We start from the raw sequence: 51,381 nt of genomic DNA, 5'->3' as shown, positions 1-51,381 counted from the left end.
TTTTTGCAAGCAGAAGACGGCATACGAGATTAGCTCCCGGTCTCGGCATTCCTGCTGACCCGCTCTTCCGATCTAGGGGGCGCGCAGCCCCCTCCCTGCCCGCCGGAGGCGTCTTCCTCCGGTCTTCCCTAAACTCCGAGCTGCTGCCTGATGTAGGCCAGGTCCACGTTTGCGGCGACGATTTCGGCGCCCTGCTTGATCTTCACGGCGTCGCGGAACTTGTGGCGGGAGAGGAGGGTTTCCATCTTCTTGGCCACGGAGAAGGTGTCTTCGCGCACGATGATGATGGGGATCTCGAGGACTTCGGAGCGGGTGAGGATGATCTCGTTGGGATAGAGGTTGCCCGTGAGGATGAGGCAGGGGCAGTCGCCTTCCAGGGCCACGAGCTGCACGTCGGAGCGGTCGCCGCCGACGATGACGGCGGAGTTGCGGTGCTTCTTGAAGTGGGTGAGGAAGTTTTCGACCTGCATGGTGCCGATGAGGAAGTTCTCGACCACGCGATCCGCCTTGCCGTGGGCGGAGATGATCTTGCCGCCGAGGCGTTCGGCGAGGTCGGTGACCTTGATGGCGCCGAGCAGGGGGTCCCTGGGGATGACGCCCAGGACCTTGACTCCGGCCCCTTCCAGGAAGGGGATGAGCATGGAGCGCAGCTCGTCCATGTAGGTGGCGGGCACGTCGTTGAGCACCACGCCCAGGAGCTGGTCGCCGAGCTGTTCGCGCATCACGGCCAGGTAGTCGTATTTGAGCTCTTTTTCGAAGCGGTCGATGACGATGGCCTTGATGCCCAGGTTCTTGACCACGGACACGCCGTCCACGTTGCAGTAGCGGCCGGAGTACATGCTGCCGGAACCGGCGACCAGGGTGAGGTCCTTGCCTGCGGAGAGCTTCTCGTAGGAGTCGCGGACGTCGGCCATGAGGTCGTGGCACTGGCCGCTGAAGGCCTTGACCTTGAAGTCCTGGGTGACCAGGACGGGGGTGACGAGGGAGGGGTCCTGGTCCAGGCCGAGGACCTGCTGCATGAAGAAGGCGTCTTCGTCGCCGAGCTTGCCGTTCTTCTCCACGGGCATGGCGCCGACGGGCTTGAGGTACCCGACCTTGAGGTTCTGCTTCTGCAGCCAGAGCCCGATGCCCAGGGCGATCATGTTCTTGCCGGAATATCCGGCGGTGGCGCCGACGTAGAGCCCAGCCATAGTCTCCTCCGAAGTCGCGGTCCGCTACGGGGCCGGGACGGGCCCCCACCGGGGTAGTACGTTTTTTTTTGCTTCCTGTCTTCCCCCGGCCGCCGGATGGAGCCGAGCGCTCGGTGCCGCGGACGCGGGCAGGAGGCATCGGGGAGTCAGGGAAGCGGCGCGCCCTCCGGGACGTCCCGGGGCTCCTCGGCCTCGATGAAGCGCAGGCCCAGGGTCTGGCGGTTGATCCAGACGACCACGCCGAAGGAGGTGGCGATCATGGGCGCCATGTTCCGGGGATATTCCACGAGCTGCAGGGTGTCGCCGAGGGCGACCTCTCCGGCCCGGCCCTCGTGGAGGATGGTCAGCATGAGTCCCGTGGCGCTGGCGTTCCCTACCTCGCAGAGCAGGGTCCTGCCGCCGTCGAGCCTGAGGATGCAGAAATTCGCGTCGAGGGGGAAGCGCTCGGCGCTGCGACGCTCGTCCTTTTCCATCATTCGTTTCCCCGAAACCGGCCTGCCCGCAGGAGATACCGTGCGGACGTTTATTTTTTCATACACGGAAAATTCGCGCGCGGGAACCGATTTCAGGATACTTTCGGAAAAGCCGGGAAAACCCCCAACTCCGGCCGCAGGGACGTCCAGGGATCGAGGATCAGTTGACGAGCACGGCCCGATAGAGCCGCAGATAATCCGCGAACAGGGGCGGCATGGCCGCGGGGAGGGCGTCCCCGGCGGGAGCGGCGGAGTCCTTGAGCAGGCGCGCCAGGTGGCGGGCCAGGAATTCCCGCTCTTCGCAGGACAGGAGGGACAGGGAGGACAGGGAGCTGGTCATGGACACCTCGGGCATGTTTCGGCCCTGAGAGGCAAGGAGCGTGCCAGCCATTCCGGGGGCCGTTTTTGCTGACCATTTTCGCGCGCCCTCCTCACCGGGGCGGCGATGCTGCCGCTTCGGCGTCGTCTTTTTGAACGGGTCGCGTCTCTTTTCCGTTCCCCTGCCCGCGCTGGCGGCAATTTTCCGGCCCGGGTTGCCGCGGCCGTGCGGCTGGGATAGACAGGCGGCAAGGGCCGCGGGCGGTGGACATGGTGTTTCCGCCGCGTCCCGCACGAGAAGGGGGGCGCGCCATGCGTCTGGTCACCAGGGCGGACTTCGACGGGCTTGCCTGCGGCGTGCTCCTCAGGGAGATCGGGCTGACGGATAATTGGCTCTACGTCCATCCCAAGGACGTGCAGGACGGCCTGGTGGCGGGCGATCCGAACGACGTGGTGGCCAACCTGCCCTACATCCCCGGCTGCGGCTACTGGTTCGACCACCATTCGAGCGAGGCCGAGCGTCTGCCCGAGGGGCTGTCCTTTCGCGGCGCGAGCAGGGAGGCCAAGAGCTGCGCCCGGGTGGTCTGGGAGTACTTCGGCGGCGCGGCGCGCTTCGGCGACCGTTTCGACGGGATGCTGCGCAACGTGGACAAGGTGGATGCGGGCGAGCTTTCCGCCGAGGAGATCATGCGCCCGGAAGGCTGGATCATGCTCGGCTTCATCATGGATCCGCGCACCGGGCTCGGCTACCACAAGGAATTCGCCATCTCCAACTACCAGCTCATGCAGGCGCTCATCGAGCACTGCCGCACCCTGTCCATCGAGGAGATCCTGGCCCTGCCGGACGTGCGCGAGCGCGTGGAGCGCTACCGGGCCATGGAGGGGGAGTTCGAGGAGATGATCCGGCAGCGGTCCGAGGTTCTGGACAACGTCCTGCTCATCGACCTGAGGCCCCAGGAGCCCATCCATCCGGGCAACCGCTTCGCGGCCTACGCCCTCTTCCCGCAGTGCGACGTGTCCGTGCAGGTGATGTGGGGCAGGCAGCGGCGGAACACGGTCATCAGCGTGGGCCATTCCATTCTCAGGCGCACCTGCGGAACGGACGTGGGCGGGCTGATGCTGCGCTTCGGCGGCGGCGGGCACAGGCAGGTGGGCACCTGCCAGGTGGGCAACGCGCAGGCCGACGGCGTGCTCGGCGAGATCGTGGCGGCCCTGCGCCGCGCGCCGGTCGCGCCTGCTACGTAGTCTGCCGCCCGGGCGCGGCCTCCCGCGCGGCGAGCAGGGAGTGCGGCACCACGCGGTTCCGTCCGCCGCTCTTGGCCGCGTAGAGCGCCTTGTCGGCGCGGGCCAGGAGGTCGTCCATGGTCGAGGGGCCGGAGGGTATGTCCCCGCCGAGTTCGGCCACCCCGATGCTCACGGTGCAGCGGATCTGGGCGTCCCGCACGCGCACGACCCGGGCCGCGACGGCTTGGCGGATGCGCTCGGCGAGCCCGGCGGCCTGCGCCTCGTCCGCTCCCGGCGTCAGCACGAAGAACTCCTCCCCGCCGATGCGCGCCAGCACGTCCGAGGCGCGCACCGTGGACGCGACGGCCTGGGCCACGGCCGCGAGCACCGCGTCGCCCGGCTGGTGGCCGTACCGGTCGTTGATCCGCTTGAAGTGGTCGATGTCGAGCATCAGGCCGCACAGGGGCTGTGCGCCGCGCACGGCCAGGGCCATCAGGCGCTCGCCCTCGCGCATCAGGAAACGTCGGTTGTGCACCCCTGTCAGCTGGTCCGTGATCGTGGTCTCCTCGAGGGTGCGGATGGTCGAGCGCACGGTGTCGCCCAGGGAGCAGAAGGAGCCGTAGAGCCGCTGCACCTCCACGGGCGCGTTGCTGGTCGCGTCCAGCTGGCAGGTCGCGTCGTAGTCGCCCCGCTGCATGGATTCGGAGAATTCCGCCAGGCGGCTCACGGGCTGCGAAATGGAGTTGGCCAGCCGGATGAGCAGCGGCGTGATCAGGAGGATGGTCAGGAACGCGCCGCCCAGGGTCAGGGCGAGGGCGGAGAGCGCGCCGCCCACGACCTCGCCTTCCGGGATCTCGGCCACCAGCAGCCAGGGCTTGAGCGAAAGGCGGGCCCAGGCGCCGACGAGACGCTTGCCCATGGCGTCCGCGTAAGGCTCCGAGGGCTGCACGCCCTGGGCCGCAGCGATCAGCGCAGGCGTACGCAGGCTCGTCAGGAGCTGGCCGGACTCGGATTTCTCGAGTCCCCTTCGTTCGAGTCTGCTCAGAAGCCTGCCGTCCTCGGTGATCAGGAAGGTGCGGCCCTGGCTGCCCAGGCGCACGCGCTCGAGCATCCCGCTCAGCGCATCCATGCGCACGGGGGTGAAGACCACACCGCGGAAATTCCCGTGGGAGCCCACCACCGGGGCCGAGAAGATCATGACGGCCTTGCCCGAGGTGCGTCCCACGAGCACCTCGCTGATGTAGGGAAGGCCCCTGCGGGCGGCGGCGAAATAGGCCCTGTCCGAGAGGTCCACGCCGGAAGGCGCGCTGGTGTCCACCACGGTCCGGCCGTTGGGTCCGGCGTAGACCACGCCGAAGCCCTCTTTCTGGGCCGCCACATAATCGCTGAAGGTCTCCTGGATGGCGCGAAGGTCCCCGTCCCGCACCTCGGGCAGCCCGGCCAGGAAGACCACGTCCGCCTGCCGCTCGCGCATCCATTTGTCGAAGTACTCGGCCTGGACCGCGAGGTTGGCCGCCATCTCGTGCTGCTTTTCCGTGATCAGGAAGCTGCGCAGGTAGAAGAGGAAGACCAGGGAGGAGATGAGCAGCGGCAGGACGACGAGGAGGATCGAATAGGCCCGGATTCGGCTCTTGATCGTGGAGAACGGTCTGAGTCTGCTTCGTTCCATGCGCGCGGAAGGGGTTTCGCCTTTCGCGCTGCGGGCGCGGCAGGCGCCTTGGGCGCAGCGGTCGTTTCCTGCGCCGAAAGGGCGTTGCTGTCGATCGATCTGTAAACGCCCGGGGGAGAATAGGCAAGAAGTTGACTCCGACCGCCGTGCGACGGCCGGAAAGGGCACGGGGTGCGGCGGAAGCCCGCCGGTCTAGAAGACCTCGGCCTCGAACCAGTAGACGTCCGTGCCGGGCTCCTTCCAGGCGTCCGGGGGCAGGCCCGCCTTGAGGCAGGTCTGGGCGAGGAAGGTCTCGCAGTCCCAGCCGTATTCCGAGGCCACCTGCGGCAGGAGGAGCCCGGAGCGCGGGGGCCTGAGCACGAGCAGTCCGTGGCGGCCCGGGGCGATTTGCCTCAGGTCCGGGCAGGGCGTGATGGGCGAGAGGATGGAGACCTCGATCTCCAGGGAATCGAACTCGCCGGGCTGCACGGGGGGGAAGCGGGGATCGCGGAACGCGGCCTGCTGCGCCATCTCGTAGACGGTCTCGTAGACCGGCTTGTCGCCGATGATGTGGCCGATGCAGCCGCGCAGCCCGCCGTTCTCCTTGAGCGTCACGAAGGCCCCGAGCTCCGAGGTGAGCTTTTCGGTGGGCGGCTTGCCGGGCCTGCCGCCTCCGGCGAACCCGTCCTTGATGCTCTGGCGGACCAGGGCCTTGAGATAGGATTTTTCCTCGTCCGTGAGGACGAAGCGGAACGGTTCGGGGCCCAAGGGCTGGGAACTGGTCGGCTCGGCCATGGAAACCTCCCTGGAGCGGGGTTCCCGTGCGCGGTGCTCCACCGCGAAGCCCGCGGGTCGCGCTAGAATCCTGGCTCCAGGGGAGGGTTTACCATACCTGCGCCGGTAAGGGCAACGCAGGGGCCGCATCCCTCGACGACCACCTTGCGGCCGGCGTGGCGCAGGCGGCCTTCGGCCAGCCACTGCAGGGCCTGGGGGTAGATGCGGTGCTCCATGGCCAGGATGCGGGCGCCGAGGGTGTCGCCGTCGTCCTCGGGATAGGCCGGGACCACGGCCTGGATGATCACCGGCCCGTGGTCCATCTTCTCGTCCACGAAGTGCACGGTGCAGCCGGAGAAGCGCACGCCGTAGGCGGCCGCGTCGGCCTGGCCGTGCACGCCGGGGAACGACGGCAGGAGCGCGGGATGGATGTTCACCACGCGGCCCGGGAAGGCGCCCAAAAAGACCGGGGTGACCATGCGCATGAAGCCTGCCATGGCCACCGCGTCCGCGCCGTGCTCCCGGATGACGCGGACCATCTCCGCGTCGAAGGCCTCGCGGCCGTCGAACCGCTTGTGGTCCAGGCAGACGGCCGGGATGCCGTGGGTGCGGGCCCGGGTCAGGCCGTAGGCGTCCGGCTTGTTGGACAGGACCACGCGGATGTCCGCGTCCAGGGCCCCGGCCTCCACCTTGTCGATGATCGACTGCAGGTTGGAGCCGGAACCGGAGACGAGGACGGCGAGCGCGAGGGACATGGAGTCGTCCTCCGTCCCTAGGTGATCGAGGCCACCAGGGCCTCCACGAGGCCGGGGATGGTGTATTCCCCGGCCACCACGTCGGGCGTGAAGCCGAGCTTCTCGAGGGTCTTGGCCGTGACCGGGCCGATGCACACGAGCTTCACCTGCTCGCGGTACGGGGCGAAGACCTCGGGCGTGATGCGGGTGAAGAAGTTCTGCACCGTGGAGGAGCTCGTGAAGGTCACGAAGTGGATCTCGCCCTTCTCGAGCGCGGCGAGGAGGTCGGAGGGGTCCTCGTCCGCGAGCTTCGTCTCGTAGACCGGCAGGACCGTGACCTCGGCCCCGGCCTTGGCGAGCTCGTCGGGCAGGACCTCGCGCGCGACCATGGCGCGGGGGATGAGCACCTTCTTGCCGTTCATCCCCTCGCGCAGCATGGCCTCGACCACGCTCTCGGCCACGTACTGGCCGGGCACGAGGTCCGGGCGCACGCCGCGGGAGCACAGCGCCGTGGCGGTGGCCGGGCCGATGGCCGCGACCTTGGCGCGGCCGATGGCGCGGGCGTCCAGCCCCATGTCGTCGAGCACGTCCCAGAAGCCCTCCACCCCGTTGACCGAGGTGAAGACCAGCCAGTCGTACCCGGGCAGCTTGGCGATTGCCTCGCGCACCGGCGCGTCGTCCGGCAGAGGGCTGATCTCGATGGTGGGAAATTCGTGGCAGCAGGCGCCGAGCTCGCGGAGCTTCGATGTCAGCTCCGAGGCCTGCTCTCGCGAGCGGGTGACGACCACGCCGAGGCCGAGCAGCGGCTTCAGCTCGTGCCAGTCGAGCGTCTCCTTGAGCGAGCAGACCTCGCCCACGATGATCAGCGACGGCGCCTTGAAGCCGAGCGCCACGGCCTCCTCGGCCACGCTGTCCAGGGTGGAGACGAAGGAGCGCTGGCGGCAGGTGGTGCCCCAGTGCACCAGGGCGCAGGGCATGTCCGGGCGCATGCCGTGCTCCATGAGCTTGGCGGCGATGGTCGGCAGGTTCTTGACGCCCATGAAGAAGACGAGCGTGGAGCCCGAGGCGGCGAGCGCGCCCCAGTTGATGGCCGAGCCTTCCTTGGTGGGGTCCTCGTGGCCGGTGATGAAGGACACGGAGGAGGCGAAGCGGCGGTGCGTCACCGGGATGCCCGCATAGGCCGGGGCGGCAACGGCCGAGGTCACGCCGGGCACGACCTCGAAGGCGATGCCCGCCTCGACCAGCTCCTCGGCCTCCTCGGCGCCGCGGCCGAAGACGTAGGGATCGCCGCCCTTGAGGCGCACGATCATGCGGCCCTCCTCTTCCAGGGCCTTGTCCACGAGCAGGGTGTTGATGTCGTCCTGGGGCAGGGTGTGGTCCCCGCCCTTCTTGCCCACGTAGATGATTTCGCAGTCCGGCCGGGCGAAGGAGAGGAACTCCTTGTTGGCCAGGTAGTCGTAGATCAGCACGTCGGCCTGTTCGATCAGTTCCCTGCCGCGCAAAGTGAGCAGCCCGGGGTCGCCGGGCCCCGCGCCCACGAGATAGACGGTGCTCATGCTCTTTCTGTCCTCGGGTTCGTTGCGAAGTGCCTTGGCCTTACAGCGTTCAGGGGAAATGTGCAACGCGGGGAGGCGGGGAGCCCCCGCCCCGGACCTGTCCCGGCCGCGGGTTTTGTCCCATTTTGTCATTGACGGCGCGCCAGGGGTGACTAACGTGTCCGCATGCATATGCGCAGAGGCCTTTTCTCCTCCCGCCCTTCCCTGCCCCTGTTCCTGTGCGCCCTGGCGGCGCTCCTGCTCCTCCTTCCGGGAGCGGCGGACGCGGGCAGGCCCCTGCCTCCCGACGCCCCTCTCGTGGCCACGGCCGCGCCCGCGGCCCAGGTCTACGTGCCCTCCGCCTCGCGCGGCCTGGATGCCGAGCGTGCCAACTGGTTCAAGCCGGGCGAGCGCTTCGACTACAACGTCCGCTGGGGGCCCTTCGACGTGGGCAGCGCGACCATCGAGGTCCTGCCCACGGGCACGGTGAACGGCAAGCCCGCGCGCGGCTTCCGCATGACCGCGCGGACCAACGACTTCGCCGACGTCTTCTACAAGGTGCGAGACGTGAACGAGTCCTGGACGGACATGGACATGCAGGGCTCGCTCCTCTACCTCACGAAGCAGCACGAGGGCTCCTACGTCCGCGACTACGAGCTCAGGCTCTACGCGGACAAGGGCACGGCCGAGCTGTGGAGCAACGAGACCGGCAAGCACAAGAACACGGTGCACATCTTCCCCGGGACCATGGACCCGCTCTCCGTGCTCTTCGCCTTCAGGGCCTGGCCCGAGGAGTTCCACCCCGGCATGGTCATCCGCCAGGCCGTGACCGACGGCAAGAAGTTCGTCCTGGGCGAGGCCACGGTGGTCAGGCGCGAGAAGGTCAAGGTGCCCGCCGGGGAGTACGACTGCTACCTGGTGGAGCCGGACATCCGCGACCTGGGCGGCGTGTTCCGCAAGAGCCCGGAGGCGGCGCTGCAGATATGGGTCACGGCGGACAGCCGCCGCCTGCCCGTGCTCGTCCGCTCCAAGGTCGTGGTCGGCCATTTCGTGGCTGAGATGACCGAATACAAGGACTGAGCATGCGGTCGCCGAATCTGCCTCGAAAAATGATACACTTTTTCTAGAGAAAAACGAACAGTTTGAGATGACATGCGAAAAGGCCGCGCCGGAAATTTCCGGCGCGGCCTTTTCGCATATGCGCCTCCTCGGGAAACCCACCTCGAGGCGGCCGGGACGGGACCGTCCCGTCCCGGCGCGCCTCCCCTTGTCGGAGGCTATGGCGATGGCGTTTGGCGACAGGTTCTGGTGCGGCCTAGTGCTCCGCGTGCGAGCCGGTGCGGAAGCTCCAGTGGCCGGAAGGAATCTCCACGTACATCTCGGCTTCCAGCTCCGGGACCGAGAGGCGGAGGGAGAGGCAGTCCTCGGCCGGATGCCAGAGCATCTCGCCGTGCGCTCCCCGGGTCAGCTCCGAGGGATCGCAGCAGAGCGTGAAGGCCACCTCCCGGAAGGCCTCGCCCACCGAGGCCTTGGCGTCGTCCGAGAGCATCACCAGGGCGGGATGCACGGGCAGGGCGTCGATGGCCTCGTAGCGTTCCTCGAGATGCGGGTCCTCGTACAGGTGCAGGGCTGCGTTCATGGTCGTCTCCTTCGGCCGCGTCTGGCTGGCCGTTGCCTTGAGGAAAGCATGGAGCGTGCCAAGCCGCGCACGGAACGACAATGTTCCTTAATTACTTGATTTTATCTTGAACGGCTGAACAGCGGGGAGGATTTATCTACAAAAATGACGTCTTTTGCCCTGTCGGCAATTCATTTTTGTAGAACAGAGGAAAAGACCTACAAAAAAGTCAGCCTTCCAGACGACAGCGGGCCAGGACCAGGGCGCCGAGACAGAAGCGGCCGGTCTCGCGCATGGCCAGCCCGGCCGCGCGGCAGAGGTCCGGCAGGCCTCCGGCGGCCTGGTAGGCGCGGAAGTTCCGGTAGTGCTCGCGGCCCGCCGTGCGCTCGGCCATGTGGCCGCCGGGCACGGTGTACCAGGGAAGCGGCGAGGCCCAGTCCACGAGCAGCAGGGAGCCGCCCGGCCGCACCACGCGCGAGAGCTCGCCCAGCGCGGCCAGGGCCAGGGGGCGCCCCATCTCGTGCAGGGCCAGGGAGACGCTCGCGGCGTCGAAGGTGTCGGCGGCAAAGGGGATCTGCGCGGCGTCGGCGCGCACCAGGCGCGGCCCGGCCAGGTCCAGGGCCCTGGCGAGCATGGGCGGGGAACGGTCCAGCCCGAAGGCTGAGAAGCTTTTCGCCAGGAGGCGCAGCTGCCCGCCCGTGCCGCAGCAGCAGTCGAGCATGCGCAGGCGTTCGGGCGCCACACCGGCGTCCCGGGCCGCCTGCGCCGCGGCCGTGGTCACGGCGCGGCGCAGCGGCCCGAGAATGCCCCCGAGCAGGGGCTCGTAAAGCGGGGCGATGCCGGTGTAGTGGTCCAATGCCGCCCTCCATCCCCGGGACACGTCCCGGGAGATGCCCGGGCTATTCGTCGCCCAGGTCCTCGTCGTCGTCGATGTCGCCGCCGAAGGCGCGGCCGAGCCACGGCGCGGGCTTGCCCGCCGAGGCGTCCGGCCCCTTGGCCGGGGCCCTGGACCTGGAGCCGCGCGAGGCGGGGGCCGTCTTCGGGGCGGCCGTCTTCGGGGCGGCCTCCATCGGCGCATCAGCCTCGGGAGCCTCCGTCTTGGCGGCGGCCGTCCTGGCGGCCGTCTTGCGGGTCCCCGTCCTGGCCGTCGTCTTCTTGGCCGTGGACTTGGCGGCGGGCTTCTTCGCGGGCGCGGCCTTTTCGTCCTCGTCCGAAGGCGCTGCCTCGGCCGGGGTTTCGGCAGCCTCGGCCGAAGCCGCGGCCTGGGCCGCGGCCGGAGCCTTCTTGCCCCTGGAACGCGAGCGGCTGCGCTTGGGCTTGGCCGCGGCTGCCTCCTCGGCGGGCGCGGCCTCGGCAGGCGCAGGCTCGGACGCGGGCTCGGCCGCGGGCTCGAAGGAGATCGCGAAATCGAACATGTCCGAGGCCACCTCGCCGGACATCCCGCCCGACATCTGGGCGGACGTCTGGGCGGGCTCGGCGGCAGGGGCCTCTCCGGCAGCACCGGTCGGCGCCTGCGAAGCGGCGGACGCTCCGTTCTGGGCGGCCTGCGGCGCGCCGTTCATTCCGGCCTCGCCGTTCGAAGACTTCTTGCGGCGGCGGCGACGGCGGCGCTTCTTGGGCGCGGCGCCCGCCTCGGTGGCGGCGTCAGGGCCTGCGGCGCGCTCCTCCTGGCCCGTGCGGGCGGGCTGGGCGGCCTTGTCCTGCCGCTCTTCGCGGGGGCGATCGTCGCGGGGACGGTCGTCGCGCGGGCGGTCTTCCCCGCGCTCGTTCCTGCCGCCACGCTCGTTCCTGCCGCCGCGGTCGTTCCGGTCACCCCGGTCACCCCGGTCATTGCGGTCGTTCCGGTCGCGCCGGTCGCGCGAGCGGCCGCCGCGATCGTCGCGGTCGTCGCGGTCGCGGGCGGGCGCGGCCTCGGGCCGGACGCCCTGCGGCGCGGGCGCGGGCGCGTGCAGGCTCTGCTGGTAGATCTCGTCCAGGAGCATGGCGATGAGCGCCAGCTGCTCCTCGTCCCCGGCCAGGGAGGCGGCCAGCGGCATGGCGCGGCGCATGCGCTCGAGGGCCATGGGCTTCATGGCCCTAAGCCTGGCCTCGAGGATGGCCGTGGTGCGCTCGGCGACCACGGCGGCCACGTCCTCGTCCGTGGGCACGGGGCGCTTCTCGAACTCGATCTTGTAGAGCTTGGCGATGCGGTCGAGCTGCACGGCCTCCATGGTGTCCACGAACGTCACGGCCTCGCCCACGGCCCCGGCGCGGCCGGTGCGGCCCGCGCGGTGGATGTACGACTCCTGGTCCTCGGGCGGCTCGTACTGGATGACGTGCGAGAGGTCGGGGATGTCGATGCCGCGCGCGGCCACGTCCGTGGCCACCAGGAACTTGACCTCCCCGCGCCGCACCTGCTCCAGGATGCGCTCGCGCTGCGACTGGCTCAGGTCCGCGGAAAGCTCGTCCGCGTTGTAGCCGAAGTTCTGGAGCACCTGGGAGAGGTAGTGGACCTGGTGCTTGGTGTTGCAGAAGATGAAGCACGAGGCCGGGTTCAGCACCTCGATGATGCGGATGAGCGCCCGGTCCTTCTGCATGCGCGGGACCTCGTAGCTGGCGTGCGTGACCTCGGCCACGTGCACGCTGTGCGAGGACAGCGAGAGCATCTGCGGCTCGCGCATGAACTCGGCGGACAGGCGCAGGACCTGTGCCGGGAAGGTGGCCGAGAACATCAGCACGTTCACCGGCCGCTTGGGCAGGTAGCGCTGCACGGCCTTCATGTCGGGGTAGAAGCCGATGGAGAGCATCCGGTCGGCCTCGTCGAAGACCAGCATGCGCAGGGCGTCGAGGGTGAAGTTGCGCTTCAGCAGGTGGTCCAGCACGCGGCCGGGCGTGCCCACCACGATCTGCGCGCCGTCGCGCAGGGACTGGGTCTGCCCGCCGTAGCCCACGCCGCCGTACACTGCCACCACCTTGGGGCCGTTCTCTCCGGCCAGGATCTCGGCTTCGCGCGCCACCTGGCGGGCCAGCTCGCGCGTGGGCAGCAGGATCAGGGCCTGGCAGCCGGGGGCGTCGGCGTCCACCTTCTCCAGGATGGGCAGGACGAAGGCGCCGGTCTTGCCCGATCCGGTGCGGGACTGGACCATGAGGTCGCGTCCGGCCAGGAGGTAGGGCATGGACTTGGCCTGCACCGGCATGAGGCCGGTCCAGCCTATGCGGCCGCAGGCCTCGCGCAGCTTCTCGGGCATCTCCTCGAAGCTGATCTCGGGCAACGAATCCTCGGGCTCATCGACATGAGCCACCTCGTCGTGATCGGTCATGAATTTTCTCCACTTAGAGTGTTCCGTCTTTCCCATACCCGACTTCCGGTCGCCGCGCCAGTGCGTGGCCTCGTTCGGCCGCCGCTTCCGGGGCGTTTCCGGCGCTTCTCGGGTCTCCCGGCCGCTCCGTCCGCCGAAGGGCGGGAAGGCGGCCGGCACGGGAAACGGAAGTAAAATGTTTCACTGTCCTGAAGGCCTGGCCGCGAGGGCCCCGGCCTTCGGGTCCGGGAGGACCGCCCCGCCGCGCGGCGGAGGACCTTCCGGACCATGAAATATGCCGCTCGAGCGCGGGCGCGCGGACGCTCAGGCCCGCTCCCGCTGCTCCTTCTTCCACTGCTCCACGTCTTCCCGGCAGGGCTCGCTCCAGCCCGCGGGCGTGGTCCGCGAGGGCAAGACGGAGACGAGGCGCACGGCGCCCTCCCCTTCGCCCTCCGCCTCCCCGACGAGCCGCACCTGCACGTCCACCTCGCCCCCGGCGCGCACGGCCTTGGGCGAATAGGAGGCCAGGAAGGCGGCCGCGTCGCGGACCGTCTCCTCGTCCCAGGGGCGGCCGTCCACCGGCCTGGCCACGGCCAGGGGGCTCGGAAAGGCGTCCAGGTCCAGGGTGAGGTCGCCGGGCCGCACGAGCCCGGCAAGGATCTCGTTGTCCTCCTGGTGGCGGCCGATGACCAGCCAGCGCGCGCCCTTCTCCCCGTTCCCTGCCCCGCGCGACCAGAACTGCCTGCCCGTGTTGGCCAGGAGCATGTCCGCGGCAGTGGGCGCGGACATGTGGCGCAGGATGGGCGCGTAGCGGCTGCACGGCTCGCGCTCGGTCAGGCGGCAGCCGCCCCCGGGCGTGGGGATCTCGGTGATGCCGAACTCCCGCGCCAGGGCGAGCTGCTTGGCGCGTCCTCGGCCCGCGGCGTTCAGGAGCCGCGCGCGGTCCACGAGGCCCGACTCCTCCATGGGCGTGGGCTCCAGCACCAGGGCCGAGAGGGGCCTGAGCAGCAGATCCTTCACGCCCGCGTCGCGGCGGATGGCGTTCAGCGCGTCGCGGCGCTGCGACATGGGCCGCTGCCCCACGACCTCGCCGGAGATGACGAACTTCGCGCCGTGCTCGGCCAGCATGGCGCGCGCCCGGCGCAGCATGAGCACCTTGCAGTCCATGCAGGGATTGAGGTTCGAGCCCAGGCCGTGCACGGGCCCGGCCAGGAGCATGCGCAGATACTCGTCGCCCACCTCCACGGCCGTGACGTCCACGCCGTAGATCTCGCGCCAGTGCGCCAGCTTTTCCGGTTTGCCGAAGAAGGGGGTGACGAAGTGCAGCCCCAGGACCCGCAGGCCCTGGCGCTCGATCAACTTGTGGGCCAGGAGGGAATCGAGACCGCCTGAAAACAGGGAAAGCGCATCGTAGCGTCGGGTCATTGCGTGCTTGCCATACATCGCCGGGCCTCGGCTGGCAACCGCCGGGGCCGTGCCGGGCGCGCGCGGCGGCGGGAACGCGTCCGGAAAATCCACCCGCCCGCCGTCCGCGCGACTGTCCGCACGACCGCCCAGACCACCGCCCACGCTACTCGGTGATGGTCACGATGAGGCGCTGCAGCTCCTCGGCCTGCACGGCCAGGTGGTCCAGGGACTGCCTGGAGTCGTGCATCCCGGAGTTGGTGTCGTCCGCGATGCGGCGCACCTCTTCCATGCTGCGGTGGATCTGCTCGTGGGCCGCGGACTGCTCCTCGGCCGCGCGCGCGATCTCGCCCACGCGGCCCGCCGTGCTCTCGGCCAGCCCCACGATGCGGTCCAGGGTCTCGCCCGAGGATTTGACGAGGCTCGTGGCCTCCTCCACGGCCCGCGCGGCGAGGCTCGTGTTCTCCAGGTTCGTGTGGGCCGCCTTCTGGATGTCCTGCACGGACTGCGAGACCTGGCGCGTGGCGGTCATGGTCTTCTCGGCGAGCTTTCTCACCTCGTCCGCGACCACGGCAAAGCCCCGCCCCGCGTCGCCCGCGCGCGCCGCCTCGATGGCCGCGTTCAGCGCCAGCAGGTTGGTCTGGTCCGCGATGTCCGAGATGACCTCGATGATCGAGCCGATGCCCCGGGCGCGGTCGTCCAGGGAGCGCATGTCGGTCTCGAGCCGCGCGGAGATCTCGCGCACGCGGTCCATGGCCTCGCGCGAGCCGTCCATGATCGTGTAGCCGGAGAGCGCCATCTCGCGCGAATCCTCGGCGCTTCGCGCGGCCTCGGCAGCGCTCTGGGCCACGGCCGAGAGGTTGGCGTTCATCTCCTCCATGGCCACGGAGGTCTCGTGGATGCGCTCGGTCTGGCGCTTGGCGCCGTCCGTGACCAGGCCGACCCGGTCCGTTATCTGGCGCGAGTCGCGGAAGACGTATTGCGAGATGGACTCCGCCTCCTGGGCCACGCGGGCGAAGAGCGCGTTCTGCTCCCGGATGCGCGCCTCCTGGCTCTTGATGTCCGTGAGGTCGGTGACCAGGGCGAAGGCGCCCGTGGGGTTGCCGTCCAGGTCGTGCAGGGGCGCGGCGTCGGCGCGCACGTGCCGCGCCGTTCCCTTGCGGCCCTTGATGTCCGCTTCCAGGTTGCAGACGTTCTTCCCGCTGTCCAGGCAGTTCTCGATGAGGTCGCTTGAAAGCCCCGTGCCCGAGAGGATGGCGGCGGCCTCCTTGCCGAGGTACGCCTCGGGACCGCCCTCGCACTCGAGCAGGTCGAGGAGCGGGGCGTTGACGAAGACCAGGCGGTTGTCGAGGTCGGTGACGAAGCAGGGGATGGTCATGTTGCGCAGGATGCCGTCCGAGAAGCCGAGCTTGTGCTTGAGTTCCGCGACCATGGCCCGGATGTGGCGGGCCAGGTCGGCCATTTCGGCCTTGAAGTCGCCCTTGAGCACGGCGGAGAAGTTCCCGCCCGTGACCTCCTGCAGGTAGCCGCTCACGGCGGCCAGCGGCTCGGCCAGGCCGCGCTTGACCACCATCCAGGAGACGAGGATGACCACGAGCGCCGTGCCCAGGCCGAGAAGGAGGGCCGCCAGGCGCAGGCTGCCCACGGCGGCGAAGGCCTCGGCCGTCTTGACCTCGGCCAGCAGGGCGTAGGTCACGCCGTTGAAGTCCACCGGGGTGTAGGCGCAGAGCACCTTCTGGCCCAGGTGGTTGACGAAGATGGCGTCGCCGCTCTTGCCGCCGAGGGCCGCCGCGACCGCCTCGTTGTCGATGCGGCTCTCGTCCGGATGGGCAAAGGAGCCCGCGACCGAGAAGCGCGCGGGTTCGAGCGTGGAGTCCGAGCGCATGAGGTGGTCCGGGCCGATGAGCAGCGTCTCGCCCGACTCGCCCATGCCCGCGGTCTGGCGCATGAGGTCGTTCATCTTCTCGTGCGGCACGCGGAGCACGGCCACGCCCTCGACCGAGTCGTGGGTGTGGTTGTAGATGGGCGCGGCGATGAAGGCGGCGGGCGCTCCCCCAAGCGGCGCGTAGGACGCGAAGTCCACGAAGGTCACCTTGCCCTTCTCCGCGGCCTTCCAGGCCCGCTCGAGGTTGCTGTCCTTGAGCAGCGGCCCCTCGACGTTGTGGCCGAGCTCGCCCCCCTCCTTCACCGAGAGGAGCACCCAGCCGTAGTTGTCCACGAGCATGGCGTCGTCGTAGCCGAGCACCTTGACGAAGGGGATGAACTCGGCCCGGACGTTGTCCGCCGTGGACCTGTAGTCGTCGCTCGTGGTGTCGAAGGTCTTCGCGACGTCGGCGCCGTAGGCCATGTCGCGCAGAAAGCTCAGGGCGTTGTAGACGCCCTTGTTGGCCCCGAAGATGCGCGCCTCCCGCTCCCAGACCCCGGCGAGCTCCCCGAGCGCGGTGCGCCGGGCGTCGCGCGCGGCCACGAGCTGCAGCCTGGCCTGCCCCTCGAGGCTCCTCCCGGCCAGGTCCACGGAATACACGCCCATGGCGGCCAGCGGCAGCAGGCCGATGCACAGGCAGAAGGCTATCAGCTTTGTCTTGAGGCTCATGGCGAACGTCCTTGTTGTGGCGTGCGTTGACGCGAAGCGGAAGCCGACCGGCAGGGGGAGATGCCGGTGCGCCGTCGCCCTTCATGGCGACAGGCCCAGCATGTACGGACAGGAGGTTATGAAACGGCGATGGACATGTTACGAACGCGTGACGACAGCCTTCTTGGGCAGAGAAAGACTTTTGGGTCAATCACGCGAAGTCGCAGGACATCGTTGTCCGCAAAAAGCGGATACCCGGGCGGCGGGGACGGCACATGCGGGATGGGGGCGGCCGCCCCGCCGGTCGGCGGGCGGAGCGGCCGCGGCGGGGCGGGATCAGGTGAACAGGCAGATCTTGCAGTCCTTGGCGTAACGCAGGAAATCCTCCGCGTTCCAGACGATGACCCCGGGGATCAGCTTGCTCTCGTCGATCTCCATCATGTCCACGGTCATCTTGCAGGCGATGAGCTCCACGCCCTCGAGCATGGCCATCTCCTGCAGCTCGGCCAGGTTCGGGATGTTGGCCTTCTCGATCTTCTTCTTCATCATGCCCGTGGCGATGGTGGACATGCCCGGGATGGCGCCCATGACGCCCGGCGGGATGAACTTGGCCCGCTCGGCCCCGCCGTCCAGGACCATGTTGAGCCCCATGAAGCTGTAGAAGATCTTGCTCTCCATGCCGAGCCGGGCCGCGTTGATGCCGAGCACCAGCGAGGGATAGGCTCCGTCCAGGGTGTCGTGGGTGCAGATGAACGCAGCACGCTCCTTGGCCCCGGCCGCCTTTGCGGTCTCATTCTCCGCCATGATGCGCCTCCTTGGCTGACGTGCCGGACCAGTTCCGGCTTTATACCCCCCACCCGTATCACATCCTGGACAAGAATACACCCTTCGGCGCGAAAAAAAAGCCGGGCCGCGCGAGGCGCGGCCCGGCCGGGGTGTCGGACGGGATCGGACCGGGATTGCGCCGCGGTCTAGCGCCGCTTCTGCAGGCGGGCGCGCAGCCAGACGGCGAAGAGGTTCATGCCGAAGACCAGCCCGATGAGCACGAGCGCGGTGCCATACTGCAGCGGCCGGGTCTTGTCGATGTTCGTGCCCGCCGTGGCCAGGACGTAGATGTGGTACGGCAGGGCCATGACCGGGGAGAGGATGCTCTTGGGCATCTCCGGGGTGTAGAAGACCGCGGCGGTGAACATGATGGCCGCGGTCTCGCCCGCCGCGCGGCTGATGCCCAGGATGCAGCCGGTGAGCATGCCGGGCAGGGCCGCGGGCAGAACCACGCGCACGATGGTCTGGAACTTGGTGGCGCCAAGCCCCAGGGAGGCCTCGCGGTAGGTCTGCGGCACGGAGCGCAGGGCCTCCTCGGCCGTGCCGATGATCACCGGCAGGGTCAGGAAGCCGAGCGTCAGGCAGCCCGCCAGGATGGAGACGCCGAGCCCCAGGGTGATGACGAAGAAGGCCAGGCCGAAGAGGCCGAAGACCACCGAGGGCACGCCCGCGAGGTTGTTGATGCCCAGGCGGATGATGCGCACGAGCCTGGGCGCGCGGGCGTACTCGTTCAGGTAGATGGCCGTGCCCACGCCCAGGGGGAAGGCCACCAGCAGCGAGCCGAGGCTCAGGACGGCCGTGCCCACGATGCAGGGCAGGATGCCGCCCTTGGTCATGGAGTCGTACGGCGCCTGGGTGAGGAAGGTCCAGTTGATGGCGGGCAGGCCCCGCACCAGGAGGAAGGAGCAGATGATGGCCAGGGCCAGGCCGTTGATGCCCGCGGCGGTGCGGAACAGGGTGAAGAAGATCCGCTCCACGCTGCGGCGGCCTCCGCCGGAGCGCCCGAAGGGCGTGCGCGGCGGACGCAGGGGGGCTGCCTTGGGAACGGCGGTGAAATCTGCTGCTTCCTGGCTCACGGCAATCTCTCCTTAGAGGGTGGCGGACCCGATCTGCTTGTTCTTCTCGGCGATGTAGTCGGCCACCACGTTGAAGAGCAGGGTCATGACGAAGAGCACGATGCCGATGGCGAACAGGGCATGGTAATGGTCCGATCCGTAGGGCGTCTCGCCCATCTCCGCGGCGATGGAGGCGGGCATGGGGCGCACCGGGTCGAAGATGGAGGTCGGGATGGCCGCCGCGCCGCCCGCGACCATGAGCACGACCATGGTCTCGCCGATGGCGCGGGACATGCCGAGGATGGTGCCCGTGCTGATGCCGGTGATGCTGGCGGGCAGGATCACGCGGTAGATGGTCTGCCAGTGCGTGGAGCCGAGCGCCAGGGAGGCCTCCTTGAGCTCGCGCGGCACGCTGTAGATGGCGTCCTCGGAGATGGAGCAGATGGTGGGCACGGACATGAAGGCCAGCATGAGCGAGGCGTTGAAGAGGTTGTAGCCGACCCAGACGTCCAGGTAGTTCTGCAGGAAGGGCGCGACCACGACCATGCCGAAGAAGCCGATGACCACCGAGGGCAGCGCGGCCAGAAGCTCGATGACCGGCTTGAAGAAGGCGCGCACGCCCGGCCGCGCGATCTCGGCCAGGTACACGGCGGTCATCACGCCGAGCGGGATGGCGATGAGCGAGGAGAGCGCCGTGACCAGGATGGAGGCCACGATGAGCGGCAGGATGCCGAAGGACGGCGGGTCGAAGGTCGGGTACCACTCGCTGCCGAAGAGGAAGTCGGTGATCGAGGTGGCCTTGACGATGGGAGCCCCTTCCATGAACAGGAAGATGCAGATCAGGGCCAGGATGAGAATGGACACCAGGGCGACCGTGAAGAAGGTGCCGTGGATGCATTTCTCTCTCGTGCTTCTACGCATGTCTGCCGCCTGAAAAAAAAGTTCGAGGCCCCCCGTCCGAAGACAGGGGGCCGGAGACTACAGAGGGAATGTTACTTCACGGTGACGTAGCCGGCTTCCTTGACGTCCTTCTGGCCGGCGGGGCTCAGGAGGTAGTCCACGAAGCCCTTCAGCTCGCCCTTGGGCTCGCCGTTGACGTAGATCTGCAGGCTGCGGGACACCGGGTAGGAACCGTCGCGGGCAGTGGCCTCGGAGGGGGTCACGCCGTTGACCTTCAGCGCCTTGACGTCCTTGGTCACGTAGCCCAGGCCGTCGTACGCGATGGCGTACTTGTTCTTGGAGACGGACTCCATGACCGCGCCGGAGGAGGCCTGCATCAGCGCCATGGGGGAGACCTTCTCCTTCTTCAGGACGTGCTCCTGCCAGGTCTCGAAGGTGCCGGAGGAGGAGTCGCGGGAGATGACCGCGATGCGGCCGGGGTTGCCGCCCACGTCCTTCCAGTCGGTGATCTTGCCGGAGAAGATGCCCTGGAGCTGGTCCACGGTCAGGTTCTGGACCGGGTTGTTCGGATTGACGATGGCGCACACCGCGTCGCGGGCGATGATGATCATCTTGGGATCCTCGCCCTTGCTCTTGGCCAGCTCGATCTCCTTGTCCTTCATCTCGCGCGAGGCCATGGCGATGTCCGTGGTGCCGTCGATGAGGGCCTTGATGCCCTCGCCGGAGCCGCCGGCGGAGAGGTCGATCTTCATGTCGGGATGGGCCTTCATGTAGGCCTCCACGGCGCGCTGCATGATGGGCAGAACGGTGGTGGAACCCTTGATGGTCAGGCTGCCGGCCCAGGCGCTGCCGGTCAGGGCCAGGGTAAGGACGGCCGCGAGGGCAAGAAGTTTGGCTTTCATGGTCGTTCTCCTCATAAAAATTGATTGGGAATGCGGCTGTTGTCGAACGCCCCAGAGAAGTAGATTCAGGCTGTGACGGTTATGTTACGGCCGAAGTAACATTCGGTTACGTCGTCACATGCCCGCATTCCGGGCCTTCGGGGGACCTGCCGCAGCGCTCCGGAAGCCGCGCCGCGCGCGGCATGCCGGGCCTTGCACCGGGCCGTGCGGCGAATCATGCGCGGCCCCGCGCCCACAAAATCCGCCTCGCTGTCCGGACCGTCCGGAGCGGGCGACCCGCCGGTCTGAGGCCGACCGCCCCGAAGGCGGACGAGGCGGGGGACGGAGAAGGGAGAAGCGCGGGAGAGGAGGAGGGATCGCGGGCGTGGCGAAGGCACGGCGGCAGGGGCACGGCTCTCGTGCTCCGCTTCGCCGGGCGCGGTTTCGCGGTTTCGTCACATGGAGGGGGAAGCCTGTCGGATCGGCGCATGTCCGTCCCTTTCCGCCCGGTTTCCGGGCAGCCGTCCCATACTACCCCCTTGCCCGCGGCAATGGCAACCGAGAGCCGCAAAAAAAGGGCTCCCCGGCCTGGCCGGGGAGAAGCGCCGCCCGGGGAAACCGCGGGCGGCGGGGACGCGGGGCCGGGGCCTCAGCCCTGCTCCGCGGCCAGCGCCTCCTCCACGGCCGCGGCCACGGAGCCGGAGTCGACCTCCTTCTCGGTCTCGATGCGCGCCAGCTGGAAGTTGATCTCGCGCATGAGCGGCACGCGGCTGGGCTCGAAATAGGCCTTCCAGGCCGTGGCGGCCTTGTCCAGCTCGCCGCGCCGGGCGTGGCAGAGCCCCAGGTAGAGGCTGGCCAGGTTGTGGGAGCGCTTGCGCAGCACGCGGCCGAGCTCGACCACGGCCTGGGTGTGCTTGCCCTGGCGGTAGAAGCAGATGCCCAGGCGCACGCGCGCCTCCTCGTTGCCGGACTCGCGCGCGAGCACGTCGCGATAGGCGTTCACGGCCTCGCTCCAGCGGCCCGCGGCGAAATGGCCGTCCGCCTCGCTCGATTCCTGGGTCACTCCGGTAACCGCCTTCTCCCCCGGCTCGCGGCCGCGGATGCGGTCCACGAAGCCGAAAAGAAGGTCGCGGCGGCTGAAGTCCGATCCTTTCTTGGCGCTCATCGTATCTATCACTCCGGATGATAATTCCGACCCGATTCGTTGACATCACTCGATATTCTGAGAAGATGCCCTACGACGGACAGTCATGTCCTCCATTTCTACTTCTGGACGCGACGATGGGCAACGACAAGAATTTCGACGAGATTGTCAGGAACTTCATTCTCCAGGACAGGGGCCATTTCATCACGGTCTCCAAGGACAACGCCTTCAGCAAGACGTTCCGCAGCGCGGTCCAGAAGCTGCTGGCCCTGCCCCAGGACTGCCTGGAGAGCTTCACCGAGAAGGGTCCGGCGCAGCGCCAGATCGGCGCGGCCGTCAAGGAGGGCAGAAAGCCCCTCATGCTCATCGAGCGCGAGCTCGACGGCGTGCATTCGGCCGAGTTCATCGGCTACCTGCGCAACGACTATCCGGACCTGAGGATCATCGTCCTGACCACGGAGATCGAGCGCGACGGCCTCGTGCTCCTGCACGAGATGGGCGTCTCCAACTTCATCACCAAGCCCATCTCCGTGAACGGCATGATCGAGAAGATCGCCTTCACCATCAAGCCGCCCTCCAAGATCGGCGAGCTTCTGGACGCGGGCAAGCGCTTCCTGGCGCAGCGCGAGTTCGAGAAGGCCCTGGTCATCTCGGACAAGGTCCTGGAGTACAAGGCGCAGAGCCCGGCCGGGCTCATGCTGCGCGGCGACGCCCTGAAGGGCCTGGACCGCAGGTCCGAGGCCCTGGCCGCATACGAGGGCGCCATGCGCGGCGGCAACCTCTACCTCGAGCCCATCAAGAAGCTGGCCCAGTTCCACAAGGAGGACGGCAACCACTCCGCGGTCCTGAACCTCCTCGAACAGCTCGACAAGCTCTCGCCCCTGAACATCGAGCGCAAGATGGAGATCGGCGGCATCCACCTGCAGCAGGGCAAGGCCGCGCGCGCCAAGACCTACTTCGACACCGCCACCAAGCTGGCCACGCGCCAGGCCATGGCCAAGGTCTCCAACCTCTACCGCAACATCGCCTCCCTGTGCATGGAGTCCGCGCCCGAGCTGGCCGAGGTCTACCTGCGGCAGAGCCTCGAGTCGCGCCACGACGTGCTCGACGCCTCGGACCTCGAGACCTTCAACTCGCTGGGCATCGCGCTGCGCCAGCAGAACAAGTGGGAGGAGGCGATCAAGGAATACAAGAAGGCGCTGAAGATAGCGCCCGAGGACGAGAACCTGCACTACAACGTGGCCATGGCCTACGTGGACGGCAAGAGCTACGAGAAGGCCGCCTCGTGGCTGGACAAGGCGCTGCGCATCAACGGAAACCTCGGCGGGACGAGCGCGGCCGTGTGCTTCAACATGGGCTTCATCTACTACCACGCGGGCCGCAAGCAGAAGGCCCTGGACCGGCTCACGCGCGCCCTGCAGATCGAGCCGACCTATCAGCGCGCCAAGGAACTCATCGAGAAATGCCAGGAGTAGCCGCCTGCATGGTCATCAGGCGGTGAAAGAAGGTCTGCACGAATTTTCCGGTCAGCACCTCGGGCAGGGAGAAGCGCAGCGCGGGCCCCTGCTCCAGGCTCCCGGTCAGGGCCAGCCAGAGCCCGCCGGAGAGCGAGGCCATCTCGGCCGCGGCCCACTCCCTCACCTCCGCCCGAAGCCCGGGCTCCACGCCGAAGAGGCGGCACTGCAGCGGCCGCTGGTTGAAGACCATGCACTCGCCGAGCTCGGACAGGGGGCAGACCTGCTCCCTGGCCCGGTACGCCGCGGCAAGCCCCTCGTCGCCCAGCGCGCCGCCGTGCGCGCGCGTCACTTCCCGCAGCTCGCGCGCGGCGGAGAGCGCCCGCTCCGTGACCGCCTCGCGGTCGCGGCGGCCGAGCGTGCCGCTGAAGAAATGGTGCAGGTAGACCGCGCCGCCGAGCCCCATGTGCACCAGGTCGCGGCAGCAGCGGTCGTGCTCCTGGCCGCAGCGTTCCTTCTCCCCGGCGGATTCCAGCCGCGCGTCCACGGTGCGCACGATGCGCTCCCAGTCCGCCAGGAAGGGAAAGAGGTCCACGGAGTCCCTGCGCTCGAGCGAGGGCTCGCGGATGGTGAGCCTGCCCTGCAGCCTGCCGTACTTGCGCAGGAACCACCACTGGTCGAAGTTCGCGGGCTGCGAGCGCAGCCCCTTGATGGCGCGGTCGGCCTGGCGGTGGCCGAGCCCCTTGCGCAGGAGGTAGGCCTTGAGCACCGTGCCCGTGCGGCCGATGCCGTGGCGGCAGTGGATGAGGATCTTGCGGCCGAGGTAGAGCTCGCCGTCCAGCCACTCCAGGGCCTTCTCGAGTTCGGCGAGGTCAGGGGCCTCCTCGTCCGGGATGGGCAGGTAGTAGACCTCGAAGCCCTCGTCCGACTCGATCCAGTGCAGGTCGCAGAACTCGGCGCAGAGGTTTAAAATGGCCTGCACGCCCTGCGCGTGCAGGGAGGCGAGCTGCTCGTAGGACATCGGGGCGGAGCCCACGGCAAGGGAAGGTGTGACCCAGGAGAGGGCGTAGGCTTCTTTGCTCACAGGCCGGTCTCGGGCGTGACGTCCGCACAATGCGCAAGGCCGCATTCCGCGGAAGACCGCTTGGCCGGAAAACGCGGTTCCCGGCTCGCTCCCGCCGCAGCCGTTTTGCTGTCGGCGGCGAAGCCGGGCATCCGTCCGGCCTTCGTCTCGCGTATCGTTTTCGGGTTCACGTCGATGCTTTCAGCGGCCGCGACACTAGGCCGTTTCACGCCGCATGGCAACCGGGCCGCCCTCTCCCCGCCCGGGCCAGCGGCCCCGGGCGGCTCAGCGCGCGCCCTCCGCCACGGCCGCGGCCAGGCGGATCATGTTGGCGGACCAGTCCTCGGCCAGAGGGTCGATGCTCACCACCTTGGCGCCGAGCTCCTTTGCCAGCTCCTCGGCCACGCGGCGGGGAAAGGCGGGCGAGACGAGCACGAGGCGGACGTTGGCCCCGCCCGCCTCGGCGGACAGCGCGTCGAGCCCGGCGGGGTCCGGCTCCCTGCCCGCCCGCTCGATGCCGATCTCCTGCAGGCCGTAGTCGTGCGCGAAATAGGCGAAAGCGGGATGCGCCGCCAGGAAGGACGTGCCGGGCGGCACCAGGGCCAGACTTTGGCGCACCGCGGCGTCCGTGGCCGCAGTCTCGGCCAGCATGGCCTCGAGCCCGGCGCGGAAGGCCGCTGCGTGGGCCGGGTCGGCAACGGCCAGGGCCTGGGCCGTGGACAGGGCCATGGTGCGCACGGCAGCGGGCGAGAGCCAGACGTGGGGATCGTATTCCACGGGCGCGGCCGCCGCTGCGGCATTGGGGCCTGTCGCGTCGCCGTCCGTCAGCCCGTTCTCGTCGGACCTGGATTCGGGCAGGGGCAGCATGACCGTCCCTTCGGCCGTGCGCACCACGGTGAGCCCCTTGTCCAGGCCCGCCAGGCGCGCGGCCCAGCCATCCTCGAAGGGCACGCCGAGGCGCAGCAGCAGGCGCGCCCTGGCCAGGGCCGCGAGCTGGGTCCCCTTGGGCTCGTAGCCGTGCGGGTCGCTGTCCGCCGGGATCACTACCAGGACCTCGACGAGGTCGCCGGCGATCTTCTCGACGATGTGCTTCTGCGCCGGGATGCTCACGGCCACCAGCAGCCTGCCGGGGTGCCCGGACTCGGCCCCTGCCTGGGCCGAGTCCGCCGCCGCCGGACTGCAGAGGCAGCAGGCGGCGAGAACGGCGGCAAGAAGCCGCGCCATGACGAAATCACGCTTCATGCGGACCTCCCGAGGGTTGCCTGATTGGGCCGTCTATGCCCCGCGCATCCCCGCGTCAAGACCGCTCGCCCCCCTCCCGGCCTCTCTCTTCGCGGGGCCGATACCCGGGGTTTCCTTTTCCTTCTGTCTTACGTAATATAATTGTTGACCATTTACATTGTGAGCATAATCTTGGCGAGGCATGTCCTCTTACCGCGAAGGAGTCGCCATGTTCAAACGCAGCATAGGCTCGGTTCTCGTCGTCTCGGTTTCCCTGGCAGTCATCGTGGCCATCGCGGGAATGGGACTTTACGTTACACGATCGTCCAACACCATGGCGCTCGAGACCTCTCGCCAGGCCGTGACCACCCAGGCCGACCTCTCCGCCACCGCCCTCAAGCAGTATCTCGACTACAGCCGCAGCATGGTCGTGAGCCTCGCGGGCCAAGCGGCCATCATCAGCGCCTTCGAGACCGGCGACCCGTCCCGCGCCGATGAGCGCTTCGCCAGCTTCATCAAGGCCTACCCGGACTACTGGGCCATGTTCGCCTTCGACCTGCACGGCAAAGTCGTGGCAGGCTACAACGCGCTCGGCAAGAACATGGCCGGTGCCGACCGTTCCGACCGCGACTACGTCAAGGCCATCCTCGCCGGGCAGGAGTCGTACTGCAGCCGCACCATCCTCAAGGCCAAGAGCGCGGACAAGGAGATGCTCATCTTCGGCGTGAGCGCCGCGGTGCACGACGCCACGGGCAAGCTCGTGGGCGGCGTGGGCGTCTTCCCCCGCTGGGACGTGTTCACGGAGCATTTCATCGACACACTGCACTTCGGCAAGCGCGGCTACGCCTTCGCCTTCGACGAGAACGGCGTCTTCATCGCCCACGGCCAGGACAAGAGCACGATCCTCAAGAACTTCGGCGACCAGGAGTTCATCAGGCAGGCCCTGCAGATGAAGAACGGCTCCCTGTTCTATCCCTGGCGGGGCGAGCAGAAGTTCATGGCCTTCGTCCGCGTGCCCGAGACCGGCTGGACCGTGGCCATGACCACCTACGTCTCGGAGATGACCCAGCTCGCGAACGAGCAGCGCAACGTCCTCGTGGTGGTGGGCATCTGCACCATCCTGGTGCTCATGGCCATCATCTTCATCATCTCGCGCAAGCTCATCGTCCGCCCGGTGCAGAACATCGAGACCTTCACCGCGGCGGTCTCCGGAGGCGACTTCCAGGCCGCGCTCAGCGGCACCTACCGCTACGAGCTGAAGGATCTCGCCGAGAACGTGCGGTCAATGGTCCTCGAGCTCAAGAAGCGGCTGGGCTTCAGCCAGGGCCTCCTTGACGGGCTGACCATGCCCTGCGTGGTCGTGGACAACGACCAGAAGATCCTCTTCGTCAACCAGGCCATCCTGAACTTCCTCGAGTTCGACGAGCAGCCCGACGCGTACCAGGGCCGCGACTTGGCCGAGTTCTTCTACGGCGAGAAGGGGCGCGATACGCTCATCGGCCGGGCCATGCGCGAGAAGCGCCCGGTCATCGGCACCCTGACCGAGGTCAAGGGACGCAAGGGAACCTTGCGCTTTGCGCAGATCGACACGGCCCCGCTCTACGACCTGGACGGCAACACGCTCGGCGGGTTCGGCGTCTTCTCCGACCTCACCGAGCTTAGGGCGCAGCAGAAGCAGGTCGAGGCGCAGAACGAGCGCATCGCCGCTGTGGCGCGCGACGCGGCCCAGATCTCCGATCAGGTGGCCTCGGCCTCGGAGGAGCTCTCCGCCCAGGTGGAGCAGGCCAGCCGGGGCGCGGACGAACAACGCCGCATGACCGACGAGACCGCCACGGCCATGGAGGAGATGAACGCCACGGTCCTCGAGGTGGCCAAGAACGCGGGCCAGGCCGCGGAGCTGGCCGACGGCGCGCGCACCAAGGCCGACCAGGGCGCGGCCATCGTGCGCGACGTGATCGGCGCCATCGGCACGATCAAGGACAAGGCAGGCAAGCTCGGCGCGGACATGGCCGAGCTCGGCGGCCAGGCCCAGGACATCGGCCGGGTGCTCGACGTGATCTCCGACATCGCGGACCAGACCAACCTCCTGGCCCTGAACGCGGCCATCGAGGCCGCGCGCGCAGGCGACGCGGGCCGGGGCTTCGCTGTGGTCGCGGACGAGGTCAGGAAGCTCGCCGAGAAGACCATGCAGGCCACCAAGGAGGTCACCCAGGCCATCGGGGCCATCCAGCGCAGCGCGCGCGAATCCATCGCGGGCACCGAGGACATGGCCAAGGCCGTGGACCAGGGCACGGAACGGGCCAGACTCTCCGGCAGCGCGCTGGAGGAGATCCAGACCATGGTCGTGCAGACGGCGGACCAGGTGCGCGGCATCGCCACGGCCAGCGAGCAGCAGTCCGCGGCCAGCGCGGAGATCAGCCGGGGCACGGAGTCGGTCAACCGCATCGCCGCGGAGACGGCCCAGGCCATGGAGCAGTCCGCCGAGGCCGTGTCCGACCTCGCGCGCCTGGCCCAGGAGCTGAACACCCTCATGGACGCGCTCAAGGGGCAGTAGGCGCATCCTCGGCAGCACGGGAAAATGAACCAGGGCCCGGGTCGACGTCGACCCGGGCCCTTTTCGTTTCCGGCTGAAGACGTACGCTGCACGGAAGGCCGGAAGCGGTCCGGGCCGTCCGCACGAGGCCAGGGCCGTGCATCCCGGCAGCATTTCTGTCCGTCCTGCACTCGAGGACGCTTGGCGCCCCTCACCTGTCCTGCAGCTTCCGCAGGACCCGCCTCCACTTTGCAGCTCGAACCGCCGGGAGCGTTATGGCGCAAAAAAAGCGGGCCTCTCGAGGGAGGCCCGCCTGTCAGGGTCTCATTCTCCGTCCCGGGGGACGGATCACGCTACATGGTGCACGTACCGGCCGTTTCGGCGGAGGAGCGGCAGCGCATGCGGGCCAGGGAGCGCTGCAGCGCGGCCCGGGCCCGGGCGAAGTCCATCTCCTCTTTCTGGATGCGGAGCCGTTCCTCGGCCCGCTCCTTGGCGATGCGGGCGCGGGAGACGTCGATCTCCGCGGCGCGCTCGGCGACCTCGGCAAGGATGGTGACCTTGTTGTTGTTCACCTCGGCAAAGCCACCCGCCACGAAGACGTAGTAGTACTTGCCGTTTTCCTTGTAATAGAGGTTGCCGATGCCCAAAGCCGAGAGGAAGGGCACGTGGTTGGCCATGATGCCGAACTCGCCTTCGATGCCCGGCGCACCCACGTAGTCCACGGGCTGCGAGAGCACCTTACGGTCCGGGGTGACGATTTCGAGATGGATCTGGGCCATGGCGCTACCTTATTCCTTGGCTTTCTCGATGGCTTCCTCGATGCCGCCGCACATGTAGAAGGCGCCTTCGGGCAGAGCGTCGTGCTTGCCATCCAGGATCTCCTTGAACGCGCGGATCGTGTCCTCGAGCTTGACGTACTTGCCGGGCTTGCCGGTGAAGGCCTCGGCCACGTGGAAGGGCTGGGACAGGAAGCGCTGGATCTTACGGGCGCGGGCGACCGTGATCTTGTCTTCGTCCGAGAGCTCGTCCATGCCGAGAATCGCGATGATGTCCTGCAGGTCCTTGTACTTCTGGAGCATCTGCTGCACGCCGCGGGCGACGGCATAGTGCTCCTGGCCGAGAACCAGCGGGTCCAGGATGCGCGACGTGGAGTCGAGCGGGTCCACCGCGGGGTAGATGCCGAGCTCCGCGATCTGACGGGAAAGCACGAGCGTTCCGTCAAGGTGCGCGAAGGTCGTGGCCGGCGCGGGGTCCGTGAGGTCGTCCGCGGGCACGTACACGGCCTGCACCGAGGTGATGGAGCCCTTGTGCGTGGAGGTGATGCGCTCCTGCAGAGAGCCCACGTCCGTGCCCAGGGTCGGCTGGTAGCCCACCGCGGAGGGCATGCGGCCGAGAAGCGCCGACACCTCGGAGTTCGCCTGCGTGAAGCGGAAGATGTTGTCGACGAACAGGAGCACGTCCTCGCCTTCCTCGTCGCGGAAGTACTCAGCGGCGGTGAGGGCGGTCTGGGCGACGCGGGCGCGGGCTCCCGGAGGCTCGTTCATCTGGCCGTAGACAAGGATGGCTTTGTCGATAACTCCGGCCGAGATCATTTCGTGGTAGAGGTCGTTGCCCTCACGGGTGCGCTCACCCACGCCCGCGAACACGGACTTGCCGCCGTGCTGCTTGGCGATGTTGTTGATGAGCTCCATGAGGATGACCGTCTTGCCCACGCCGGCGCCGCCGAACAGGCCCATCTTGCCGCCCTTGGGGAACGGGATGAGCAGGTCGATGACCTTGATGCCGGTTTCGAGCAGGTTGACCTCGGTGGACTGCTCCGTGAAGCTCGGCGCCGCACGGTGGATCGGCAGGCTCTTCTCGGCGTTGATCGGCCCCTTCTCGTCCACCGGGCGACCGACGACGTTCAGGATGCGGCCGAGGGCGGCCTTGCCCACCGGGCAGGAGATGGCTTCGCCGCGATCGGTGCCTTCCATGCCGCGGACCAGGCCGTCGGTGGAGTCCATGGCGATGCAGCGCACCACGTTGTCGCCCAGGTGCTGAGCAACCTCGACGACGAGGGCTTCAGCATAGGGGTTGTTGGTGTTCTTGATGTCAATGGCGTTCAGGATGTTGGGCAATTGCCCTTCCTGAAACGCCAGGTCCACGACGGGACCAATGACCTGAACGACTTTTCCGACGTTCGCACTCATTTGCAATAGCCCCCTTGATTATCCTTTCAGCGCCTCGGCGCCGCCGACGATGTCCATGAGTTCCTTGGTGATGGTCGCCTGGCGGGCCTTGTTGTAGGCCAGCGTGAGCGACCCGATCATGTCGTCGCAGTTTTTGGTGGCGTTATCCATAGCCGACATGCGTGCGGCGTGCTCGCTGCACGAGGTATCGAGCAGCCCGCGGTAGATCTGGACCTTGATGAAGCGGGGCAGGAGCTCCGCCAGCAGGCCTTCCACCGAAGGTTCATAGATGTACTCCACCGAGGATCCCTTGGACTCTCCTTCCGTGGCGCCCTGCATCGGCAGGATGGCCATGGCATGGGGAACCTGCCGGGCGATGGAGAAGAACTCTCCGAAGACCAGGTGGACTTCGTCGAGCTCGCCCCTCATGTACGCGCCGATGACCTCCAGGCCGAGCTGGTTGGCCAGGCTGAAGTCGAAGCTGTTCATCTTGTCGCCGAGGGCCATAGCGATGTCGTATCCGCGCCTGCGGAAGAAATCGCGCGCCTTCTTGCCGACGCAGTACAGCTTGACCGTCTTTCCTTCCGCCTTCTTCTCGTCAGCGAGCTTGCGGGCGGTCTGACTCAGGTTGGTATTGAAGCTGCCGCAAAGCCCGCGATCCGAGGAGACGACCAGGATGCCCACGGTCTTCACCTCTTCGCGACGCTCGAGCAGCGGATGCACGCTCGGGTCCGCTCCCGCGGCCAGGTCGCCCAGCATCTCGTAGAACTTCTCAGCGTAGGGCCGGAAGCGCTCGATGCGGCTCTGGGCGTTACGAAGCTTGGCCGAGGCCACCATGTTCATGGCCTTGGTGATCTGCTTCGTCTTCTTGACCGCGTTGATCTTGTTTTTGACGTCCTTAAGCGACGGCATGATGCATACCCCGCTTAGGCCTTGAAGCCTTTCTTGAATTCCTCGAGCGCGGCCTTGAGGGCCCCTTCGGTCTCATCCGTCAGCGCGGCCTTCTCGGCGATGCCCTTGAGCACCTCGGGCTTGGCGTTGCGCAGGAACTCGAGGAGGCCTTCCTCGAACTTGCGCACGGCCTCGACCGGGACCTCGTCCATGTGGCCGCGGCCGGCGGCGTAGATCACCGCGACCTGCTCCTCGACCGGCATCGGCTGGTACTGGGGCTGCTTGAGCAGCTCGACCATGCGCGCGCCGCGGGCCAGCTTCTGCTGCGTGGCCTTGTCCAGGTCGGAGCCGAACTGCGCGAAGGCGGCCAGTTCGCGGTACTGGGCGAGGTCGAGGCGCAGCGTGCCGGCGACCTGCTTCATGGCCTTGATCTGCGCGGCGCCACCCACGCGGGACACGGAGAGGCCCACGTTGATGGCCGGGCGGATGCCGGCGTAGAAGAGGTTCGGCTCGAGGTACACCTGGCCGTCCGTGATCGAGATCACGTTCGTCGGGATGTACGCGGACACGTCGCCGGCCTGCGTCTCGATGATCGGCAGGGCGGTCAGGGAACCGGCGCCCAGCGAGTCGTTCACCTTGCAGGAACGCTCCAGCAGACGGGAGTGGAGGTAGAAGACGTCGCCGGGGAAGGCCTCGCGTCCCGGGGGGCGGCGAAGCAGCAGCGACATCTGGCGGTAGGCGGTGGCCTGCTTGGAGAGGTCGTCGTAAATGATCAGCGCGTGGTTGCCCGAGTCACGGAAGTACTCGGCCATGGTGCAGCCGGAGTAGGCCGCGATGAACTGCAGGGAGGCCGGGTCGGACGCGGTGGCCGAGATGATCGTCGTGTACTCCATGGCGCCGTACTTGCGCAGGGTCTCGGCGACCAGGGCGACCGTGGCCTTCTTCTGGCCGATGGCCACGTAGAAGCATTTGATGCCCGAGTTCTTCTGGGCGATGATGGCGTCGATGCAGACCGCGGTCTTGCCGACCTGGCGGTCGCCGATGATCAGCTCGCGCTGGCCGCGGCCGATCGGGGTCATGGCGTCGACGGCCTTCAGGCCCGTGTACATGGGCTCGTGGACCGACTTACGGGCGATGATGCCCGGGGCCACGACTTCCACGACGCGGGTTTCGGCCGACTGGATCGGGCCCATGCCGTCGATGGGCTGGCCGAGGGGGTTCACCACGCGGCCGAGGACGGCGTCGCCGACGGGCACGGAGAAGATCTTGCCGGTGCGCTTGACCGGGTCGCCTTCCTTGATGCCGGTGTCCTCGCCGAGAAGCGCGACGCCCACGTTGTCCTCTTCCAGGTTGAGGACCATGCCCATGACGCCGCCGGGGAACTCCAGCAGCTCCATGGCCATCGCGTTCTGCACGCCGTAGACGCGGGCGATACCGTCACCGACCGAGAGGACGGTGCCAGTCTCGCTCATCTCGACCTGCGACTGGTAGTTCGCGATCTGAGACTCGATGATTTGGCTGATTTCTTCCGCTTTGATCTGCATGGCCCTACTCACCCCTTATGATTTGTTCCTTGAGCATGGAAAGTTGCGCGCGCAAGCTCGCGTCCAACACCTTGTCGCCAACCTTCAGAACCACTCCGCCAAGAATTCCCGGGTCGATTTCGTACCCGAGCACGAGCTTGGCCTTGGCCTGGCTTTCCAGCTGCTGCTTGATGGCCTCTTTCCGTGCGTCCGGGACTTCCACGGCGGTCACCAGGCTGCCGCGCAGGACGCCCTGGTGCGCATCGAGGAGTTCCGCGAACACGACCTGAATCTGCGGCAGGTAGCCCAGCCTGTCCTTGTCCGCCAGGAGCAGGCAGAAGTTGCGGACCATCTGCCCCACGGCCAGCTTGTCCATCATCTTGCCGATGACGACCTTCTTGTCCTGGGCGCCGAAGATGGGATTCCTGAAGACCTTCAGAGCCTCGGGGGAGCCCTTCAGGATCTCGGCCAACGCGGCCAGGTCCTTGCCGTAGGCGGCGAGCTCATCACCGCCCTTTTCAAGGCCCAGGGAGAACAACGCCTTGGCGTATCTCCGGGCAATGATGTTGTCGGTCAATTGAGCACCACCTTGGTTATGTATTTGTCCACGAGCTTCTGATGGTCCTCTGCCGTGAGCTTCTCCTTGATCATGGCCTCGGCGGCCTCGACCACCATATCCGCAACCTCGGAACGGATCTGGTCGACCATGGCCTTGCGCTCGGCGACCGCGGCGGTCTCGGCCGCGGTCTTGATCTGCTCGGCCTTCTTCTCGGCCTCGGCCACGATGCCGGCCTTCATGGCCTCGCCCTGGGCGCGGGCGTCGGCCAGGATCTTGGCCTTCTCCGTCTCCAGGTTGGCGATGCCCTTCTCCACGTCCTTGAGCTTGGCCTCGGCGTCGCGACGCCGGGTCTCAAGGTCGCTCAGATCCTGACGGATCTTGTCCTGGCGGCCCCTGAAGAAGTCGCCGATGGCCTTGCCCGCGAACTTCCAGATGATGCCCACCACGATGACGAAGTTCAGCACCCGAAGCCCGAAGTTCTTCCACGGCAGCCCCTCTGCACCGTGTTCCGCCGCATGGCCCGCAGCCTCGTTGGCGTAAGCCACCGCGCAGGCCAGGAGCACCATCGCTGCCGCGTAGGCGGCAATCTTGAGTGTCCGTTTCACGTTATCTCCCTCCCGCGTTCCTAGCCGAGGATCTTGGCCGTGACCTGGCCCGCCATGCGGCTCACGTCCTTGCCGAGCGTGTCCATGACGGTCTTGGCCTGCGCGGCGGTTTCGCTGCGCGCGGCACCGAGTGTGGCCGAAGCGTCCTTCTGCGCGGCCGCGATCAGTTCCTGCTCGCGGTCGTGCGCCTGGGTCTTCAGCTGCTCCCGCTCGGCCGCGCCCGCCGCGCGCGCCTGGGCAAGAGCGGACTCGTAATCCGCAAGCTTCTTGGTGGCGTTGTTGCCGAAGGTCGTGATGGCGTCGAGCTCACTGGACATGTGCTCGGCGCGCTTCTTGATGATGCCCCGGATGGGCTTCAAGAGGATCTGGTTCAGCAGGAACCACATGATCAGGAAGTTCGCAAGCTGAATGAAGATAGTATAGTCGATATCTATCATGCGCGCCCCCGGGAAAGGTTGTGAATTTTGGTTCAAGGACAGACGGCCTTTACGTGATTTGAAATGGCGTGTCAAAGGCTTTTTGCCCGGAAAGCTACTGTTCACGCCCACGGAACCGAGGTCCGGCGCCTTTTGTGCGGTTTTTCACGCATTGGGCAGAAACCCCTGTGCGAGATGCGCACGGGGGGGGCTTTCGGGGGGTGGCGGCGCGACGCCCGGACAGGAGGGGCGCCGCGGCGATGAAGATGGGGGATGCCGCCCACGGACGCGGGCGACGATTATTCGGCCGGGACGGGTTCGGGCTCGCCGTGCATGGTGATGGTGCCTTCGACCACCGCGCCCTCGTCGATGACCAGCACCGGGCTGTAGAGGCTGCCCTGCAGGTTGGCGGTCTTGTGCAGCACGACCTTCTCGCGCGCGTGCACCTCGCCGGTCATGCGGCCGGAGAGCACCAGCTGGCCCACGTGGATCTGCCCCTGCACGTCGGCCTCCTGGCCGACCACCAGCGTTCCGTCCGAGGTCACTTCGCCGTGGAACACGCCGTCGATGCGCACGGAACCCTGGAAATGGAGCTTGCCCTGGTACGCGGTGCCCGCGCCCAGAAAGGCGTTTATCTCGTCTTTGGACATTTCTTTCTTTCTCCCGAGCATGGGCCCCCGCCCCCTTAGGCCTGTTTGAAGACGAAGCGTCGCATGGACACGTTCATGACTATTCCGATCAGACAGTAGTTCACGAGCAGGGCGCTGCCGCCGTAACTGACGAAGGGCAGCGGGATTCCCACGACCGGCATGAGCCCCAGTACCATACCCATATTGATGAGGATTTGCCAGAAGAAATAGAAGAACACGCCCGCGCAGAGAAAGGCCCCGAAACGGTCCTTGGCCTCGCGCGCCACGATGTAGAACTGGTAGAGGAAGGCGCAGAAGAGCGCCACCAGGGTGATCATGCCGAGGAAGCCCCACTCCTCCCCGAACACGGCCACGGCGAAGTCCGTGTGCTTCTCGGGCAGGAAGCGCAGCTGGCTCTGCGTACCGGCCAGGAAGCCCTTGCCCGTGAGCCGCCCGGAGCCGATGGCGATCTGCGACTGGATGATGTGGTAGCCCGCGCCCAGCGGGTCGTTGGCCGGGTCGAGGAAGGTCAGGATGCGCTTCTTCTGGTAGTCCTTGAGCACGAACCAGCCGAGCGGCAGGGTGCACGGCGCGATGACCGCTGCGGCCTTCAGGATGCCGCCGCGCACGCCGCGAAACAGAATGATGCCGCCGAGCAGGAGCAGCACGGAGAGGCCCGAGCCGAGGTCCGGCTGCAGGATGATCAGCACCGCGGGCAGCATGCCCACGGCCAGGATGTAGACGAGCTGCTTCAGGCTCAGGACCCCTGACTCGCGCGACAGGATGCGCGCGCCTATGAGCAGGATGCTGATCTTGGCCAGCTCCGACGGCTGGAAGTTCATGAACCCGAGGTTGATCCAGCGCTGCGCGCCGCCGGCTATCTTGCCCATGAAGAGCACGAAGACCAGGAGGAGGACCGTGACCCAGTACAGCGGCCAGGCCACGACCTTGAGGTGGCGGTAGTCGAAGAGCATGAAGGCCAGCATGCAGCAAAGGCCCAGGGCGCCCCAGACGAGCTGCTTCTGGTAGAAGGTCGAGACCGTGATGCCGCCCTCGAGCCGGATGCCCGAGGCGGAATAGAGGTTCAGCACGCCGATGGCGTAGATCACGGCCGTGAGGGCCAGAAGGCCCCAGTTGATGTGCAGGAAGAGCCTGCGGTCTATAGGGGTCACGAGTGCCCTCCTCCGAGGTCGCCCTTGGCCACCACCCTGTTCACGGGCAGGTCGTCGGCAGGATTGACCACGTGGGGCCACTGCTCGGCGTCGATGTGGTTCTGGGCGAACAGGAAATCATAAATGGATCTGACGACGGGAACGGACGAGTCCGCGCCGTGGCCGCCGTGCTCGATCATGCAGACGATGACGACCGCGCGGCCGTCCTTGATGCCCCAGCTGGCCACCCAGGCGTGGTCGCGGAAGCGGTATTCGATCTCCGAGGTCTTGGCCCCGCGCTGCTCCTCCTTGAGGCGCACCACCTGGGCCGTGCCCGTCTTGCCGCCGACGACCGCGCCGTCCGTGCGCAGTTTGCGGCAGGTGCCGTGCGGGCTGTCCACGGTCTCGCGCATGGTCGAGAGCAGGAGCTCCTGCTGCGCGGAGGTCAAGGGCAGGTCGCCCGCATACTTGGGCGTCTCCTCGTCGAGCAGCGTGGGCTGCACGATCTTGCCGCCGTTGACCAGCGAGGCGTAGAAGCGGGCCAGCTGCAGGGGCGTGACCTGGGTGTAGCCCTGCCCGATGGCCATGTTCAGGGTCTCGCCGCCCTGCCAGCGCTCGTGGAAGCGCTTCCACTTCCACTCCCGGCCCGGGATGAGCCCGGCCTTCTCGTTGGGCAGGTCGATGCCCGTGGGCTTGCCGAAGCCCGCGGCCTTGGCGAAGCTCTCGATCCTGTCCACGCCGATGCGCTGGCCGAGCTCGTAAAAATAGACGTCGCAGGACTCGATCAGGCCGCGCCTGAGGTCCACCCAGCCGTGGCCCTCCTTCTTCCAGCAGCGGAAGACGTGACTGCCCAGCGCGATGGAGCCCGAGCAGAAGATGGCCTTCTTGGGATCGACCATGTTGTCGTGCAGGGCCGCGGCAGCGGTCACGGTCTTGAAGGTCGAGCCCGGCGGATAGACGCTCTGCGTGGCGCGGTTCTGCATGGGATGGCGGGGATCGTCGCGCAGCTTGGCCCACTCGTCCGGCGTGAGCCCCACGACGAAGGAGTTGGGATCGAAGGAGGGCCTGGAAACCAGGGCCAGGACCTGGCCGCTGAAGGGCTCCATGACCACCACCGCGCCCACGTGGCCGTCCTTGTCCATGGTCTCGCTGATGCGCTTCTGCAGCTCGAGGTCGATGGACAGCTTGAGATCGGCGCCGGCGCGCGGGTCGCGCAGCACCAGGGAGCTCAGCTGGCGGCCCGAGGCGTCGACCTCGATCTGCCGAAGCCCCTTCACGCCGCGCAGGCGCTGCTCGAGCGTCAGCTCGAGGCCGCGCTTGCCCACGGAGTCGCCGAGGGCGAGCCCCTTATCCTTCTCGAGCTCCTCTTCGTTGGCCTCGGCCACGTAGCCTAGCACGTGGGCCAGGATGTCGCCCTCGGGGTAGTAGCGCTTGGGCTTGACCACGATCTCGAGGCCGGGCCAGCGCAGGCTGTTGGCCTCGATGCGCGCGAGAAGCCCCGGGGAGAGGTCCGTGGCCAGGATGAGGGGCTCGAAGCTCTTGGTGCGCCGCTTGCCCTTGACGTAGACCCGCTGCAGCTCGGCGCGCGGGATGCCGGTCCACTCCGCGACCTGGTCCAGGGCCGCGTCCACGTCGTCCACGTCCTCGCGCACGATGGCCAGGGCGTAGGCGGGCTCGTTCATGGCCAGGAGCTTGCCGTCGCGGTCGCGGATCAGCCCGCGCGGGGCGTACATGGCCTCCTGGCGCAGGCGGTTGTCCCGCGCCTTCTCGGCATAGTACTCGCCCTTGTGGATCTGCAGATACCACAGGCGGATGGCGAAGGCGCAGAACAGGCCCACGATGAGGACCTGCAGCAGCGTCAGGCCGCTGCGCGGAGCGCTCTGACCCTCAGGCTGCAGCTCGATATGCATGGCGCACGGCGTACTTCGCGTAGAGCTTGGTCAAAAGGGCCCACTCCAGAGGGAGCAGGGAAATCTGAATGGCCGCGGCGGTGAGCACGGCCTGGCGGTCCGGCACCGCGTCCTGCAGGGCGGCCATGGTCAATCCGAGCCAGGCCTGCATGACGCCGGAAAAGATGCCGAGCAGGCAGATGAACAGGAAGTTCTTGGGCTCGAAGAGCCAGCGGCCGCAGTGGTAGCCCAGGTACAGGGTGCCGTAGAGCAGCGGCACGGTGCCGAAGGCCAGGCTGCCCATGCCCTCCTGCAGCAGGATCCAGACGAGCACGAGCCAGATGGTGCGCGAGCGCTTCTGCTCCTGCAGGCTGACGACGAACCCCGCGGCCAGGAAGTCCGCGCCCGGCACCAGGAACTGCCCCCAGATGGCGGCCACGGTGAAGATCGTCCAGAAGAGCAGCCTGCGCACGCCTAGTTCCCCGTGCCCCGGGCGTGCTTGGGCGGCCGGGTGGTGATGTCGCTCGGTCCCGTCTTCACCTGGGTGGCGGGCTTGGCCTGGGGTTTCTGCTCGGTCGTGGGCCGGGGCCTGGGCTTGGCCTGCCCGGCCTTCTCGGCCTTGTCCTTCTGGGCCTTTCCGGCCTTGTCCTTCTCCGTCTTGGCCTTGGCGCCGGGCTTGGCCTGCGCGCCCGCCTTCTGCGGCGCGGCCGCGGCCGGAGCGTCGGGCTCGGCCTCCTCGACCCCGTCCACGTACTGGTCAGGGCCCACGGCCTGGTCGGAGGTCTGGGCGTCGGAATCGTCCACGGACTCGTCGGCTCCGGAGCCCGGGGCGCGCGGCGCGGGCTCGCTCGCGTTCTGCTGGTCGTCCGCGTCCACCCTGGAGAGCAGCAGCACGTTCTCCACGTGCCGCGCGTCCGTCAGGGGCTCGGCCTCGGCCCGCTGGAAGAGGGAGACCTCGGGCTTCTCGACCTTGGTCACCCGGGCCACGGGCAGCCCCTTGGGGAAGATGCCGTCCAGCCCCGAGGTCACCAGGATCTCGCCCACGGACAGGGTGGAGCTGACCGGCACGTAGAGCAGCGCCAATGGCTCGCCCGGTCCCTGGCCTGCCAGGATGGCGATGGCCCGGTGCTCGCGGCCGATGACCGCGACCCGGCTGTTGGGGTCGTCGAGCAGGAGGACGGTGGAAAAATGCGGGGAAAGACGCAGGATGCGGCCGAGCACGCCCGAAGGCGTGACCGCCGGGGCGTCCAGCGAAAGCCCCTCCTCCTCGCCGCGATCCACGAGCACGGTCTCCAGCGCTCCGGCCGGGCCGAGGCGCTGCCCGATGATCCGCGCGCCCTCGGAGCGCCAGTGGCGAAGCGGGGGGAAGCTCAGCAGGGCCTCGAGCTGGGGCACGCGCGCGGCCTGCTCGCGCAGGTGCACGTTCTCCATGATCTGGGTCTGCAGCTCGTCGCGCAGGCGCACGTTCTCCTCGCGCACCCCCACGAGGTCCACGTAGCCGCTCCACAGGTCGATGGCGTGCTGCCTGACCCAGTCGCCCGGCTTCAGGACGTAGCCCGTGAACTCGAGGCCGGTGTTGGCCGCGAGCCGGTCCAGCACGCCCTTCTTCAGGTTCCAGGTGTACAGGCTGAGGTAGAGGATGAGCACCACCACGAGGAGCAGGACGAACCGCTTGGCTCCCAATCGTCCTTTCATCGGCCTACGTCCGCCCCCGTGCAGTGGTTGAAGTCAACGGGCTTCGCCGCCTCGGCCGCGCGCGTGGCGCGCGGCCCGGTATCGCGCGTGCCGCCCCTCAATCGATGGTCACTTCCTTGTACAGATCGATGTGCTCGAGCGCCTTGCCCGAGCCGAGCACCACGGCCGAGAGCGGGTCGTCCACGACCACGATGGGCAGGTGGGTCTCCTCGCGCAGGAGCTGGTCCAGCCCCTTGAGCAGCGCGCCGCCGCCCGTGAGCACGATGCCGCGGTCCACGATGTCCGCGGCCAGCTCGGGCGGGGTCTGCTCGAGGGCGATGCGCACGCCCTGGACGATGGCCTCCACCTGCTCGGCGATGGCTTTACGCACCTCTTCGGAAGTGATCATGATGTTCTGCGGAATGCCCGAGACGAGATCGCGGCCCTTGACCTCCAGCTCCTCGCTGTCGCCCGTGGGGTAGGCCGAGCCGATCTGGATCTTGATCTGCTCCGCCGTGCTCTCGCCGATGAGCATGTTGTACTTGCGCTTCACGTACTGCATGATGGCCTCGTCCATCTTGTCGCCGCCCACGCGGACCGACTTGGAATAGACGATGCCCGAAAGGGAGATGACCGCCACCTCGGTGGTGCCGCCGCCGATGTCCACGACCATGTTCGAGGTCGGCTCGGTGATGGGCAGGTTGGCGCCGATGGCCGCGGCCATGGGCTCCTCGATCAGGTAGACCTCGCGCGCTCCGGCCGACTGCGCCGACTCCTTGACCGCGCGCTTCTCCACCTGGGTGATGCCCGTGGGCACGCAGATGATGATGCGCGGACGCACCAGGCGCCTGGAGTTGTGCACCTTGGCGATGAAGTGGCGCAGCATGGCCTCCGTGACCTCGAAGTCGGCGATGACGCCGTCCTTCATGGGACGGATGGCCACGATGTTGCCCGGCGTGCGGCCGAGCATGCGCTTGGCCTCCGCGCCGACCGCCAGGACCTTGTTGCCGCCCCGGGCGTCCTTCTTCACCGCCACCACGGAGGGCTCGCGCAGCATGATGCCCTTGCCCTTGACGTAGACCAGGGTGTTGGCGGTTCCGAGGTCGATGGCCAAATCATTGGAAAAATAGCCGAGGACGGTGTCGAGAATCTTTGCCATATATACGAAAACTCCTTGGGAATGGCGCAAGTTGGGGCCCGGAGGGCTCATGGACGCAGTTCCGTGCCCGTGGTAACAGAAGACCCCCCCGCCCGCAACAGGGAAGGGGCTTTGACCCCAGGCCTCGGGCTCCCAGGCATCCTGCCCGAAAGCCGCCCGGCGAGCCGCTGCCGCCCGAACGGCCCGGGCCTCGAGCCCCGGTCAGGAGAGGCGGACGACGGCCCGAGGACATCCCCGAGGACATCCCCGATGACGAACCCGGTGACGACCCGATGACGACAGCACGCCACCGCGCCCTCTCCGCCCACCTGCGCGCCGGCCACGGCCGACGCGTCCAGAAGATCCCCCTGGACGTCGCGGCCGCCTGCCCCAACCGGGACGGCACCCTGAGCACGGGCGGCTGCACCTTCTGCTCGCCGCGCGCGGCAGGCTCGGGCCTCGGGCACCTCTCCGTGGCGGAACAGTGGGAAATCTGGCGTGCCCGTTTCCATGCAAAATACGGTCCCTCCACCGCCTTCCTGGCCTATCTCCAGGACCACACCGCCACCCACCTGCCCTTCCCGCGTCTCGAACACCTTCTGCGCCAGGCGGCCGCCCTTCCCGACTGCATCGGGATCTGCCTCTCCACCAGGCCCGACACCCTGCGCCCGGAGCACCTCGCCCTGCTCCGCTCCCTCGGCCTGCCCGAAACCTGGCTCGACATGGGCCTGCAGTCCGCGCACGACGCCACCCTGGCGCGCATCAACCGCGGCCACGACGCCGCCTGCTTCGCCCGCGCGACGACAGCCGCAGCCGGAGTGGGCCTTCAGGTCTGCGCCCATCTCATCCTCGGCCTGCCCGGAGAAACCGAAGCCCACTGGCTCTCGAGCGTCGATTTTTTGAACGCCCTGCCCGTGGCCGGAATAAAATTCCACAACCTCTTCGTCAGCCGGGGCAGCCTGCTCTTCGCCGCATGGGAGCAGGGCTCCTTCGTCCCGCCCTCGCGCGAGGCCTACGCCCAGGGCCTGGCCCGCTGCCTCGCCCGGCTCCGGCCGGACGTCGTGGTCCACCGCCTGCACGCCGACCCGGCGCCCGGCGAACTGGCCGCGCCCGACTGGGCCTCCGACCGCCCCGCCCTGCGCCGGGCCATCGACTCGGCCCTCGCCGACCTGGACGTCACCCAGGGCCGCGACTACACTATCCCGCCATCTCCCATCCCCCACAGGAGGACGCCATGAACCCGACCGCCTCCACCCGCTACGAGTACATCTGCGCCGAGCCCCTGGCCCTGACCCTGCGCTGGGACGGCAACGAGCTCGCCGCCATCGCCCTGACCTGGGCGCGCAAGGACTTCGCGGCCAACCCCACGAGCCCGGACGGCCGCGCCCTGCAGCAGGCCCTGGAGACATACGTGCAGGGCAAGCTCGACACCTGGCCGAACCTCGCCCTGCCCATGCACCGCCTCACCCCCTTCCGCCGCACCGTGCTCACCGAACTCGCCCGCGTGCCCAAGGGCAAGACCCTCACCTACGGCGAGCTCGCCGCCAAGGCAGGCAGCCCCAAGGCCTCGCGCGCCGTGGGCCAGTGCATGGCCCAGAACCCCTGGCCCCTGGTCATCCCCTGCCACCGCGTCCTCGGCTCCGACGGACTGCACGGCTTCGGACCCGGCCTGGAAATGAAGGAATACCTGCTGAAGCTCGAAGGCGCCTTGTAGAGCGAAGGGAGACGGATACCTCCGGCGGCCAGAGAGGGGCTGCGCGCCCCTCTCTGGACTCTCCCGCGCCAGGCTGAGCCTGGACCCGCTTCGCTCTTGGCACTTGGCCAGGTCCGGCAGACGAAGCCCGGGCGTGAGGGGCAGCAGCACGGAAGTGCCCGAGCTTTTTTCCGCGCACCTCGCCTGCGGCAGGGCGCACGGAAAAAATCTCGGGCACGATCGCTGTCGGGGCGTGACCTCTCCATGCCCCTCCGCCTTAGAACCCAAACTCACCTGAAAAATCTCTCCCCCCTCTCCTTTGCCCTGGGTCTGCAAAGGCGCTCGCTCGATTTTCCGTGGGCAAAGGAGATGGCGCGGGCCGGATTTTTCTTCTCCCGCCGAGGACGGCGGGAGAAGAAAAATCCGGCCCGATCTTCCCTCACATCCAGCGGCGCACAACCACCGCCAGACGACAGTTTCCCACGCCCGGACGACCCGGGGTTCATCAACCGAGGTATGGCGTGCGAAGGCGGGTCGAGGGGGTGACCCCCTCGCGGGGAGGGCGAGGAGCCCTCCCTGGCCGCCGGAGGCATCTGCCTCCCTCCTCTCCCTTTCCCCCTCTCTATCTACAAAGAGAAGCTCAGCAGCAGGTCCCGAACACGATCTTCCCTCCGGCCATGGCGAGGCGCACGCGGGGCAGATCGGGGCGGGAGGTGTCGACGAGCACGAGGTCGGCGCGCAGCCCTTCGGCGATGCGGCCTCGGTCGTCGAGGCCCGCGGCTAGGGCGGGGTTGGCGGAGACGAGATCCCAGGCCTTCCCCAGGGGCAGGAGGCCTCGGCGGTCGAGGATGAAGGGAGCCTGGGGCAAGGCGGGATAAAAGTAGTCCGAGGCCAGGACGTCGCAGAGTCCGTTGGCGATGGCGTCCATGGCGGTGAGGCGCTTGTCGTGGCTTGCGCCGCGCACCACGTTGGGAGCGCCGAGGATGACGGCGTCGTGGTGGTCTCGGGCAGCGCGGGCGGTATCCATGGTCTCTGGGAAATCGGAGACGCGGCTGCCCAGGGCGCGGTAGCGGCCGCGGACCTCGGGTGAGGGGTCGTCGTGCGAGGCGATGGGCAGGTTCCGTGCGCGGGCCGCGGCGGCCAGGCGGCCGAGGGCGGCGGGCACGTCGGCGCCGTGCGCCTCGGCGCGGCGCAGGAGCGCGGCGAAGTCGTCGCGCGAAAGGCCGGTGCGGGCGAGGTAGGTGGTCATCTTGTTCCGGTCGTCGAGCCTGGCGAGCATGAAGGCGAGGTGGTCGTTGAAGGAGAGGAGGTCGACGCGGCCGGAGTCGATCCAGGCCTCGGCCTTGGGCGCGGCATCGAGGTTGTGGTTCTCGAAGCGCAGGTGGACGCGGGTGTCGCAGCCGAGGAGCGGGCGCGCGGCGTCGAGTTCGTCGAGGAAGCGGATTGCTGCGTCGAGGCTGCGCAGCCCGGGCTCGAAGGAGCAGGTCAGGCCGTGGAAAGCCGTGGTGATGCCGCTTGCGGCCATCTGGCGATCCGTCTCCACGAGGGCCAGGACATGGGGGAAGGAGACGCCGGGCCGGGGCATAAGCTGTCGTTCAAAGGCATCGCCGTGCAGATCCACGAGGCCGGGCAGCACGAGCAGCCCGGCGGCGTCGACGACCAGGCCCGTCGTGCCCGTCCGGCCGTTTCGGGGGCCGTCCAGGGAGACGATTATGCCGTCCGCGACGTGGACGTCGCGATCCTCGAAGGTTCCGTCCGGCAGGAGGACGCTGCCGTTTCTGATGATCGTCATGTGCTTCGTGGCCTCGTTTTCGTCGCTGCCGTCTCGGTTACAGGGCGCGGAGGGTGGCCCGCGGGCCGTTCCAGAGCCACGGATATGGCACGGCGGAGCGGCCGGGGCCAAAGCTTAGACCAAAGCGCGAATGGTCTAGGAAACGGTCACCGTGCGTGCGGCCTGCCGACAACCGCCCGTAACACCGTCCGGCTAGGCATACCCTGCGCGCACGATACCTATGAACGATGCCGCCCGTGTGGCGGATGCAAAGGAGAGGAGAGCAAGCCAATGCGCCTGCATCACATCGTCGTCTTTTTCCTGCTGTCGCTTTTCGTGGCCGCGCCCGCGGCGCAGGCGGCGCAGACCTACAAGCTGGCCGTGACCGACCTCGAGGGCATGGAGGAGCTGCAGCGCGAGTTCGGCGCCTTCGGCAAGGTCCTGGGCGAGAAAAGCGGCTACACCTTCGAATTGTTTCCGGTGAACAACCGCACGGCCGCAGTGGAGGCCCTGCGGGCCAGGAAGGTGGATTTCGTGATCACCGGCCCGGCCGAGTACGTGGTCTTCCGCAAGCGCACCAAGGCCGTGCCGGTGGTGGGCTTCTCGCGTCCGGACTACTTCGCCTCCGTGGTGGTCATGGCGGATTCGGGCATCAGCTCGCTTTCTGACCTGAAGGGCAAGAAGGTGGCCTTCGGCGACGTGGGCTCGACCTCCAAGCACCTGACCCCCATGCAGATCTTCGCGGACAACGGCATCGATCCCCTGAAGGACATCTCGCCCGTGTACGTGGACCCCAAGGTGGGCTTCGCGGCGCTCAAACGCGGCGACGTGGCCGCCTTCTGCACCACGAACGGCAAGTTCGTCTCCCTGCGCGACAAGGACAGCCTTCCGGCCGGCTCCTTCATGGTCCTGGCCCGCAGCCGCGACCTGCCCAACGACATCCTGATCGCGGGCTCGCACGTGGACGCGGCGGTGGTGAAGAAGCTGCAGAAGGTCTTTGCCGAGGATTCGGACGCGCTGATCAAGGCCATCCTGACCGGCGAGGACAACCAGAAGTACAAGGGCATGAAGTTCCTGACCGCGGTCAACGACCGGGACTACGACTACGTGCGTGCCATGTACGCGACCATCGGCTACCCCCAGTATTCCGAATTCGTGGGCAACTAGGGATGACGGCATGCCGCACCTCCGCAGGGCCTTTGGGCCCTGCGGAGACTCTTTCGGACCATCGGCGGGGCGCGATTTCGCAGGTCCCGGACGAAGCGGGGTGCGACGTCTCGGTGCGGGGGCTGCGCAAGAGCTTCGGCGCGGCCCGGATCCTTTCCGGGATCGAACTCGAGGTGCCGCGCGGCCAGGCCGTGGCGCTCATCGGCTCCAACGGCGCGGGCAAGTCCACGCTGCTGCGCTGCCTGCTCAGGCTGATCGAGCCGAGCGCGGGCCGGGTGCGCATCCTCGGCCGGGAGGTGGGCGCGCTTTCGCCGCGCGAGCTGCGCGCCCTGCGGGCCCGGGTGGGCTTCGTCTTCCAGAAGCACAACCTCGTCTCCAGGCTCTCGGCTTTGAGCAACGTGCTGCACGGCGCGCAGGCGAGGAGCGCGAGCCCGCGCCTGTGGCTGCAGGCCCTGGCACGGGACGGCGACCGGCTGGAGGCCCTGCGCTGCCTGGAAAAGGTGGGGCTGGCGCACCTGGCCGAGCGCCGGGCGGACAGGCTCTCCGGCGGCCAGTCGCAGCGGGTGGCCATCGCCCGGGCGCTGATGCAGCGGCCGCAGATCATCTTCGCGGACGAGCCGGTGGCCAGCCTGGATCCGCAGGCGGGCACGGAGGTCATGGAAATCTTTCTCGAACTCATCCGGCGCGAGGGCATCACCCTGCTCTTCACGTCGCACAGCCTGGCCCAGGCGTTGCACTATTCGGACCGGGTCGTGGGGCTGCGCGGCGGTCGCATCGAGCTCGACGCCCCCTCGGCGTCGTTGAACCAGGAACACCTGCGGGGCATCTATGAATCTGTCGCAGCCACGGCCTGAGCCACGGCCCGGGAAGGAACGGTTCCGGCAGGGCGGGGAGGCAGCGGTACGCGATCCGTCGCTTGTGGACCACAGGCTCCTGCCGCTTCGTTTCACGCGGATGAGCCCCCTCGGCTTCGCGGGGTCGGTCCTCTTCCTGGCCTTCTTCATCGCCGCTCTGCGGGGCACGCACTTCTCCCTGGGCGAGATCGTGCGCGGCGCGCCGTACATGGGCGAGCTGGTGGCCGAGATGTTTCCGCCGAGCCTCGCGCGCCTCGGCCCGGTCCTCTGGTCGCTCCTGGAGACCTTCCAGATGGCGCTCGTGGGCACGGTCTTCGGCGTGGTCCTGAGCCTTTTCCTGGGCGTTCTGGCCACGCGCAGCCTGACGCCGAACGTGGCCATCTACCAGGCGGCACGCACGCTGATCGCCCTGTTCCGGACGGTGCCGGACCTCATCTGGGCGCTCATCTTCGTGGTCTTGGTGGGGCTCGGCCCCTTCGCGGGCACGCTGGCGATCATGGTGGACACGGTGGGGTTCTGCGGCCGCTTCTTCGCCGAGGCCATGGAGGAGGTGGACAAGGGGCCGCAGGAGGCACTTTCCGCCATCGGCGCGTCGCGGCTCGGGACAATCTGCTGCTCGGTCTTCCCGGCCGCCCTGCCCTCGTTCATCGGCACCGCCCTCTTCTCGCTCGAGAAGGCCACGCGCTCCTCGGTGGTGCTCGGCCTCGTGGGCGCGGGCGGCATCGGCATCGAGCTCAAGGTCTCCATGGACATGTTCATGTACTCCCAGGCCTCGACCATCATCATCCTGGTCTTCGCCCTGGTCCTGCTCGTGGAGCGCTTCTCCTCGCACCTGCGGCAGCGGGTCATCTGAGGCGGGAACCGGGGACGGGCGGAGGGGACGGGCGCCTAGCCCGTATGGAAGACGAACTCCACGCGCGGCCCCGAGTAGCGGGTCACGCCGTAGTCCACGGGCACGCCCCTGGAATCCACGTTCACGCTCCTGGCGACCATGAGCGGCGTGCTTTTGGGCTGCTGCAGGAGGCGCGCCTCCTCGCAGGTGGGCAGGCGGGCGGAGAGGCGGGTGCTGACGCGCCTGAAGTCACCGGCGCCGAAGGCGCGCAGGCAGGCCGTGACCGAGCCGACCTCCCGGAAAACGTCCGCGAGCCCCGCGAAGCGCGGCAGGGGAAAGTAGTGCGAGGCCAGGCCGAGCGGCCTGCAGTCCGCCTCGCGCAGGATGTCCAGGCGCAGCACCGCGCGGCCCAGGGCGACGTGCAGCCCTTGGGAGACCTCGTCGTCCGCCGCTTCCTCCCCGGCATTAAGCAGCACCCCGCCCGGGGCGCGCTTCTGCAGGGTCATGTTCTCGCTGAATCTGGTGCAGCGCGTCACGGTGTAGGGGATGACGCGATCGTGCACGAAGGTGCCCCTGCCCTGCTCCACGCGCAGCAGCCCCTTCTCGCGCAGGGCGGCCACGGCGCGGCGCACGGTGTGCCGGTTGACGCGGAAGCGGCCGGCGAGCTCTTGCTCCGTGGGCAGGCGCTCGCCCGGCAGGCAGGCGCCGGAGAGGATGTCGTGCTCCAGGGCCCGTGCGATGCCGGTCCACACCGCGTTGCTGCGCATCGTCCGCCGCATGGCCGCCTCAGCCTCCCTGCGCACGCGCGGCCAGGCGCGGCAGGGGCAGGTCCAGGGCGAGCCGGTCGCGGCCGTGCACGGTCCAGGAGAGGCGGGCGTCCGGTCCGGGCGTGATCTCGAGGAGCCCGAAGGCCCCGGCCGGTTCGGGCGCGGTGGCGAAGCTCTCGGTCAGGGACTGCTGGGCCAGGTGCACGATGGAGTCCGCCACGCCCCAGCAGTTGGCGTGCAGATGCCCGGCCAGGCAGAGGACCACGCGGCCTCTCGCGGCCAGGATGGAGCGGATGCGCTCCTGCTGCAGGTAGCGGTCGTGGCCGGGCCGGGCGTCGAAATAGGGGTTGCCCGCCAGCACGTGCGGGGTCAGGGCGAAATGGGAGAGGACCACGGCCGGGCGGGAGCCGTTCGCCAATGTGTCCTCCAGCCAGCAGAGGTCCTCCTCCTCGGCCTCGGTGCGCTCGCGCCAGTAGCAGCGCGTGTCCGCCTGCCAGACCACGAGGTCGAAGCCGCGCATGGGCAGGACATGGGAGCTGGCCGGGGCGTCCAGGATGCGGGCGTTGTCCTCGCGCGAGAGGTGCACGAGGTCGTGGTTGCCCAGGAGGTGGACGCGCGGCCCGGGCAGGGGGCGCAGGATGTCCGCTACCTCGGCCAGGCGCGCCTCGTCCGCGGCCGGATCCTGGTTGTTGATGCGGTCGCCGAGGTCGACCAGCGCGTCCGCCTCCAAGGCCCAGGGCGAGTCGAGGAAGCCCCGGAGCAGGTCGAGGGCGCGCGAGCCCTTCTTGCCGCCGCTGTCCGGGCCGTGGTGGATGTCCGCGACCACGGCCAGGCGCAGGGGCTTTTCGGGAGCGCTAGCCATGGCGGCGCACGAAGTCCTCGGCCGTGCCCCGGAAATCGGCGAAGGCGGCCGTGATGCGCTCGTGCTCCCAGTCCCACCAGGCGATGCGCAACAGCGCCTCGGCGACCTCGGGGGCGAAGCGCTGCCGCACCACCCGGGCGGGCGAGCCCACGACGACGGCATAGTCCGGCACGTCGCGCGTGACCACGGAGCCCGCGCCCACCACCGCGCCGATGCCCACGCTGCGGCCGGGCAGGACGATGACGCCGTGGCCGAGCCAGGCGTCGTGGCCGATGGTCACGGCGTCGGAGCGACGCCAGGAGAAGAGCTCGTCGTCCTCGGGGGCCGTGATGCCGTAGCCCCCGGGCCGGTAGGTGAAGTGGTGCTGGCTCGGCCGCCACATGGGATGGTTGCTCGGGTTGACGCGCACGTGCGAGGCGATGGAGCAGAACCTGCCGACCTGCGCGTACATGAGGTCCGAGTCGTTCATCACGTAGCTGTAGTCGCCGAGCTCCACCTCGTGCAGCAGGGCGCGCGCCGCCACCTCGCAGTAGCGGCCGAGCCGCGAGTCCGTGACCCGGGCCGTGGGATCGACGCGGCAGCCCGCGGCGTCTTCCGAAGGCACAGGGGACGACGGTGTGTGTTGTACGTTGTGCATCTGCGTCACGACAGCCTCGCGCTTGTTGCGGATGATGCAGTTCATGGCCTCGCATGGTCGTTGCCATAGATGACGAACCGTTGTCGCGCGTCCCACCATCGTGCGTCATGCGACGCTACAACATCCACCCTTGTCAGCCGCAGCGCACAAGTGACCCCCTTGTCTATTCCCGGTTCAAGAAGCGTTCACCGCCTTGTCGCATGTTCGCCACACGAGCCCACTACCCCCTAGCATGTCGCAGACGGGATTCCACCGTAGGGATTCCGCGAACGGAATTCCGCAACGAGCACGACGCGCCGCGCGGCGCGAGGGAGCAGGGACCATGAGCGAGAAGCTGCACGCGGTCGGGAGCGCCCCGGCCATCAAGGCCGAGAAGCTGAACAAGGTCTACCCCAACGGCACGGCCGCCCTCACGGACGTGAACCTGTCCATAGGACGGGACGAGTTCGTGGTGGTCATCGGCTCTTCCGGGGCGGGCAAGTCCACCTTCCTGCGCTGCCTGAACAGGCTCGTGCGGCCCACCTCGGGCAGCCTCGAGCTCTTCGGCGAGGACATCTCCTGCGTCTGCGGGGGGAGGCTGCGCCGCGTGCGGCGCAAGGTGGGCATGATCTTCCAGCAGTTCCACCTGGTGCGGCGGCTGACCGTGATCGAGAACGTGCTCGTGGGCAGGCTCCGCTTCAACGCCTCGCCCGCGCGCCACGTGCCCTCGCTCTTCGGCGTCTTCCCGCGCCAGGAGCGCGAGTTCGCCTTCGAGTGCCTGCGCCAGGTGGGCATCGCGGACCTCGCCTTCCACCGCGCGGACCAGCTCTCGGGCGGGCAGCAGCAGCGCGTGGCCATCGCCCGGGCCCTGGCCCAGGAGCCCGAGGTCTTTCTGGCCGACGAGCCCATCGCGAGCCTGGACCCGCACAGCGCCGAGATGGTCATGCAGAACCTCATGCGCATCCACGAGGAGCGGCGCATACCGGTGCTCGTCAACCTGCACCACATCGACTTCGCGCAGCGCTTCGGCAAGCGCGCCATAGGCATCTCCAAGGGCCGGGTGGTCTTCGACGACCGCATCGAGGCCCTTTCCGACGAGGCCATCAGCCACGTCTACGGAGACAGGATCAGGGAAGCATACGGCGAGACGGCGGATTCGGAGCTTTCCGCCTGCGCCTGAGCGGCGATCCGGCCGGAAGACCGGCCGGTCGAGAACAACCGGACCATCCACCAGAGACCTTTCAAGGAGACCAGCCGATGATCAAGCGTATCATGTTCCTCCTGACCCTCGTCAGCGTCCTCGCGGCGGCCGCCCTGCCCGCCCTGGCCGCCTCCCCGTGCAAGGACTGGCCGACCACCGTGCGCATGGGCGTCATCCCCACCGAGGGCGCCGCGGACACCGCCAAGCGCTTCAAGCCGCTGACCGACCACCTGCAGAAGGTCCTCGGCGTGCCGGTCGAGGTCTACACGGCCAGCGACTACGCGGGCATCATCACGGCCATGGCCAACAAGCACATCGAGCTGGCCTACTTCGGACCCAAGAGCTACGTCGAGGCCTCCGAGAAGGCGGGCGCCCAGGCCGTGGCCATGGAGGTCAGCACGGACGGCACGCCCGGCTACTACGGGATCATCATTTCCAAGAAGGGCTCGGGCATCAAGACCATGGCCGACGCCAAGGGCAAGACCTTCGCCTTCACCGATCCCAACTCCACCTCCGGCTTCCTCGTGCCCAACGTGCTCTTCGCCCGCGACATGAAGGTCAAGCCCCAGGACTACTTCTCCGAGGTCCGCTTCTCCGGCTCCCACGGCGCCTCCATGCTGGCCGTGAAGAACGGCGGCATCCAGGTGGCCGCGACCAACACCGAGGACCTTGCGCGCATGGAGGAGAAGGGCGCCCTCTCCCCGGACGACTTCAACATCATCTGGAAGTCCGACCTCATCCCGGGTTCGCCCTACGCCGTGCGCCGCGACCTGCCCGAGAGCTTCAAGGCCGCCTTCTGCGGCGCCCTGATGTTCTACAACAGCGACAAGGCCGGGCTCGAGAAGCTGCAGATCGGCGGCTTCGTGCCCGCGGACGACACCAGCTACGACATCGTCCGCTACCTGAACAAGCTGAAGAAAGAGCTTCAGAAGAACAACTAACCTGAAGCCTCACGGGACGTCATGCACGCTGAACTGACACTCCAGTCCGTGACCCCCAGGACGCCCCTCCGCCGGAGGGTCGTCCTGGGGCTGCTCGCGGCCATCGCGGCGGCCATCCTGGTCACCTCCTACGTCTCGACCGGGATCAACCCCTTCCAGCTCTACAACAAGCGCGAAAACGCCTTCCACT

The 51,381-nt window shown here is 68.1% G+C and carries 48 protein-coding genes (1 of these 48 cut by a window edge); 12 read left to right on the top strand and 36 right to left on the bottom strand.

Features of this window, described 5'->3' with window-relative positions:
* Window positions 1-128: 128 nt before the first annotated feature.
* The 3 genes from DSX2_RS04450 to DSX2_RS04440 all read right to left on the bottom strand — a co-directional run bounded on the left by DSX2_RS04450 (window position 129) and on the right by DSX2_RS04440 (window position 2,003).
* Complete coding sequence (locus tag DSX2_RS04450) at window positions 129-1,190, bottom strand: phosphotransacetylase family protein (protein WP_020878956.1); 1,062 nt, start codon at window positions 1,188-1,190, stop codon at window positions 129-131.
* A 146-nt stretch (window positions 1,191-1,336) separates the two neighbouring features.
* Window positions 1,337-1,663 (bottom strand): PilZ domain-containing protein, encoded by a 327-nt coding sequence (locus DSX2_RS04445; protein ID WP_172640006.1) that lies wholly within the window; start codon window positions 1,661-1,663, stop codon window positions 1,337-1,339.
* Between the two features lie 160 nt (window positions 1,664-1,823).
* A complete protein-coding gene (locus DSX2_RS04440; RefSeq protein ID WP_020878954.1) occupies window positions 1,824-2,003 on the bottom strand; it encodes a hypothetical protein in 180 nt (59 codons plus the stop codon).
* A 290-nt stretch (window positions 2,004-2,293) separates the two neighbouring features.
* Here DSX2_RS04440 and DSX2_RS04435 point away from each other — a divergent pair, with 290 nt between their 5' ends.
* The gene (locus tag DSX2_RS04435; RefSeq protein WP_020878953.1) at window positions 2,294-3,226 is read left to right on the top strand and encodes a hypothetical protein; all 933 of its coding nucleotides are present in this window, start codon (window positions 2,294-2,296) and stop codon (window positions 3,224-3,226) included.
* Here the strand turns inward: DSX2_RS04435 and DSX2_RS04430 are convergent.
* From DSX2_RS04430 to cobA, 4 genes are all read right to left on the bottom strand, one after another.
* Window positions 3,219-4,874: a sensor domain-containing diguanylate cyclase gene (locus DSX2_RS04430; protein WP_020878952.1), complete on the bottom strand. Its 1,656-nt coding sequence runs from the start codon at window positions 4,872-4,874 to the stop codon at window positions 3,219-3,221. The genes DSX2_RS04435 and DSX2_RS04430 overlap by 8 nt on opposite strands.
* Window positions 4,875-5,066: 192 nt before the next feature.
* On the bottom strand, window positions 5,067-5,648 hold the full coding sequence (gene amrA, locus DSX2_RS04425) for an AmmeMemoRadiSam system protein A (protein ID WP_020878951.1): 582 nt from the start codon (window positions 5,646-5,648) through the stop codon (window positions 5,067-5,069).
* A gap of 62 nt (window positions 5,649-5,710) precedes the next feature.
* Window positions 5,711-6,382 (bottom strand): phosphoribosylglycinamide formyltransferase, encoded by a 672-nt coding sequence (purN, locus tag DSX2_RS04420; RefSeq protein ID WP_020878950.1) that lies wholly within the window; start codon window positions 6,380-6,382, stop codon window positions 5,711-5,713.
* 17 nt (window positions 6,383-6,399) lie between these two features.
* Window positions 6,400-7,917 (bottom strand): uroporphyrinogen-III C-methyltransferase, encoded by a 1,518-nt coding sequence (gene cobA / locus DSX2_RS04415; RefSeq protein WP_020878949.1) that lies wholly within the window; start codon window positions 7,915-7,917, stop codon window positions 6,400-6,402.
* A 165-nt stretch (window positions 7,918-8,082) separates the two neighbouring features.
* Here cobA and DSX2_RS04410 point away from each other — a divergent pair, with 165 nt between their 5' ends.
* Window positions 8,083-8,976 (top strand): DUF3108 domain-containing protein, encoded by an 894-nt coding sequence (locus DSX2_RS04410; protein WP_236615078.1) that lies wholly within the window; start codon window positions 8,083-8,085, stop codon window positions 8,974-8,976.
* Window positions 8,977-9,211: 235 nt separating this feature from the next.
* On the opposite strand, the gene DSX2_RS04405 is transcribed toward DSX2_RS04410, so the two are convergent.
* From DSX2_RS04405 to DSX2_RS04360, 10 genes are all read right to left on the bottom strand, one after another.
* Complete coding sequence (locus DSX2_RS04405; protein WP_020878947.1) at window positions 9,212-9,535, bottom strand: hypothetical protein; 324 nt, start codon at window positions 9,533-9,535, stop codon at window positions 9,212-9,214.
* A 208-nt stretch (window positions 9,536-9,743) separates the two neighbouring features.
* Window positions 9,744-10,370, bottom strand: coding sequence for a methyltransferase domain-containing protein (locus DSX2_RS04400; RefSeq protein ID WP_020878946.1), 627 nt, complete (start codon window positions 10,368-10,370; stop codon window positions 9,744-9,746).
* A 43-nt stretch (window positions 10,371-10,413) separates the two neighbouring features.
* Window positions 10,414-12,813: a DEAD/DEAH box helicase gene (locus DSX2_RS04395; protein WP_020878945.1), complete on the bottom strand. Its 2,400-nt coding sequence runs from the start codon at window positions 12,811-12,813 to the stop codon at window positions 10,414-10,416.
* Between the two features lie 303 nt (window positions 12,814-13,116).
* On the bottom strand, window positions 13,117-14,217 hold the full coding sequence (locus tag DSX2_RS04390) for a tRNA (5-methylaminomethyl-2-thiouridylate)-methyltransferase (protein WP_035040613.1): 1,101 nt from the start codon (window positions 14,215-14,217) through the stop codon (window positions 13,117-13,119).
* A 145-nt stretch (window positions 14,218-14,362) separates the two neighbouring features.
* On the bottom strand, window positions 14,363-16,789 hold the full coding sequence (locus DSX2_RS04385; RefSeq protein ID WP_020878943.1) for a methyl-accepting chemotaxis protein: 2,427 nt from the start codon (window positions 16,787-16,789) through the stop codon (window positions 14,363-14,365).
* A 315-nt stretch (window positions 16,790-17,104) separates the two neighbouring features.
* The gene (locus tag DSX2_RS04380) at window positions 17,105-17,572 is read right to left on the bottom strand and encodes a DsrE/DsrF/DrsH-like family protein (protein ID WP_020878942.1); all 468 of its coding nucleotides are present in this window, start codon (window positions 17,570-17,572) and stop codon (window positions 17,105-17,107) included.
* 167 nt (window positions 17,573-17,739) lie between these two features.
* Window positions 17,740-18,570 (bottom strand): phosphate ABC transporter permease PstA, encoded by an 831-nt coding sequence (gene pstA, locus DSX2_RS04375; RefSeq protein ID WP_152512836.1) that lies wholly within the window; start codon window positions 18,568-18,570, stop codon window positions 17,740-17,742.
* Between the two features lie 111 nt (window positions 18,571-18,681).
* The gene (gene pstC / locus DSX2_RS04370; protein WP_020878940.1) at window positions 18,682-19,569 is read right to left on the bottom strand and encodes a phosphate ABC transporter permease subunit PstC; all 888 of its coding nucleotides are present in this window, start codon (window positions 19,567-19,569) and stop codon (window positions 18,682-18,684) included.
* Between the two features lie 71 nt (window positions 19,570-19,640).
* The gene (locus tag DSX2_RS04365) at window positions 19,641-20,450 is read right to left on the bottom strand and encodes a phosphate ABC transporter substrate-binding protein (protein ID WP_020878939.1); all 810 of its coding nucleotides are present in this window, start codon (window positions 20,448-20,450) and stop codon (window positions 19,641-19,643) included.
* 628 nt (window positions 20,451-21,078) lie between these two features.
* The gene (locus tag DSX2_RS04360; RefSeq protein ID WP_020878938.1) at window positions 21,079-21,594 is read right to left on the bottom strand and encodes a tetratricopeptide repeat protein; all 516 of its coding nucleotides are present in this window, start codon (window positions 21,592-21,594) and stop codon (window positions 21,079-21,081) included.
* Window positions 21,595-21,710: 116 nt separating this feature from the next.
* Between DSX2_RS04360 and DSX2_RS04355 the strand changes: the two genes are divergently transcribed.
* Window positions 21,711-23,048, top strand: a complete 1,338-nt coding sequence (locus DSX2_RS04355; RefSeq protein ID WP_020878937.1) for a response regulator — start codon at window positions 21,711-21,713, stop codon at window positions 23,046-23,048.
* On the opposite strand, the gene DSX2_RS04350 is transcribed toward DSX2_RS04355, so the two are convergent.
* Together DSX2_RS04350 and DSX2_RS04345 are read right to left on the bottom strand one after the other, a co-directional pair.
* Entirely contained in the window at window positions 23,026-24,111 is a 1,086-nt protein-coding gene (locus DSX2_RS04350) for a dual specificity protein phosphatase family protein (RefSeq protein WP_020878936.1), read from the bottom strand. The genes DSX2_RS04355 and DSX2_RS04350 overlap by 23 nt on opposite strands.
* Before the next feature lie 264 nt (window positions 24,112-24,375).
* Window positions 24,376-25,332 carry a metal ABC transporter solute-binding protein, Zn/Mn family gene (locus tag DSX2_RS04345; RefSeq protein WP_020878935.1) on the bottom strand — a complete coding sequence of 319 codons (957 nt, stop codon included), beginning with the start codon at window positions 25,330-25,332 and terminating at the stop codon, window positions 24,376-24,378.
* Window positions 25,333-25,540: 208 nt separating this feature from the next.
* Here DSX2_RS04345 and DSX2_RS04340 point away from each other — a divergent pair, with 208 nt between their 5' ends.
* Entirely contained in the window at window positions 25,541-27,865 is a 2,325-nt protein-coding gene (locus DSX2_RS04340) for a methyl-accepting chemotaxis protein (RefSeq protein WP_020878934.1), read from the top strand.
* A gap of 332 nt (window positions 27,866-28,197) precedes the next feature.
* Here the strand turns inward: DSX2_RS04340 and DSX2_RS04335 are convergent, their stop codons facing one another.
* The 13 genes from DSX2_RS04335 to DSX2_RS04275 all read right to left on the bottom strand — a co-directional run bounded on the left by DSX2_RS04335 (window position 28,198) and on the right by DSX2_RS04275 (window position 40,508).
* Window positions 28,198-28,623, bottom strand: a complete 426-nt coding sequence (locus DSX2_RS04335) for a F0F1 ATP synthase subunit epsilon (RefSeq protein WP_020878933.1) — start codon at window positions 28,621-28,623, stop codon at window positions 28,198-28,200.
* Between the two features lie 9 nt (window positions 28,624-28,632).
* Entirely contained in the window at window positions 28,633-30,033 is a 1,401-nt protein-coding gene (gene atpD, locus DSX2_RS04330) for a F0F1 ATP synthase subunit beta (RefSeq protein ID WP_020878932.1), read from the bottom strand.
* A gap of 18 nt (window positions 30,034-30,051) precedes the next feature.
* Entirely contained in the window at window positions 30,052-30,924 is an 873-nt protein-coding gene (locus DSX2_RS04325) for a F0F1 ATP synthase subunit gamma (RefSeq protein WP_020878931.1), read from the bottom strand.
* Between the two features lie 14 nt (window positions 30,925-30,938).
* A complete protein-coding gene (gene atpA / locus DSX2_RS04320) occupies window positions 30,939-32,447 on the bottom strand; it encodes a F0F1 ATP synthase subunit alpha (protein WP_020878930.1) in 1,509 nt (502 codons plus the stop codon).
* Between the two features lie 4 nt (window positions 32,448-32,451).
* Complete coding sequence (gene atpH / locus DSX2_RS04315; RefSeq protein WP_020878929.1) at window positions 32,452-33,003, bottom strand: ATP synthase F1 subunit delta; 552 nt, start codon at window positions 33,001-33,003, stop codon at window positions 32,452-32,454.
* Window positions 33,000-33,551, bottom strand: coding sequence for a F0F1 ATP synthase subunit B (gene atpF / locus DSX2_RS04310; protein ID WP_052014683.1), 552 nt, complete (start codon window positions 33,549-33,551; stop codon window positions 33,000-33,002). Before atpF ends, atpH begins: the two co-directional genes overlap by 4 nt.
* Before the next feature lie 59 nt (window positions 33,552-33,610).
* On the bottom strand, window positions 33,611-34,027 hold the full coding sequence (locus tag DSX2_RS04305) for an ATP synthase F0 subunit B (protein ID WP_020878927.1): 417 nt from the start codon (window positions 34,025-34,027) through the stop codon (window positions 33,611-33,613).
* A 278-nt stretch (window positions 34,028-34,305) separates the two neighbouring features.
* Entirely contained in the window at window positions 34,306-34,656 is a 351-nt protein-coding gene (locus DSX2_RS04300; RefSeq protein WP_035040604.1) for a polymer-forming cytoskeletal protein, read from the bottom strand.
* Window positions 34,657-34,691: 35 nt separating this feature from the next.
* Window positions 34,692-35,807, bottom strand: a complete 1,116-nt coding sequence (gene rodA / locus DSX2_RS04295) for a rod shape-determining protein RodA (RefSeq protein WP_020878925.1) — start codon at window positions 35,805-35,807, stop codon at window positions 34,692-34,694.
* Window positions 35,804-37,696 (bottom strand): penicillin-binding protein 2, encoded by a 1,893-nt coding sequence (gene mrdA / locus DSX2_RS04290; RefSeq protein ID WP_020878924.1) that lies wholly within the window; start codon window positions 37,694-37,696, stop codon window positions 35,804-35,806. The genes rodA and mrdA overlap by 4 nt, the downstream gene beginning before the upstream one ends.
* The gene (locus DSX2_RS04285; RefSeq protein ID WP_020878923.1) at window positions 37,674-38,147 is read right to left on the bottom strand and encodes a hypothetical protein; all 474 of its coding nucleotides are present in this window, start codon (window positions 38,145-38,147) and stop codon (window positions 37,674-37,676) included. The genes mrdA and DSX2_RS04285 overlap by 23 nt, the downstream gene beginning before the upstream one ends.
* 2 nt (window positions 38,148-38,149) lie before the next feature.
* Complete coding sequence (mreC, locus tag DSX2_RS04280; RefSeq protein ID WP_020878922.1) at window positions 38,150-39,370, bottom strand: rod shape-determining protein MreC; 1,221 nt, start codon at window positions 39,368-39,370, stop codon at window positions 38,150-38,152.
* A 97-nt stretch (window positions 39,371-39,467) separates the two neighbouring features.
* Window positions 39,468-40,508: a rod shape-determining protein gene (locus tag DSX2_RS04275; RefSeq protein ID WP_020878921.1), complete on the bottom strand. Its 1,041-nt coding sequence runs from the start codon at window positions 40,506-40,508 to the stop codon at window positions 39,468-39,470.
* A 272-nt stretch (window positions 40,509-40,780) separates the two neighbouring features.
* Between DSX2_RS04275 and DSX2_RS04270 the strand changes: the two genes are divergently transcribed.
* Both DSX2_RS04270 and DSX2_RS04265 read left to right on the top strand, forming a co-directional pair.
* Entirely contained in the window at window positions 40,781-41,725 is a 945-nt protein-coding gene (locus DSX2_RS04270; protein WP_020878920.1) for a TIGR01212 family radical SAM protein, read from the top strand.
* A complete protein-coding gene (locus tag DSX2_RS04265; protein WP_020878919.1) occupies window positions 41,722-42,201 on the top strand; it encodes a methylated-DNA--[protein]-cysteine S-methyltransferase in 480 nt (159 codons plus the stop codon). The genes DSX2_RS04270 and DSX2_RS04265 overlap by 4 nt, the downstream gene beginning before the upstream one ends.
* 619 nt (window positions 42,202-42,820) lie before the next feature.
* Here DSX2_RS04265 and DSX2_RS04260 read toward each other — a convergent pair.
* Window positions 42,821-44,083 (bottom strand): alpha-D-ribose 1-methylphosphonate 5-triphosphate diphosphatase, encoded by a 1,263-nt coding sequence (locus DSX2_RS04260; protein WP_268870066.1) that lies wholly within the window; start codon window positions 44,081-44,083, stop codon window positions 42,821-42,823.
* Between the two features lie 159 nt (window positions 44,084-44,242).
* Between DSX2_RS04260 and DSX2_RS04255 the strand changes: the two genes are divergently transcribed.
* The 3 genes from DSX2_RS04255 (at window position 44,243) to phnE (DSX2_RS04245) (ending at window position 46,825) form a co-directional block, all read left to right on the top strand.
* A complete protein-coding gene (locus tag DSX2_RS04255) occupies window positions 44,243-45,118 on the top strand; it encodes a PhnD/SsuA/transferrin family substrate-binding protein (protein WP_020878917.1) in 876 nt (291 codons plus the stop codon).
* A gap of 113 nt (window positions 45,119-45,231) precedes the next feature.
* Window positions 45,232-45,972: a phosphonate ABC transporter ATP-binding protein gene (locus tag DSX2_RS04250; RefSeq protein WP_236615077.1), complete on the top strand. Its 741-nt coding sequence runs from the start codon at window positions 45,232-45,234 to the stop codon at window positions 45,970-45,972.
* A gap of 64 nt (window positions 45,973-46,036) precedes the next feature.
* The gene (phnE, locus tag DSX2_RS04245; protein ID WP_035040600.1) at window positions 46,037-46,825 is read left to right on the top strand and encodes a phosphonate ABC transporter, permease protein PhnE; all 789 of its coding nucleotides are present in this window, start codon (window positions 46,037-46,039) and stop codon (window positions 46,823-46,825) included.
* A 35-nt stretch (window positions 46,826-46,860) separates the two neighbouring features.
* Here the strand turns inward: phnE (DSX2_RS04245) and phnF are convergent, their stop codons facing one another.
* Genes phnF through DSX2_RS04230 form a run of 3 tightly spaced genes read right to left on the bottom strand, consistent with a single transcriptional unit; the run spans window position 46,861 to window position 49,115 of the window.
* The gene (gene phnF / locus DSX2_RS04240; RefSeq protein ID WP_020878914.1) at window positions 46,861-47,583 is read right to left on the bottom strand and encodes a phosphonate metabolism transcriptional regulator PhnF; all 723 of its coding nucleotides are present in this window, start codon (window positions 47,581-47,583) and stop codon (window positions 46,861-46,863) included.
* A gap of 7 nt (window positions 47,584-47,590) precedes the next feature.
* Window positions 47,591-48,433: a metallophosphoesterase gene (locus DSX2_RS04235; RefSeq protein WP_020878913.1), complete on the bottom strand. Its 843-nt coding sequence runs from the start codon at window positions 48,431-48,433 to the stop codon at window positions 47,591-47,593.
* The gene (locus tag DSX2_RS04230) at window positions 48,426-49,115 is read right to left on the bottom strand and encodes a phosphonate metabolim protein, transferase hexapeptide repeat family (protein WP_020878912.1); all 690 of its coding nucleotides are present in this window, start codon (window positions 49,113-49,115) and stop codon (window positions 48,426-48,428) included. Before DSX2_RS04230 ends, DSX2_RS04235 begins: the two co-directional genes overlap by 8 nt.
* A 277-nt stretch (window positions 49,116-49,392) precedes the next feature.
* Here DSX2_RS04230 and phnC point away from each other — a divergent pair, with 277 nt between their 5' ends.
* From phnC to phnE (DSX2_RS04215), 3 genes are all read left to right on the top strand, one after another.
* Window positions 49,393-50,229 (top strand): phosphonate ABC transporter ATP-binding protein, encoded by an 837-nt coding sequence (phnC, locus tag DSX2_RS04225; RefSeq protein WP_020878911.1) that lies wholly within the window; start codon window positions 49,393-49,395, stop codon window positions 50,227-50,229.
* A 77-nt stretch (window positions 50,230-50,306) separates the two neighbouring features.
* Window positions 50,307-51,191 carry a phosphonate ABC transporter substrate-binding protein gene (gene phnD / locus DSX2_RS04220; protein WP_020878910.1) on the top strand — a complete coding sequence of 295 codons (885 nt, stop codon included), beginning with the start codon at window positions 50,307-50,309 and terminating at the stop codon, window positions 51,189-51,191.
* A gap of 21 nt (window positions 51,192-51,212) precedes the next feature.
* A protein-coding gene (gene phnE / locus DSX2_RS04215; RefSeq protein WP_020878909.1) for a phosphonate ABC transporter, permease protein PhnE crosses the window boundary here: on the top strand, window positions 51,213-51,381 show its 5' portion. It continues 935 nt past the right edge of the window; the window shows 169 of its 1,104 coding nt (coding positions 1-169); the start codon lies at window positions 51,213-51,215; its stop codon lies beyond the right edge, outside the window.

The organism is Desulfovibrio sp. X2 (assembly GCF_000422205.1).
GTDB lineage: Bacteria > Desulfobacterota > Desulfovibrionia > Desulfovibrionales > Desulfovibrionaceae > Alkalidesulfovibrio.
The sequence above is the reverse complement of the archived record's forward strand: the minus strand, read 5'-3'. Positions and strand labels throughout refer to the sequence as shown.

Coding starts and splice junctions, on each gene's coding strand:
- mreC (WP_020878922.1), bottom strand. CDS start 39,370: ATGAAAGGACGATTGGGAGCCAAGCGGTTCGTCCTGCTCCTCGTGGTG.
- DSX2_RS04275 (WP_020878921.1), bottom strand. CDS start 40,508: ATGGCAAAGATTCTCGACACCGTCCTCGGCTATTTTTCCAATGATTTG.
- atpD (WP_020878932.1), bottom strand. CDS start 30,033: ATGAGTGCGAACGTCGGAAAAGTCGTTCAGGTCATTGGTCCCGTCGTG.
- DSX2_RS04450 (WP_020878956.1), bottom strand. CDS start 1,190: ATGGCTGGGCTCTACGTCGGCGCCACCGCCGGATATTCCGGCAAGAAC.
- mrdA (WP_020878924.1), bottom strand. CDS start 37,696: ATGCATATCGAGCTGCAGCCTGAGGGTCAGAGCGCTCCGCGCAGCGGC.
- DSX2_RS04365 (WP_020878939.1), bottom strand. CDS start 20,450: ATGAAAGCCAAACTTCTTGCCCTCGCGGCCGTCCTTACCCTGGCCCTG.
- DSX2_RS04385 (WP_020878943.1), bottom strand. CDS start 16,789: ATGAGCCTCAAGACAAAGCTGATAGCCTTCTGCCTGTGCATCGGCCTG.
- DSX2_RS04435 (WP_020878953.1), top strand. CDS start 2,294: ATGCGTCTGGTCACCAGGGCGGACTTCGACGGGCTTGCCTGCGGCGTG.
- DSX2_RS04380 (WP_020878942.1), bottom strand. CDS start 17,572: ATGGCGGAGAATGAGACCGCAAAGGCGGCCGGGGCCAAGGAGCGTGCT.
- DSX2_RS04410 (WP_236615078.1), top strand. CDS start 8,083: ATGCATATGCGCAGAGGCCTTTTCTCCTCCCGCCCTTCCCTGCCCCTG.
- pstC (WP_020878940.1), bottom strand. CDS start 19,569: ATGCGTAGAAGCACGAGAGAGAAATGCATCCACGGCACCTTCTTCACG.
- DSX2_RS04355 (WP_020878937.1), top strand. CDS start 21,711: ATGGGCAACGACAAGAATTTCGACGAGATTGTCAGGAACTTCATTCTC.
- DSX2_RS04340 (WP_020878934.1), top strand. CDS start 25,541: ATGTTCAAACGCAGCATAGGCTCGGTTCTCGTCGTCTCGGTTTCCCTG.
- DSX2_RS04335 (WP_020878933.1), bottom strand. CDS start 28,623: ATGGCCCAGATCCATCTCGAAATCGTCACCCCGGACCGTAAGGTGCTC.
- DSX2_RS04445 (WP_172640006.1), bottom strand. CDS start 1,663: ATGGAAAAGGACGAGCGTCGCAGCGCCGAGCGCTTCCCCCTCGACGCG.
- cobA (WP_020878949.1), bottom strand. CDS start 7,917: ATGAGCACCGTCTATCTCGTGGGCGCGGGGCCCGGCGACCCCGGGCTG.
- phnD (WP_020878910.1), top strand. CDS start 50,307: ATGATCAAGCGTATCATGTTCCTCCTGACCCTCGTCAGCGTCCTCGCG.
- DSX2_RS04305 (WP_020878927.1), bottom strand. CDS start 34,027: ATGATAGATATCGACTATACTATCTTCATTCAGCTTGCGAACTTCCTG.
- DSX2_RS04230 (WP_020878912.1), bottom strand. CDS start 49,115: ATGAACTGCATCATCCGCAACAAGCGCGAGGCTGTCGTGACGCAGATG.
- DSX2_RS04395 (WP_020878945.1), bottom strand. CDS start 12,813: ATGACCGATCACGACGAGGTGGCTCATGTCGATGAGCCCGAGGATTCG.
- DSX2_RS04265 (WP_020878919.1), top strand. CDS start 41,722: ATGAACCCGACCGCCTCCACCCGCTACGAGTACATCTGCGCCGAGCCC.
- phnF (WP_020878914.1), bottom strand. CDS start 47,583: ATGCGGCGGACGATGCGCAGCAACGCGGTGTGGACCGGCATCGCACGG.
- DSX2_RS04235 (WP_020878913.1), bottom strand. CDS start 48,433: ATGGCTAGCGCTCCCGAAAAGCCCCTGCGCCTGGCCGTGGTCGCGGAC.
- DSX2_RS04270 (WP_020878920.1), top strand. CDS start 40,781: ATGACGACAGCACGCCACCGCGCCCTCTCCGCCCACCTGCGCGCCGGC.
- atpA (WP_020878930.1), bottom strand. CDS start 32,447: ATGCAGATCAAAGCGGAAGAAATCAGCCAAATCATCGAGTCTCAGATC.
- DSX2_RS04430 (WP_020878952.1), bottom strand. CDS start 4,874: ATGGAACGAAGCAGACTCAGACCGTTCTCCACGATCAAGAGCCGAATC.
- DSX2_RS04345 (WP_020878935.1), bottom strand. CDS start 25,332: ATGAAGCGTGATTTCGTCATGGCGCGGCTTCTTGCCGCCGTTCTCGCC.
- phnC (WP_020878911.1), top strand. CDS start 49,393: ATGAGCGAGAAGCTGCACGCGGTCGGGAGCGCCCCGGCCATCAAGGCC.
- DSX2_RS04255 (WP_020878917.1), top strand. CDS start 44,243: ATGCGCCTGCATCACATCGTCGTCTTTTTCCTGCTGTCGCTTTTCGTG.
- amrA (WP_020878951.1), bottom strand. CDS start 5,648: ATGGCCGAGCCGACCAGTTCCCAGCCCTTGGGCCCCGAACCGTTCCGC.
- DSX2_RS04325 (WP_020878931.1), bottom strand. CDS start 30,924: ATGCCGTCGCTTAAGGACGTCAAAAACAAGATCAACGCGGTCAAGAAG.
- DSX2_RS04300 (WP_035040604.1), bottom strand. CDS start 34,656: ATGTCCAAAGACGAGATAAACGCCTTTCTGGGCGCGGGCACCGCGTAC.
- purN (WP_020878950.1), bottom strand. CDS start 6,382: ATGTCCCTCGCGCTCGCCGTCCTCGTCTCCGGTTCCGGCTCCAACCTG.
- DSX2_RS04390 (WP_035040613.1), bottom strand. CDS start 14,217: ATGACCCGACGCTACGATGCGCTTTCCCTGTTTTCAGGCGGTCTCGAT.
- DSX2_RS04360 (WP_020878938.1), bottom strand. CDS start 21,594: ATGAGCGCCAAGAAAGGATCGGACTTCAGCCGCCGCGACCTTCTTTTC.
- DSX2_RS04440 (WP_020878954.1), bottom strand. CDS start 2,003: ATGACCAGCTCCCTGTCCTCCCTGTCCCTCCTGTCCTGCGAAGAGCGG.
- atpF (WP_052014683.1), bottom strand. CDS start 33,551: ATGGTGCTCCTGGCCTGCGCGGTGGCTTACGCCAACGAGGCTGCGGGC.
- DSX2_RS04405 (WP_020878947.1), bottom strand. CDS start 9,535: ATGAACGCAGCCCTGCACCTGTACGAGGACCCGCATCTCGAGGAACGC.